At 68.3% G+C, this 57671-nt stretch carries 45 protein-coding genes and 1 pseudogene (1 of these 46 running past the window's edge); 26 read left to right on the top strand and 20 right to left on the bottom strand.

Annotation, left to right across the window (positions count from 1 at the left end; translation table 11 throughout):
• Window positions 1-113: 113 nt before the first annotated feature.
• Complete coding sequence (locus LXM88_RS26010) at window positions 114-566, bottom strand: type II toxin-antitoxin system RatA family toxin (protein ID WP_262545486.1); 453 nt, start codon at window positions 564-566, stop codon at window positions 114-116.
• Between the two features lie 181 nt (window positions 567-747).
• Between LXM88_RS26010 and LXM88_RS26005 the strand changes: the two genes are divergently transcribed.
• Together LXM88_RS26005 and LXM88_RS26000 are read left to right on the top strand one after the other, a co-directional pair.
• Entirely contained in the window at window positions 748-1788 is a 1041-nt protein-coding gene (locus LXM88_RS26005) for a bifunctional nicotinamide-nucleotide adenylyltransferase/Nudix hydroxylase (protein WP_262545484.1), read from the top strand.
• Window positions 1789-1862: 74 nt separating this feature from the next.
• Window positions 1863-3296 (top strand): nicotinate phosphoribosyltransferase, encoded by a 1434-nt coding sequence (locus LXM88_RS26000; RefSeq protein ID WP_262545482.1) that lies wholly within the window; start codon window positions 1863-1865, stop codon window positions 3294-3296.
• A gap of 39 nt (window positions 3297-3335) precedes the next feature.
• On the opposite strand, the gene LXM88_RS25995 is transcribed toward LXM88_RS26000, so the two are convergent.
• Complete coding sequence (locus LXM88_RS25995) at window positions 3336-4814, bottom strand: aminotransferase-like domain-containing protein (RefSeq protein ID WP_262545481.1); 1479 nt, start codon at window positions 4812-4814, stop codon at window positions 3336-3338.
• 126 nt (window positions 4815-4940) lie between these two features.
• On the opposite strand from LXM88_RS25995, the gene LXM88_RS25990 reads away from it, so the two are divergent.
• Complete coding sequence (locus LXM88_RS25990; RefSeq protein ID WP_047902749.1) at window positions 4941-5828, top strand: DMT family transporter; 888 nt, start codon at window positions 4941-4943, stop codon at window positions 5826-5828.
• 42 nt (window positions 5829-5870) lie between these two features.
• Here LXM88_RS25990 and LXM88_RS25985 read toward each other — a convergent pair whose 3' ends face one another.
• From LXM88_RS25985 to lysA, 6 genes are all read right to left on the bottom strand, one after another.
• A complete protein-coding gene (locus LXM88_RS25985) occupies window positions 5871-6215 on the bottom strand; it encodes a DUF3088 domain-containing protein (RefSeq protein WP_262545478.1) in 345 nt (114 codons plus the stop codon).
• 76 nt (window positions 6216-6291) lie between these two features.
• On the bottom strand, window positions 6292-7473 hold the full coding sequence (gene metC, locus LXM88_RS25980) for a cystathionine beta-lyase (protein ID WP_065501472.1): 1182 nt from the start codon (window positions 7471-7473) through the stop codon (window positions 6292-6294).
• Window positions 7474-7542: 69 nt separating this feature from the next.
• Entirely contained in the window at window positions 7543-8268 is a 726-nt protein-coding gene (locus LXM88_RS25975) for an amino acid ABC transporter ATP-binding protein (protein WP_262545477.1), read from the bottom strand.
• Window positions 8269-8311: 43 nt separating this feature from the next.
• Window positions 8312-8971: an amino acid ABC transporter permease gene (locus LXM88_RS25970; RefSeq protein WP_262545475.1), complete on the bottom strand. Its 660-nt coding sequence runs from the start codon at window positions 8969-8971 to the stop codon at window positions 8312-8314.
• Between the two features lie 67 nt (window positions 8972-9038).
• Entirely contained in the window at window positions 9039-9839 is an 801-nt protein-coding gene (locus LXM88_RS25965; protein ID WP_047902753.1) for a transporter substrate-binding domain-containing protein, read from the bottom strand.
• A 637-nt stretch (window positions 9840-10476) separates the two neighbouring features.
• Window positions 10477-11715, bottom strand: coding sequence for a diaminopimelate decarboxylase (lysA, locus tag LXM88_RS25960; protein ID WP_262545473.1), 1239 nt, complete (start codon window positions 11713-11715; stop codon window positions 10477-10479).
• A gap of 109 nt (window positions 11716-11824) precedes the next feature.
• Between lysA and LXM88_RS25955 the strand changes: the two genes are divergently transcribed.
• Entirely contained in the window at window positions 11825-12739 is a 915-nt protein-coding gene (locus LXM88_RS25955) for a LysR family transcriptional regulator (protein ID WP_262545472.1), read from the top strand.
• A 56-nt stretch (window positions 12740-12795) separates the two neighbouring features.
• On the top strand, window positions 12796-13395 hold the full coding sequence (locus tag LXM88_RS25950; RefSeq protein WP_262545471.1) for a GNAT family N-acetyltransferase: 600 nt from the start codon (window positions 12796-12798) through the stop codon (window positions 13393-13395).
• 136 nt (window positions 13396-13531) lie between these two features.
• On the opposite strand, the gene LXM88_RS25945 is transcribed toward LXM88_RS25950, so the two are convergent.
• The 5 genes from LXM88_RS25945 to LXM88_RS25925 all read right to left on the bottom strand — a co-directional run bounded on the left by LXM88_RS25945 (window position 13532) and on the right by LXM88_RS25925 (window position 16718).
• Window positions 13532-14101 (bottom strand): DUF4142 domain-containing protein, encoded by a 570-nt coding sequence (locus tag LXM88_RS25945; protein ID WP_262545470.1) that lies wholly within the window; start codon window positions 14099-14101, stop codon window positions 13532-13534.
• 390 nt (window positions 14102-14491) lie between these two features.
• Window positions 14492-15115, bottom strand: a complete 624-nt coding sequence (locus tag LXM88_RS25940) for an HAD hydrolase-like protein (RefSeq protein ID WP_262545468.1) — start codon at window positions 15113-15115, stop codon at window positions 14492-14494.
• A gap of 17 nt (window positions 15116-15132) precedes the next feature.
• Window positions 15133-15963: a substrate-binding domain-containing protein gene (locus LXM88_RS25935; RefSeq protein WP_262545467.1), complete on the bottom strand. Its 831-nt coding sequence runs from the start codon at window positions 15961-15963 to the stop codon at window positions 15133-15135.
• Between the two features lie 231 nt (window positions 15964-16194).
• Window positions 16195-16461 (bottom strand): Txe/YoeB family addiction module toxin, encoded by a 267-nt coding sequence (locus LXM88_RS25930; RefSeq protein WP_011354451.1) that lies wholly within the window; start codon window positions 16459-16461, stop codon window positions 16195-16197.
• Window positions 16458-16718 carry a type II toxin-antitoxin system Phd/YefM family antitoxin gene (locus tag LXM88_RS25925; protein ID WP_262545466.1) on the bottom strand — a complete coding sequence of 87 codons (261 nt, stop codon included), beginning with the start codon at window positions 16716-16718 and terminating at the stop codon, window positions 16458-16460. The genes LXM88_RS25930 and LXM88_RS25925 overlap by 4 nt, the downstream gene beginning before the upstream one ends.
• Before the next feature lie 225 nt (window positions 16719-16943).
• Between LXM88_RS25925 and LXM88_RS25920 the strand changes: the two genes are divergently transcribed.
• Both LXM88_RS25920 and LXM88_RS25915 read left to right on the top strand, forming a co-directional pair.
• Window positions 16944-17387, top strand: coding sequence for a GNAT family N-acetyltransferase (locus LXM88_RS25920; RefSeq protein ID WP_262545465.1), 444 nt, complete (start codon window positions 16944-16946; stop codon window positions 17385-17387).
• Window positions 17388-17444: 57 nt separating this feature from the next.
• Window positions 17445-17663, top strand: coding sequence for a DUF1653 domain-containing protein (locus LXM88_RS25915; protein WP_006480837.1), 219 nt, complete (start codon window positions 17445-17447; stop codon window positions 17661-17663).
• Window positions 17664-17698: 35 nt separating this feature from the next.
• On the opposite strand, the gene LXM88_RS25910 is transcribed toward LXM88_RS25915, so the two are convergent.
• Together LXM88_RS25910 and LXM88_RS25905 are read right to left on the bottom strand one after the other, a co-directional pair.
• Window positions 17699-18910, bottom strand: coding sequence for a winged helix-turn-helix domain-containing protein (locus tag LXM88_RS25910; RefSeq protein WP_262545422.1), 1212 nt, complete (start codon window positions 18908-18910; stop codon window positions 17699-17701).
• 402 nt (window positions 18911-19312) lie between these two features.
• A complete protein-coding gene (locus tag LXM88_RS25905; RefSeq protein WP_262545420.1) occupies window positions 19313-20701 on the bottom strand; it encodes an MFS transporter in 1389 nt (462 codons plus the stop codon).
• A gap of 332 nt (window positions 20702-21033) precedes the next feature.
• Between LXM88_RS25905 and treA the strand changes: the two genes are divergently transcribed.
• Window positions 21034-22749 carry an alpha,alpha-trehalase TreA gene (gene treA / locus LXM88_RS25900; protein WP_262545418.1) on the top strand — a complete coding sequence of 572 codons (1716 nt, stop codon included), beginning with the start codon at window positions 21034-21036 and terminating at the stop codon, window positions 22747-22749.
• A 98-nt stretch (window positions 22750-22847) separates the two neighbouring features.
• Here treA and LXM88_RS25895 read toward each other — a convergent pair whose 3' ends face one another.
• Both LXM88_RS25895 and LXM88_RS25890 read right to left on the bottom strand, forming a co-directional pair.
• Window positions 22848-24332, bottom strand: coding sequence for a carbohydrate porin (locus LXM88_RS25895; protein ID WP_262545416.1), 1485 nt, complete (start codon window positions 24330-24332; stop codon window positions 22848-22850).
• Window positions 24333-24451: 119 nt separating this feature from the next.
• On the bottom strand, window positions 24452-24721 hold the full coding sequence (locus LXM88_RS25890) for a hypothetical protein (protein WP_262545414.1): 270 nt from the start codon (window positions 24719-24721) through the stop codon (window positions 24452-24454).
• Window positions 24722-25803: 1082 nt separating this feature from the next.
• Between LXM88_RS25890 and LXM88_RS25885 the strand changes: the two genes are divergently transcribed.
• Both LXM88_RS25885 and LXM88_RS25880 read left to right on the top strand, forming a co-directional pair.
• Window positions 25804-25941, top strand: a complete 138-nt coding sequence (locus tag LXM88_RS25885) for a hypothetical protein (RefSeq protein WP_175918353.1) — start codon at window positions 25804-25806, stop codon at window positions 25939-25941.
• Between the two features lie 120 nt (window positions 25942-26061).
• A complete protein-coding gene (locus tag LXM88_RS25880; RefSeq protein ID WP_262545412.1) occupies window positions 26062-27708 on the top strand; it encodes an Nramp family divalent metal transporter in 1647 nt (548 codons plus the stop codon).
• A gap of 120 nt (window positions 27709-27828) precedes the next feature.
• On the opposite strand, the gene LXM88_RS25875 is transcribed toward LXM88_RS25880, so the two are convergent.
• Window positions 27829-28734, bottom strand: coding sequence for a helix-turn-helix transcriptional regulator (locus LXM88_RS25875; RefSeq protein ID WP_262545410.1), 906 nt, complete (start codon window positions 28732-28734; stop codon window positions 27829-27831).
• A 283-nt stretch (window positions 28735-29017) separates the two neighbouring features.
• Between LXM88_RS25875 and LXM88_RS25870 the strand changes: the two genes are divergently transcribed.
• From LXM88_RS25870 to asnB, 16 genes and pseudogenes are all read left to right on the top strand, one after another.
• Window positions 29018-29851, top strand: a complete 834-nt coding sequence (locus LXM88_RS25870) for a helix-turn-helix transcriptional regulator (protein WP_262545408.1) — start codon at window positions 29018-29020, stop codon at window positions 29849-29851.
• A gap of 242 nt (window positions 29852-30093) precedes the next feature.
• On the top strand, window positions 30094-32301 hold the full coding sequence (gene sctV, locus LXM88_RS25865) for a type III secretion system export apparatus subunit SctV (RefSeq protein WP_262545407.1): 2208 nt from the start codon (window positions 30094-30096) through the stop codon (window positions 32299-32301).
• Window positions 32298-32576 (top strand): type III secretion system export apparatus subunit SctS, encoded by a 279-nt coding sequence (gene sctS, locus LXM88_RS25860; protein WP_262545406.1) that lies wholly within the window; start codon window positions 32298-32300, stop codon window positions 32574-32576. The genes sctV and sctS overlap by 4 nt, the downstream gene beginning before the upstream one ends.
• Window positions 32576-34618 (top strand): type III secretion system outer membrane ring subunit SctC, encoded by a 2043-nt coding sequence (gene sctC / locus LXM88_RS25855; RefSeq protein ID WP_262545404.1) that lies wholly within the window; start codon window positions 32576-32578, stop codon window positions 34616-34618. The genes sctS and sctC overlap by 1 nt, the downstream gene beginning before the upstream one ends.
• Window positions 34599-35957, top strand: a complete 1359-nt coding sequence (gene sctD / locus LXM88_RS25850) for a type III secretion system inner membrane ring subunit SctD (protein WP_262545402.1) — start codon at window positions 34599-34601, stop codon at window positions 35955-35957. Before sctC ends, sctD begins: the two co-directional genes overlap by 20 nt.
• 141 nt (window positions 35958-36098) lie before the next feature.
• Complete coding sequence (locus LXM88_RS25845; RefSeq protein WP_034180511.1) at window positions 36099-36311, top strand: hypothetical protein; 213 nt, start codon at window positions 36099-36101, stop codon at window positions 36309-36311.
• Between the two features lie 148 nt (window positions 36312-36459).
• Entirely contained in the window at window positions 36460-36933 is a 474-nt protein-coding gene (locus LXM88_RS25840) for a hypothetical protein (protein ID WP_262545393.1), read from the top strand.
• Window positions 36934-36985: 52 nt separating this feature from the next.
• Window positions 36986-37933 (top strand): type III secretion system inner membrane ring lipoprotein SctJ, encoded by a 948-nt coding sequence (gene sctJ, locus LXM88_RS25835; RefSeq protein ID WP_262545391.1) that lies wholly within the window; start codon window positions 36986-36988, stop codon window positions 37931-37933.
• Entirely contained in the window at window positions 37930-38670 is a 741-nt protein-coding gene (locus LXM88_RS25830) for a Yop proteins translocation protein K (protein ID WP_262545389.1), read from the top strand. Before sctJ ends, LXM88_RS25830 begins: the two co-directional genes overlap by 4 nt.
• Complete coding sequence (gene sctL / locus LXM88_RS25825; RefSeq protein WP_047902779.1) at window positions 38652-39281, top strand: type III secretion system stator protein SctL; 630 nt, start codon at window positions 38652-38654, stop codon at window positions 39279-39281. The genes LXM88_RS25830 and sctL overlap by 19 nt, the downstream gene beginning before the upstream one ends.
• Window positions 39278-40663 (top strand): type III secretion system ATPase SctN, encoded by a 1386-nt coding sequence (gene sctN / locus LXM88_RS25820; RefSeq protein ID WP_262545388.1) that lies wholly within the window; start codon window positions 39278-39280, stop codon window positions 40661-40663. The genes sctL and sctN overlap by 4 nt, the downstream gene beginning before the upstream one ends.
• Window positions 40656-41312: pseudogene (locus LXM88_RS25815) on the top strand (hypothetical protein); the annotation flags it as partial. The gene sctN and the pseudogene LXM88_RS25815, both read left to right, overlap by 8 nt.
• Window positions 41313-41479: 167 nt before the next feature.
• Window positions 41480-42289 (top strand): type III secretion system export apparatus subunit SctT, encoded by an 810-nt coding sequence (gene sctT, locus LXM88_RS25810; protein WP_262545387.1) that lies wholly within the window; start codon window positions 41480-41482, stop codon window positions 42287-42289.
• A gap of 18 nt (window positions 42290-42307) precedes the next feature.
• Window positions 42308-43339: an EscU/YscU/HrcU family type III secretion system export apparatus switch protein gene (locus tag LXM88_RS25805; protein ID WP_262545386.1), complete on the top strand. Its 1032-nt coding sequence runs from the start codon at window positions 42308-42310 to the stop codon at window positions 43337-43339.
• Window positions 43318-43554, top strand: a complete 237-nt coding sequence (locus LXM88_RS25800) for a hypothetical protein (protein WP_262545385.1) — start codon at window positions 43318-43320, stop codon at window positions 43552-43554. The genes LXM88_RS25805 and LXM88_RS25800 overlap by 22 nt, the downstream gene beginning before the upstream one ends.
• Before the next feature lie 61 nt (window positions 43555-43615).
• Window positions 43616-45583: an asparagine synthase (glutamine-hydrolyzing) gene (asnB, locus tag LXM88_RS25795; RefSeq protein WP_262545384.1), complete on the top strand. Its 1968-nt coding sequence runs from the start codon at window positions 43616-43618 to the stop codon at window positions 45581-45583.
• 52 nt (window positions 45584-45635) lie between these two features.
• Here the strand turns inward: asnB and LXM88_RS25790 are convergent, their stop codons facing one another.
• Window positions 45636-57347 carry an LWXIA domain-containing protein gene (locus tag LXM88_RS25790; RefSeq protein WP_262545383.1) on the bottom strand — a complete coding sequence of 3904 codons (11712 nt, stop codon included), beginning with the start codon at window positions 57345-57347 and terminating at the stop codon, window positions 45636-45638.
• 235 nt (window positions 57348-57582) lie between these two features.
• On the bottom strand, window positions 57583-57671 hold the 3' end of the coding sequence (locus tag LXM88_RS25785) for a lytic transglycosylase domain-containing protein (protein WP_262545382.1). The gene runs 706 nt beyond the window's last position; only the last 89 of its 795 coding nucleotides appear in the window; the start codon falls outside the window, past its right edge; it ends in the stop codon at window positions 57583-57585.

Here is a 57671-nt window from a genome sequence, read left to right as displayed (position 1 = left end):
CGTGCGGGCCGTCCGAACGCCAAATGCCCGATGGCGCGGCCATGGCGCGTTCGAATGCGCGTGGTGGAAGTGACCCAGGCACGCCGGGCCACGCGGGTGCGCGGCAGTGCGTGTCAGCGCGGCAGTGCTTCGGCTTCGGCCCAGCGCTTGAACGAATCGAGACGCCGGCGCGTCTGCACGAGATAGAACGCGCCGATCAGCGGTTCGAGCAGCCAGCGCAGCCAGGACGGCTGCGCGCGGAAGTGGTACGTGAATTTCACTTCGGTCGAACCCGGCGTGTGTTCGGTGAAGTTCCAGCTGCCGCTGAAGCGTTCGAGCACCTTCGGCCCTTCGACCATTTCGACGGCGGCGACCTGCGGCGGACGGTACGAGATATAGCGCGACACCATCGTCGCGCCCGACTGGCTGCGGCAGAACGCGTCGACGCCGACGTCGGCCGTCGTCTCGTCGAGCAGATAGGCGTCGGTGAGGAAGCTGTCCCACACGAGCCGCCGCGCGTAGTCCTGCGACCACGTGAAGAGGCGTCTGCGATCGACGCCGACGGTCCGGCTGACTGAGATCCTCATGATGGCGGGCGCCGTGGCGCGGATTGGGATGAAATCGAGTGTAACCCGCCAATGCCGCGCATTTCTTCAGACTTGGTCAAGTCGAGCGTGTGCTCGATTGACGCACTCCGGGATTTCCCCTAGGATTCAATCCAACCCTTCGGGAAAGACCCGAAGCGTTTCAATCTCTTGAGGGAGCCTCATGAGTACGCAACAGAACCGGCGCTTCGACGCGCTCGTTTTCATTGGTCGTTTCCAGCCTCCGCATCGTGGTCACCTGAACGTGCTGAAGTCGGCACTGAGCCGGGCCGAGCGCGTGTGCGTGCTGATCGGGTCGACCGACAAGCCCCGCACCATCAAGGATCCGTTCTCGTTCGACGAGCGCCGCCAGATGCTGGCTTCGCTGTTCGACGCGTCCGAGCGCGACCGCGTGACGATCGCGCCGTTGCAGGATTCGACGTACAACGACGGCGACTGGGTGCGCTGGGTGCAGGACGCCGTCGCGTCCGCGCTCGGCGACGTCGCGCAGCGCAAGGTCGGGCTGATCGGCCACGAGAAGGACGCCACGTCGTATTACCTGCGGATGTTCCCGCAATGGGAACTCGTCGACGTCGATGCGACCGAAGACATTTCCGCCACCGAGATCCGCGACCAGTATTTCGCCGAACGCACCAACAGCTTCGTGCAGTGGGCGGTGCCGGAACCCGTGTTCGGCTGGCTCGAGCGTTTCCGCACGCAGCCGGAATTCGCGCAACTGAAGTCGGAAGCCGCATTCATCGCCGCGTATCGCAAGGCGTGGGCGGCCGCGCCGTATCCCGTCACGTTCGTGACGGTCGACGCGGTGGTCGTGCACTCGGGCCATATCCTGCTCGTGCGCCGCCGCAGCGAACCGGGCCGCGGCCTGTGGGCGCTGCCGGGCGGGTTCGTGAACCAGGACGAGCGGCTCGACGCGGCGTGCATCCGCGAGTTGCGCGAGGAAACCGGACTGAAGCTGCCGGAGCCTGTGCTGCGCGGCTCGATCAAGGATCGCCAGGTGTTCGATCACCCGACCCGCTCGCTGCGAGGCCGCACGATCACGCACGCGTGCCTGTTCAACTTCCCGACCGGCGAGCTGCCGCGCGTGAAGGGCAGCGACGACGCCGACAAGGCGCGCTGGGTGCCGCTCAACGAATTCGCGCAGATGCGCAACGTGATGTTCGAGGATCACTTCGACATCGCGTATCACTTCCTGGGGAAGCTGTGACGCGCTGATTCCCCGCATTCCGGTCCGCTGCGACAGACGCGGCGGCACGTCAACGGCCTAGAGGAGCTCTAGCCATGCAAAACGATCCCGGCGGCTTTGCCGCGGTTCTCGCCAATCCGATCCTCAACACGGATTCGTACAAGGCTTCCCACTTCCTGCAATATCCGCCCGACGCGTCGGCGATGTTCTCGTACGTCGAATCGCGCGGCGGCCGCTACGACCGCACGCTGTTCTTCGGCCTGCAGATGCTGCTGAAGGAATATCTGTGCAAGCCGGTCACGCACGCGATGATCGACGACGCGCGCGATTTCTTCACGGTGCATGGCGAGCCGTTCAACGAAGCAGGGTGGCGCTACATCGTCGAACGCTACGATGGCTATCTGCCGGTGAAGATCCGCGCGGTGCCGGAGGGTTCGGTCGTGCCGGTGCACAACGTGCTGATGACCGTCGAATGCGACGACCCGCAGGTGTTCTGGCTCGCGTCGTATCTCGAGACGATGCTGCTGCGCGTCTGGTATCCGGTGACGGTCGCGACGCGCAGCTGGCACCTGCGGCAGACGATCCGCCGCTTCCTCGAAAAGACCGACGACGATCTCGCGCAACTGCCGTTCAAGCTGCACGACTTCGGCGCGCGCGGCGTGTCGAGCGCGGAGTCGGCCGCGATCGGCGGTGCGGCGCATCTCGTGAGCTTCATGGGCTCGGACACGGTGCTCGGTGTGCTGGCCGCGAACCGCTTCTATCGCGAGCCGATGGCGGCTTACTCGGTGCCGGCGGCCGAACACAGCACGATCACGTCGTGGGGGCGCGAAGGCGAGGCCGATGCGTACCGGAACATGATCCGCCGCTTCGGCTTGCCCGGCGCGATCGTGTCGGTCGTGTCGGACTCCTACGATCTGTTCGCCGCGCTCGAGCTGTGGGGCGGCGAACTTCGGCAGGCCGTGATCGATTCGGGCGCGACGCTCGTCGTGCGTCCCGATTCGGGCGATCCGGTGAAGATCGTGATGCAGACCGTGTGCGCGCTCGACGCTTCGTTCGGCTCGACCGTGAACGGCAAGGGGCGGCGCGTGCTGAACCGCGTTCGCGTGATCCAGGGCGACGGTGTCGACGAGCTGTCGATCGACGCGATTCTTTCCGCACTCGACGACGCGGGATATGCGGCCGGCAATGTCGTGTTCGGCATGGGCGGCGCGTTGCTGCAGCAGGTGAACCGAGATACGCAGCGTTTTGCGATGAAGTGCTCGGCGATCCGGCGTGGCGGCGTGTGGCACGACGTTCGCAAGGATCCGGTCACCGATCAGGGCAAGCGCTCGAAGAAGGGGCGGCTCACGCTGCTGCGCAATCGCCGCACCGGCGAGTATCGGACCACGACGCTGCCCGTTGCGTGGGACGATCGTGCGCTGGAAGGCGAATGGGACGAGGCGCTCGAGACGGTGTTCGATACGGGGCGCTTGCTCGTGGATGCGTCGTTTGCCGAGGTGCGGGCGAGGGCGCACGCGGGGGAAGTGTGACGCAGGCGGCGGGGCATCCCACCGCGCTGCTGCAGGCTTTCATCGTTCACCGGCCAGCACGCGTCTGCCCGCATCCGCGGGCACGCGCGCAGGCTCCGCCGCCCGCACCGCCTCCATCGCCCGCGCCAGCGCATCGAACACCGCCGGCCCCTTGCAGCGCGACACGTTGAAGCGCAGGTACGACGTCGCGCTGTGCGACACGCTGAACACGTTGCCGGGCGCGAGCACGACGTCGTGGTCCAGCGCGTGGCGCGCGACGCGCGCTGCGTCGAGCCCGTCGGGCAGTTGCGCCCACACGAACAGCCCGCCGCGCGGCTCCGTCCAGATCCCGAAACCCGCACGCGAAAGGCGCCGGATCGTCTCGCCCATCGCATCCGCGAGATGCGCGCGCAGGCTGTCGAGATGGCGCCGGTACGTGCCGTCGACGAGCAGCCGGTGCACGACGTTCGCGCCGATCTGCGCATTGCCGAACGACGTCGCGAGCTTCAGGTCGACGAGCGCCTCGATCCATTCCGGGCGCGCGGCGATGTAACCGCAGCGGATCGCGGCCGACAGCGTCTTCGAGAAGCTGCCGATCGACACGACGCGCGACAGCCCGTCGAACGCCGCGAGGCGCGGCGCGGGCGTGCTCTCGAAATCCGCGAAGATGTCGTCCTCGACGATCAGCAGGCCGTGCTCGGCCGCGAGCGTCAGCAACCGGTGCGCGACAGGTGGCGCGAGGGTCGCGCCGGTCGGGTTGTGCAGCGCCGCGTTGGTGATGTACAGGCGCGGCCGGTGCTCGGCGAGCACCTGCTCGAAGCGCGCGAGATCGGGCCCGCTCGGCGTGTACGGGACGCTGACGATCCGCGCGCGGTGCGCGCGCAGCAGCGCCTGGAAGTTGAAGTAGCACGGATCGTCGAGCACGACCGTGTCGCCCGGCTCCAGCAGCAGGCGGCACACGAGGTCGAGCGCATGCGTGCCGCCGTCGGTCAGCATGATCTGCGCGGGTTCCGCGTGGACGCCGTGCTGCGCGAGCCGCCAGGTGAGCTGCTGGCGCAGCGCGGGCAGGCCGAGCGGCGTCGCGTAGTCGGTCAGCGCGTCGGCTTCGTCGCGCGACACGGCGCGCAGCGCACGGCGCAGGCTCTCGTCCGGCAGCCACGACGACGGCAGCCATCCGCAGCCGGGCTTCACCGTCGTCGGCGCCGCCTCGAGCGACTGGCGCGACAGCCACAGCGGATCGAGTTCGCGGTCGAGGCGCGGGCCGAGATCGGCGAGCGCGAGCGGCGGCGCGTGGCCCGACACATAGAAGCCCGAGCCGCGCCGCGCGACGAGCACGCCTTCGCTCGCGAGCCGCTCGTATGCATCGACGACGGTCGATTTCGACACGCCGAGCGCGTCGGCCATCATCCGGATCGACGGCACGCGCGCGCCGGGCATCAGCGCGCGACTCGCGATCCGCGCGCGCAAGGTGTCCATCACGGTTTCGACGCGCGTGCGCGACGGGGCGGGCGGAACGGGAATCGGGGCTGAATGGCTCATGGCGAAGAATGAACTGTACGGATGGTTGTCCAGTACAGTTTGTCCGGATTGTATTGGGCTGTAGCTTACGCGTTTTTCGCGGGCGGCGGATCATCGGTCATCCACTTTCCCCGTTCAGGATTTCCCGTGCAAAAGACGACCGACGGATGGCTCAGCGGCTTGCTGGGCGTGATCATCTTCAGTGGCTCGCTGCCTGCGACGCGTGTCGCCGTGCAGGGGCTCGACCCGCTGTTCCTCACGTTCGCTCGCGCGACGATCGCCGGCGCGCTCGGCCTGCTGCTGCTCGTCGTGCTGAAGCAGAAGCGGCCGTCGCGGGCCGAGGCCGTGTCGCTGGCGATCGTCGCGCTCGGGGTCGTGGTCGGATTTCCGTTGCTGACGGCGCTCGCGCTGAAGCATGTGACGTCCGCGCACGCGATCGTGTTCGTCGGGCTGCTGCCGCTCGCGACTGCGTTGTTCGGCGTGTGGCGCGGCGGCGAGCGGCCGCGGCTGCCGTTCTGGATCTTCTCGATCGTCGGCAGCGGCGCGGTGGCCGCGTTTGCGCTGCGCAACGGCGGTCAGGCGTCGGTGGTCGGCGATGCGCTGATGCTGGCCGCGATCGTCGCGTGCGGGCTCGGCTACGCGGAAGGCGCGCGCCTGTCGCGCGATCTCGGCGGCTGGCAGGTGATCTCGTGGGCGCTCGTGCTGTCGCTGCCGCTGATGCTGCCGCTCACGTGGCTTACGTGGCCTGCGTCGTTCGACGGCGTGGATGCCGCCGCGCTGTGGGGGCTCGCGTACGTGTCGCTGTTCAGCATGCTGATCGGCTTCGTGTTCTGGTATCGCGGGCTCGCGCTCGGCGGGATCGCGGGCGTCGGCCAGTTGCAGCTGCTGCAGCCGTTCTTTGGCTTCCTGCTGGCGGCCGGGCTGCTGCACGAGACGGTGCCGCCGTCGATGGTCGTCGTGACGGTCGTCGTGGTCGGCTGCGTGGCGGGCGCGAAGTACTTCTCGAAAATGGCGCCGGTGCAGCGCGCAGGGTGATGCACGCTCCGTGCCGTCGCTCGACGGCACGGAACGGCGCGCTTATGCGACGTGCGCCACGTCGTATTGCGAAGACAGATACCGGCGGATATCGGCCGGCGAATCGATGAAGCGCCGGCCATTGTGCTCGCGAATCGCGAGTGCGGTGTCCTTCGGTGCGTGCCCGTCGCCGAGCACGAGCACGGGCGCCGACTGGTTGTCCGCGCCGATCAGCGCGACGATCGGCTGGCGCGGCCGCGGCGCGTCGATGTATTCGACGTCGACGGCGTCGCGAAGCTGCGGGTAGAAGCTCAGCAACCCTTCGACGGAAACGGAATCGCCGCAGTAGAATGGACCTTCGGAGTCCTTGAAAAAGCCGGGGCGAAGAATGAACAGCGTATCTTTCATGATTGTCTCGCTATGAGAGAGGAACGAACGTTGAAGAAAACGTGATGTGGGGTGGCGCGTACGACGTCGCCGGACTTCAGGCTTCCGCGAGTGCAGCGGCGCGCATCCTCGCGAAACCGGCGGCGAGATCGGCGATCATGTCGTCGGGATGCTCGAGCCCCGCATGAATCCGCAGCAGCGGGCCGGTCGCCGCCCATTGCGTCGCGGTGCGATGGCGCGACGGATTGGACGGGACGATCAGGCTTTCGAAGCCGCCCCAGCTATATCCCATGCCGAAGCAGGTCATCCCGTCGAGCAGCGCGCGCACCGCATCGTCGGGCTGCGGATGCAGCACGATGCCGAACAGCCCGCACGCGCCGGTGAAGTCGCGCTGCCACAGCGCATGGCCGGGGTCGCCGGGCCGCGCCGGATACAGGATCTGCGCGACTTCCGGCTGTTGCGCGAGCCATTCGGTCAGCGCATGTGCGTTGCGCTGGTGCCGCTCGAGCCGGACCGACAGCGTGCGCAGGCCGCGCAGCGCGAGATACGCGTCGTCGCCGCTCACGGTCATCCCGAGTTGCCGGTAGAAGCGCGTGACCTTCGGCGCGAGCGCCTCGGTCGTCAGGATCGCACCCATCAGCACGTCGGAGTGTCCGGCGATGTATTTGGTCGCGGCATGAATCGACACGTCGACGCCATGCGAAAACGAGCGGAAATTCAGCGGCGTGCCCCACGTGTTGTCGAGCAGCACGACCGCGCCGTGCCGGTGCGCGACGCGGCTGATGGCCGGGATGTCCTGCACTTCGAAGGTCAGCGAACCCGGCGATTCGGCAAACACCGCGCGCGTGTTCGGCCGCATCAGCGACGCGATGCCTGCGCCGATCGCCGGATCGTAGTACGTCGTCTCGATGCCGAGGCGCGCGAGCGTCTCGTCGCAGAACGAGCGGGTCGGGTCGTACACGGAATCGGCCATCAGCAGATGGTCGCCGGGGTTCAGCACCGCGAGCAGCGCAGTCGTGATCGCGCTGAGGCCGCTCGGCGTCAGCAGCGCGGCGTGTGCGCCTTCGAGGCGCGCGAGCGCCTTCTCGAGCGCGCGCGTGGTCGGGCTGCCGTGACGTCCGTACGCGAGCGGCGTGCCGCGCACCGCGTCGAGTGCGTCGGTGCCGTGAAAGAGCAGCGTCGACTGGCGATACACGGGCGGGTTCACGGGCGAACCGGGCTGGCCGTGCGAGCGGCCTTCGTGGGCGAGAACGGTGTCGGTCGAATGCAGGTGGTTCAAGATATCGTCCTTTGAGGGGCAATCAATCGATCAATCGAAGCGAGGCGAAGCGTGGCGGCCGAAGCGCGGTCAATGCAGGATCTTGTCGAGGAAGTCGCGTGCGCGTTCGGAGCGCGGCGCGGCGAAGAACCGGTCGCTGGCCGCGTCCTCGACCACCGCACCCTGGTCCATGAAGATCACGCGATGCGCGACTTTCCGCGCGAAGCCCATTTCATGCGTGACGCAGACCATCGTCATGCCGTCGCGCGCGAGCTCGACCATCACGTCGAGCACTTCGTTGATCATCTCGGGGTCGAGCGCCGAGGTCGGCTCGTCGAACAGCATCGCGACCGGGTTCATCGACAGCGCGCGCGCGATCGCGACGCGCTGCTGCTGACCGCCGGACAACTGCCCCGGATACTTGTGCGCATGCGCCTTCAGGCCGACGCGATCGAGCAGCCTCATGGCGTTTTCGACGGCCTCGTCCTTGCGGCGGCCGAGCACCTTGATCTGCGCGAGCGTCAGGTTCTCGGTGATCGACAGGTGCGGAAACAGTTCGAAGTGCTGGAACACCATGCCGACGCGGGCGCGCAGTTGCGCGAGTTTCGCGGCGGGATCGCCGAGCCGCGTGCCGTCGACGGTGATGCTGCCTTTCTGAAACGGTTCGAGGCCGTTGATCGTCTTGATCAGTGTCGACTTGCCGGAGCCCGACGGCCCGCACACGACGACCACTTCGCCTTTCGCGACCGCCGCGCTGCATGCCGAGAGGACCTGATGCTTGCCATACCATTTCGATACGTTGTCGAGCGTAATCATGTTCTGTCCGTCGTTGAGGTTCGGATGAAAGTCCGGCGCGCGTTCAATGCGTGGACGGCAGCGCGAGGCGCGTCTCGACGCGGCCCTGAAGGCGCGTGAGCAGCGTGCTGAGCACCCAGTAGATCGCGGCGGCGGCGAGATAGAGCGGCAGCGGCTGGAACGTCGCGGCGATCACTTCCTGCGTCGAGCGCAGCAGTTCGGTGACGGTGATCACCGAGACCAGCGACGTGTCCTTGATCAGGCTGATCAGCGTGTTGCCGAGGCTCGGCACCGCGAGGCGCAGCGCTTGCGGGCAGACGATGTGGCGCAGCGTCTGCACGTGCGTGAGGCCGAGGCTGTGCGCGGCCGCCCATTGTCCGCGGCCGATGCCGAGAATCGCGCCGCGCATGCTTTCCGACAGGTAGGCGCCCGCGTTGAGCGTCAGCGTGAAGATGCCGGCCGTCGTCGGATCGAGCGTGATGCCGAGATCGGGCAGCCCGTAGTAGACGACGAACATCTGCACGAGCAGCGGCGTGCCGCGCATCAGGCTGACGTAGCCCTGCGCAAGCCCGGCTGCGAGCCGGTTGCTGCCGATGCGCAGGATCGCGATCACGAGCCCGACGACGAGGCCGAGCGCCATCGACGCCACGGCGAACTTCAGCGTGAGCACCGCGCCCTTGACCATCACGGGCAGCGTATGAACGACCAGTTCGAGTGCTTCCATCACGTGTCTCCTGATTGTGTGCCGGACGGCCCGCGCGTTCGTGCGCGCGGGCTCGGGGCGGGCTGCGTTATTGCGTCACCGGCTTGGTCGTATCCGTGCCGAACCATTGCATCGAGATCTTCTTCAGCGTGCCGTCCTGCTGCAGCGACGCGACCGCATCGTCGATCGCCTTCGCGAACTTCGGATTGCCCTTGCGGAACGGAATGCCCATCCGGTCCTCGCCGCCCGCGAGCACGGAGCCGGGGCGCAGCGGCAGGTGCGAGTTCTTGATCAGGTAGCTGAGCATCAGGCGATCGTTGACCGCCGCGTCGATACGGCCAGCCGCGAGGTCGCGCAGGTTCTCCGGCGTGCCCGGGTAGACCTGCAGGTCGATCGCAGGCACCGTCTTGACGAGATCGACGTAGTTGCTGCCCATCGTCACGCCGACCTTCTTGCCCTTCAGTTCGTCGAGCGACTTGAATGCGCGCGTGTCGTTCTGCCGTTGCAGCAGTTGCGCGGACGAATACACGTACGGTGCGCTGAAGTCGAGCGCCTGCTGGCGCGACGGCGTGATCGCGACCTGGTTGACGATCACGTCGAACTTGCCGGCCTGCAGGCCGGCGAGGATCCCGCTCCATTCGGTCGTGACGAATTGCGGCTTCACGCCGAGGCGAGCAGCGACGGCCTTCGCGACGTCGACGTCGAAGCCTTCGAGCTGGCCGTCGGCATTGCGGTAGTCGAACGGCGGGTAGGTGCCTTCCAGCGCGATCTTCAGGACTCCGGCCTGCTTGACGGTGTCGAGCAGGTCCGCCGCGTGCGACGTCGTGGCCGCGATGCAGAGGAGGGCGGCGGCGATGCCTTGCTTGAGCGTCGGGGTGAAGTGCTTCATGGTTGTCTCCGTGGTTGTCGTCGAAAATTCAGGGTGTGCGAAGCCGCGGCGACGGGTGGCGTCGCCGTGAGCAGGAAATCGGTGGAGCGCGTGGCGGCGTGTGTCGTTAGCCGCCGTGCGTGATGCCGTGCGTTACGGCATGCGTTCGCGCGCGATGGTGGATCGGCGCGAGTGCGGATGAAGGCGCGAGAAGCGCGAGCGGTCGCAGCGTGACAGGTGAGCGGGCCGCGCGGCATACGTATCGAACGTGTTCCGGTGTGCGGCGAAGAGTTCAAGCATGCTGTTCATGATTGCCCGTGCAGCGTTGCGAGAGTGGTAGGCCGGTGCATCGTCGATGCGTATCCGGCGACAAGAATGCTGTGCGACTGAGGGCAATCTTAGGTTTATCAAAAAGGAATGTGTTTCCAAAGATGCACGCACTTTCCACGCGCCGTGGAATGTTTTTCTCTGCGTGACAAAAGTGGCGCAAGCGATCTGCTGCGGTTGCGCACGATGCGAAGCATCAGGTGCTACGGTGCGGCCGGACGGTTGCTCCGGATCGTGACCCGGTGCTCCTGCGTCACGCCGAAAAGCAAAACGGCCAGGCTTGCCGGTAGCGGCAAGCCTGGCCGTTGGCTTTCGTATCGACGAAAGCGTGTTACTCGAACGTCTCGAGCGCGAGCAGTTCGTCGATCGTCTGCCGGCGGCGGATCAAGCGCGGCGTGCCGCGATCGACGAGCACCTCCGGCGCGAGCGGCCGGCTGTTGTAGTTCGAGGACATCGACGCACCGTACGCGCCCGCGTCGTGCAGGAACAGCAGGTCGCCGATCTGCGGCTGCGCCAGCTTGCGGTGCGTGACCACGCCGCCCGCGTCCTGCGTGAACACGTCGCCCGATTCGCACAGCGGCCCCGCGATCGCGAGGTCGACGAGCGGCCGGCCGGTGGGCATTTCGCCGTCGTGCGTGTGCACGGACACCGCGTGGTAGCTGCCGTACATCGACGGGCGCATCAGGTCGTTGAAGCCCGCATCGATCAGCACGAAATCGTGCTTCGGCCGGCGGTTGACGGCCTGCACTTCGGTGACGAGCGTGCCGGCTTCGGCGACGAGGAAGCGGCCCGGTTCGATCTCGATGCGCACCGGGTGGCCGAGATGCCGTTCGATCCGCTTGCGTGCGGCGTCCCACTGGCTGAAGTAGTGGCCGACGTCGACGCGCGGCTCGCCGTCGCGATACGGGATCGACAGGCCGCCGCCGGCCGAGATCGCGTCGATGTCATGGCCGAGCGACGTGACGAGATCGACCATCGCATCGCACACCTGCGACAGGTGGCCGTAGTCGACGCCCGAGCCGATGTGCATGTGGATGCCGACCAGCTTGAGCCCGTACTGGCGCACGATCTCGATCGCGCGCGGCACGTCGTCGATCCAGATGCCGTGCTTGCTCTGCGGGCCGCCGGTGTTGGTCTTGTTGCTGTGGCCGTGCCCGAAACCGGGGTTGACGCGCAGCCACACGCGGTGGCCCGGCGCGTGCTCGCCGATCCGCGCGAGCATGTCGAGCGAACCCGCGTTCACGGTCACGCCGTGCTTCAGCACGGCCGCGAGCGTCGGGCGGTCGATCAGGTCGGCCGTGAACACGACGCCTTCGGGCTCGCCCGCAGGACTGAACCCGGCCGCGAGGCTGCGCTCGATCTCGCCGAGCGACACGGCATCGACGCACGCGCCTTCGTCGCGCATCAGCTTCAGGATATGGACGTTCGAGTTCGCCTTCTGCGCGTAGCGGATCACGTCGAACTGGCGCAGTTGGGCGATGCGGTCGCGGATGACGTCGGCGTCGTACACCCACAGCGGGGTGCCGTATTGCTGCGCGAGCGTCGCGAGCTGGCGGGAATCGAGGGACATGGCGGATGAATCGGGTCGAATGAACGGATAGCGTGAATGATGCGCCTGTTCGGCTATACAGTAAAATGCATGTTATTCGACATTCGATTCATTTCCGATATAGACGATCATGCTCACGCACCGCCATATCGAGGTCTTTCGCGCGCTGATGGTGACCGGCAGCACGACGCGCGCGGCCGAGATGCTCTATACGTCGCAACCGACGATCAGCCGCGAGCTCGCGCGGATGGAGCAGGTCGTCGGCTTCGCGCTGTTCGAGCGCACGCACGGCCGGCTGCGGCCGACGATGGCCGCGCTCACGCTGTTCGACGACGTGCGGCTCGCGTATGTGGGGCTCGAACGCGTCGCGGCGACGGCTGCGCGCCTGCGCGAGTTTCGCGACGGGCAGTTGTCGGTGATTGCGCTGCCGGCGTTCTCGCATGCGATCCTGCCCGGCGCGTGCCGGCGTTTCCACGAAGCGCACGCGGGCGTCAGCGTGTCGGTCGAGACGCAGGAATCGCCGATGCTCGAAGAGTGGCTGACCGCGCAGCGGTACGACGTCGGGCTGACCGAGCACGACGTCGCGCCGGCCGGCACCGTGCTCACGCCGCTGCTCGAAGTCGACGAAGTGTGCGTGCTGCCCGACGGCCATCCGCTGCTCGCGCAGGACGCGATCGACCTGCTGGATCTCGCCGATCGCCCGTTCGTGAGCCTGTCGCTGAACGATCCTTACCGCATCCTGATCGACGAGGCGTTTGCGCAGTTGGGCGTCGCGCCGCGCTCGGTGGTCGAAACGCCGTCGGCCGTGTCGGTGTGTGCGTTCGTGCGGCAGGGGCTCGGCGCCGCGATCGTCAATCCGCTGACCGCGCTCGATTTCGTCGGGCGCGACCTGCACGTGCGGCCGCTCACGCGGTCGTTTCCGTACCGGGTCAGCCTGATCGTGCCCGAGCACCGGCCGAAGAACCTGCTCGTCGATGCGTTCGCCGACGCGCTGCGCGGCGAGGCGAAGGCGATCCGCCGCCGGCTCGCCCGACACCTCGGTTGACAGCGCCGTATGATGGCCGTTTCGCCGCCGTTGTCGCCACTTTCCGGAAATCCGTCATGACCGACGCTTCATCTTCCGTCGAACAACCGACCCTCATCGGCGAGCGCGTCGAACTGCGGCCGCTCGACGCATCCGACCGGCAGGCGCTGCTCGATGCCGCTGCGGACGGCCAGTTGTGGAACCTGAAGGTCACGGTCGTGCCGGGTGCGGAGACGATCGACGCATACATCGATACCGCATTGCAGGGGCGCGCGGCCGGCACCGTGATGCCGTTTGCGATCGTCGATCGCGCATCGGGCCGCGTGATCGGCAGCACGCGTTTCTGGAAGATCGATCGCAAGAATCGCAAGCTCGAGATCGGCCATACGTGGCTGAGTGAATCGGCGCAGCGCACGCGTGCGAATACCGAGGCGAAGTGGCTGCTGCTGACCTATGCGTTCGATACGCTGCACTGCGTGCGCGTGCAGTTCACGACCGACGAGCTGAACGAGAAATCGCGCGCGGCGATTCTGCGGCTCGGCGCGAAGCAGGAAGGAATCGTGCGTCACGAACGGATCATGCCGGACGGCCGCAAGCGCAATTCGGTGCGCTTCAGCATCATCGACGAAGAATGGCCGGACGTGTGTGCGCGGCTGATGGCGAAGCTCGCGACGTAGCGCGTGATGCGTGACGTGCGGCGCGCGTATTCGCGGGTCGGATGGTCAGACGTGCATCGCGCAGCGGCAGCGAAGGTGGCCGCGCGACGACAGGGGAAAGCGGTGCGCCGCGCGCGACGCGCGGCGCTGCATCGCGTTACTGCGCCGATGCGAGGTGGTGACGCTCCGCGAGTTTCTGCGCGTCCGCGTAGTGCTTCTGCAGGATCGGCAGCGACTGGCGTGCGACTTCCTTCAGCTTCGTGTCGCGGCCCGATGCGATTTCGGCCTGGAAAGCCGAGATCGCCTTCTGCTCGCCGGCGAGCGCGACCTGCTCGATATACGCCTTGTCGAACTCGGCGCCGCGCAGGCTCTTGATGCTGTTCAGCACGGCCGTGTCGGGGTCGTTGGCCGGCACGTCGATGCCGCGCGGGCTGGCCGCGCGCATCGCCTGGATGATCTTTTCATCGTCGGTCGACACGCGTTGCGCGAAGGCCTTCACCTGGCTGTCCGACGTGCGCGCATCGGCGATGCGTGCCGCGTCGTGCTGCGTCGACACGGTCTTCGTGCCGTCCGTGATGAAGGCCTGATCGGCTTCGTGAATGCGCGTCGCGGCGGCGGCCGGCGCGGCGGGTGCCGGTTGCGCGGTTTGCGCGGTCGCCGTCACGGCGACGAGAAGCAGGCCAGCGGCAGACAATGCAAGGCGCGAGATGTGGGGAAAGCGGTTCATGGGACCTCCTTTCGATCGGGGCTCTGGTTAAAAAACGGATGACGTGATCCGTAGCTGTGCGAGAGACCGGGCGCGCCCGGGCCGGATTCGACCGCCGCTCTGCCGCGGCGCCGGTCGAAGTGTGTCCCGGCCCGACTGATTCTAGGAGAGCGGTCGGGTAGCAGGTGCAACCGTGCTGTGGTTTGTGTAACGGTTGGTAAGACGAATCGATGAGCCGGTGCGCGTACCGGTATTGCGTACCTGGTGCATGCGCGGCGGCGGCAATTTTTGCGTGCATGCGGCGTGCGGGATGCACGTGCGTGTCATATGTATTTCATCGTCGTGCCGCTGTTGCCGTGTTGCGCGTGCCGAACGACGTACGGACTCGAGCATGCAATGCGCTTGAGCGCGTCACACGCGATCGAGCAGTGCATCGAGGCGCGGCAGCAGCGGCGTCGCGCAATGGGCCTGCAACGCGTCGGGTGCGGTGTAGCCCCACGCGACACCCTGGAAGGCGATGTGCGCGCGTCGTGCCGCGTCGGCGTCGCGGATCTCGTCGCCGACATACAGCACTTCATCGGCGCGCACGCCGGCCTCGCGAACGAGCGCGCGCAGACGACGTGCCTTGCCGAACAGCGGAATGCCGCACGCGAAGGTGTCGACGCGGCCGCTGGCGCGCGGGCCGAGCCGGTCGCGCACGATGTCCTCGCTGTTCGACGTCGCGATCGCGATGCGGATGCCGCGCGCGGCCAGCGCGTCGAACGTGTCGTCGACGCCGGGGAACAGCATCACTTGCGCGACGCGCGGCCGCATCAGGCGGCGCATGTCGATCGTCACGCGCGGCACTTTCCACATCGGCACGTCGAGCGCGCGGATGATGTCGCGCGCCGACATGCCGCGCAGCGCCGGACGCAGCTCGGGCGTGGCGTCGCGAAAGCCGTGCAGGCGCGACGCTTCCGACAGCGCCGCGAGAAAGCTGTCGAGCGAATCGGCGAGCGTGCCGTCGAAGTCGAATGCGATGAGGCGGTAGGGCATGATGCGGTGTGGCGGGTTTATTGGCTGGGCGACATTGTCACCGAATCGAGTCCCGTCGCCTGCACGACCGGCTGCGCCTGCGGCGACGCGAGATAGTCGAGCAGCTTCTTCGCATCGTCCGGATGATCCGCGCCGACCGGAATACCGCCCGCGAAGCGCGTGACCGACTGCACGGATTCGGGCACCTTGCCCGCATACGTGACGCCCGGCACCGGCAGCAATTCGCTGACCTGCTGGAAGCCGATTTCGTAGTCGCCGTTCGCGACGACGGATGCGACGGGGATGCGTGGCACCATCGTCGCCTTCGGCTTCACCTGATCCTCGACGCCGAGCTTCCTGAACATTTCCTTCTCGACGTAGACGCCGCTCGCGCTGTCCGAATACGCGACCGATTTCGCGTGCAGCAGCACGTCCTTCAATTGTTCGACGGTGCCGATGTCGGGCTTCGGCGCGCCGGCGCGCACGACCATGCCGATCCGCGAATCGGCGAGTTCGACGCGCGAGGCGGGAATCACCTTGCCTTCCTTGATCAGCCGGTCGAGCGCGTAGCCGACCATGATCAGCACGTCGGCTTTCTCGCCGTGCGCGAGGCGGTTCGGAATCGCTTCCTTCGACTGGCCCATCGACGGGCCGGAGATTGTCTCGAGCGTGTCGCCGGATGCGGCCGTGAAGCCGGGGCCGAGCTGCTTGTACGCAGCAGTGAAGCCGCCGGAGATCATCACGCGCAGTTCGGTCGCTTCGGCCGGCAGCGCGGCGGACGCGAGCGCGACGGCGGCGAGCCAGAACGCGGCGTGGCGGGGAAAGGGGCGGCGGGTGGCAGGGGCGGTGAGTGCAGCACGGTTGCGCATCGAGGTGTCTCCTTCCTGTCTGTCGTTGGCGGCGTGCGCGGTCGGTCGCAAAAGGCCGGCACGGGCTACATGATCCACCGAAATGCGTGTGCGGGTAAGCGGGCACGTGCAACGCGCGTTGCCGGCCGGCGCGCGACGCATGAAAGCCGGGCCGCTTCCGCTGAAGCATTGCAAGGCTGATTGCGCGTTGGCGGCGCCGTGAGGCGGAGACGGTAGTGCTCCGGAGGGGCGCTACTCGTAGTGGTAGCGACAGGACACGATGCTGATCTGAAGGTCGTCAGCCTCGTAGACCAGGCGGTTTGTGTCGTCGATACGGCGCGACCAGAAGCCGGAGAGATTGGCCTTCAACGGTTCAGGTTTGCCGATGCCTTCGAACGGCGTTCGCTGGGCTTCGCGAATGAGCTGGTTGATGCGCTTGAGCGTCTTGCGATCCTGCCCTTGCCAATAAACATAGTCGTCCCACGCGTCGGAAGTAAAGAGCACGCGGCGTACGCTCATTCATCATCCTCGGCGAGCTTGTGTTCTTTCGTCTTGCCCTTGCGCAGTTGCGCGATCGAACGTTCGAGATGGGCGACGTTGGCCGGCGTGCGCAGCAAGTGAACTGTCTCCATCAGGCTGTCGTAGTAGTCCTGCGACATGATGACGGCGTTCGGTGCATCGCGACGCGTGATGAGCGTCACGTCCGCATCGTCGACGACCTGATCGATGACGGTCTTCAGATTGCCGCGGGCATCCGAAAAATGAATCGTGCGCATGATTTGCCTCACTTGTACATATAACCGCACAAGTATAGCACGGCCGATAAAATATGTACGAGTTGCTGTACAAGTCGCCCGGTGGCCGAGCGTGGTTCCGCGCCGTCGTCCGGCGAGAGGATTCTCATTTGTCGTGCAGCAGCGGGGCGGTGGTGCCGCTTGTAGCCCGCCCCACAGCGCGGTATCGTCGATGCTCCGCCTTCCGCCCCCCACCGGAGAACAGACGTGCCCGCAGCCACTCCCGCCACGCTGAGATTTTCCACCGACAAGCGCGAACTCGACATCGACGCGATCTTCGACTTCCTGCATCGCGACGCGTACTGGTCGCAGGGCATTCCGCGCGATGTGGTCGAGCGTGCGATCGAGGGTTCGCTGTGTTTCGGCGCGTATGTCGGCGACCGGCTCGTCGGGTTTGCGCGGCTCGTCACCGATCACGCGACGTTCGCGTACCTGTGCGACGTGTTCGTGCTGCCGGCCGAGCGCGGCAATGGCTACGGCCGCGCGCTGATCGATCACGTGTTCGCGCAGGAGATGGTGCAGCGCCTGCGCCGCATCATGCTCGTGACGACCGACGCGCACGATCTGTACCGGCTGGTCGGCTTCGGGCCGTCCGCCAATCCCGAGCGGCTGATGGAGATCCGCCGCCCCGACATCTACGCGAAACGCTGACGCGCGGCGCAGCGCATACAATACGCGCTTTCCGTTTTTGCCGAAGAGAAGCCCATCATGACCGAACAGGAAGCCGAACAGCTCGCGACGCATCGCCACTACAAGGGCGGCCTGTACCGCTACATCGGCGTCGCCCGCCATTCCGAAACCGAGGAATCGGTGGTCGTGTACGAGCATCTGTGGCCGCATGCGCGCGGGCTGTGGGTGCGGCCGGAAGCGATGTTCAACGGCAATCTCGAAGACGGCACGCCGCGTTTTCGCAAGCTGCGCGACTGATCCGTGGCCGGCGGCCTGACCCGGCCGCGTGAACGTTACGCGCCGGCCAGCGCCTTCACCAGCTCGGGCGGCGCGTGCCGGACCGTCACGTCCGGCGTGCCGTGCCACGCCGCGAGCTTCTTCACGGCCTTCGCGACGTCGGCCGCGAGCCCCGTGCCGAACCGCACGCCCGGCTCGACATGCACGGCCTTCAGTTCGAACGTGCCGAGCGTGCGGTGCGCTTTCGCGTCGACGCGGCCGACCAGCCGGCCGCGATGCAGCACGGGCAGGCAGAAATAGCCGTAGCGCCGCTTGTGCCCGGGCGTGTAGCACTCGATCGTGTAGTCGAAACCGAACAGCGTCGATGCGCGCCGCCGGTCCCATACGACCGGGTCGAACGGCGACAGCAGCGTCGTGACCGTCGAGCGCAGCGTGTCGGCCTCGGCGGCCGGCAGCAATGCGTCGAGCGAGCGATGCACATAGGCCGGTTCCTTCCAGTCGTCGATCTGCACCGGAATCAGGTCGCCCGCATCCGCAAGCCGTTCCAGCTCCTCGCGATACGAACGGCGCGGCAGCCGGTAATAGTCGGCTACCCAGTCCGCGCGGACGACCCCGAGCGCGCGACACGTGTAGTCGAGCAGCGCGGGCAGCACGGCTTCGCGCGGCGGCAGGTCGCGCGTGTCGTCCCAGCCGGGCAGCACGCGCTCGCGCACGTCGTACACGCGCTGGAAATTGCGGCGTTCCGACACCATCAGGTCGCCCGTCGTGAACAGCACTTCCAGGTGCCGCTTCTCCGGCTTGCGGTCCCACCATCCGTTGCCTTTCGCGCCATCCTCGCGGACGAAGTCCGCCGATCGTACCGGGCCTTCGTCGCGAATCCGCGCGAGCAGCCGCTCGATCTCGTCGCGATTCTGCGCGTGCCATTCGGCCGCGTATTTCCAGCCCATCCCCGACGGATCGAGCATCTTGTAGCGCATCAGGCCGAACTGCTCGACCGGCAGGAAACACGCTTCGTGCGACCAGTATTCGAACAGGCGCGCCTCGGCGAGATGTTCGTCGAGCCACTGCGGCGAGAAATCGCCGAGACGGCTGAACAGCACGAGATACGGGCTGCGCGCGACGACGTGAATGGTGTCGATCTGCAATTGCGCCATCCGGCGGATCGTGTCGAGCACGTCGGCCTTGGTCGCCTTGCGGCGGGGCGGCGTAAGCAGGCCTTGTGCGGCGAGATGCAGCGCGCGGGCGGCGGCGGGCGAGAGCGTAAGCATCGGAATGGCGGCTGAGGGTGGCGATCGGCGACCACTTTAGCGCGAAAGCGGCACGCGCGTGCGCCGCGCCGCTGCAACGCGTCTGACAATGCTTGACACACGCATTTCGCGAGTTTCCCTATAGTGCAGAACATGGCGCGACGATAAGTGCGCGCAACGATTCCGCTTCCGACGCACATACGTCAATGGCACGCAGGAAGCGAATCCGGGATTCTCAACCCCCATCGGGAGACCCGGAGCCCTGAGCGGACATCCATGCGGCTGTGCACCGGCCCCGTGTGGATGTCCGCTAATTTTTTTGTATTTCCGTTTTTTTTCTGCTGCCGCGCGATACGTCATGCCGCGGCACGCGTTTCCCCGCGCCGTGACACGGCGAACCGAAGTGCTTGCCGCTGTTGCCGCTTATTGCCGCTTGCCGCGCGCGACTTCGTCGCCGGCGCCGGGCGGCAGTCGCCGCGTGATCGGAATCGACGCGAACGAGCACAGCCCGACCACGACGAACGCGGGCCAGAAATCCGACCACACCATCGTCTGGTGGCCCTGCAGCCAGTGCGACAGGTGCAGCACGATGCCGGCCACCGTCACGCCGAGCCCGAGCGACATCTGCTGCACGACGCTGCCGAGGCTGGTGGCGCGCCCCGCGTCGCGCGGCGAGATGTCCGCGTAGATCATCGAGTTCAGGCTCGTGAACTGCAGCGCGGGGAAGATGCCGCCGACGAGCACGATCAGCCAGATCGCCCAGGTCGCCATGCCGGGATGGAACACGCCGTACGCGGCGATCGCGAGCCCCGCGAATGCCGCGTTGTAGATCAGCACCGTGCGAAAGCCGAAGCGGCGCAGCGTATGGGTGGCCGTCGAGCGGCTCATCGCGCCGCCGAGCGCGGACGCGCACGTGATCAGCCCGGAATGGAACGCGCTCATGCCGAGCCCTTCCTGCAGCGCGAGCGGCAGCAGGAACGGCACCGCGCCGAGGCCGATGCGGAACAGCGACCCGCCGACGACGCTCGCGTGGTAGGTCGGGATCTTCAGGAAGCTGAGGTCGAGCACCGGGCGCTCCTTGCGGCGCGCGTACGGCACGTAGAGCGCGAGCAGCACGGTGCCGGCCACGCACATCACGATCGCGTTCGAGCGCGACGTGAGCGAGCCGTCGAGCAGCGTGAGGCCCATCAGCAGCAACGCGGCGCCGCTTGCCGACAGCAGGAAGCCGAACCAGTCGAGCGGGCCCGGATCGGGCTCGTGCGTGTTCGCGATGTGCTTGCTCGCGAGATAGATCCCGTAGATGCCGATCGGCACGTTGATGAAGAAGATCATCCGCCAGTGCAGGTAGGTCGTGATGAAGCCGCCGACGAGCGGCCCGACCGTGGGCCCGAACAGCGCGGGAATCGCGAGGTAGTTCATCGCGCGCACGAGATCGGAGCGCGACACCGCGCGGAAGATGATGATGCGGCCGACGGGCACCATCATCGCGCCGCCGACGCCTTGTATGAAGCGCGCGAACGTGAGCACGCCGAGGGAACTGGAGGCCGCGCACATCAGCGAGCCGACGACGAAGATGCCGATCGCGGTGCGGAAGACGGAGCGTGCGCCGAAGCGGTCGGCGAGCCAGCCGCAGATCGGGATGAACACGCCGAGCCCGACCACGTAGGCCGTGATCGCAACGTTCAGCGTGACGGGGTTGTGCCCGAAGTCCCTCGCCATCGCGGGCAGCGCGGTGACGATGATGTTCGCGTCGACGCTTTCCATGAACAACGCACAGGCAACGATGAGCGGTGCTAGAAAGACGGGCGACATGGGCTGGGCGCGCGGTAAAGACGCCATTATGCCCACAATGTGGTCGTTGCGTCACGTGCGACACCGGATGTTCCGCATGTTGCAACAGTCGTTCCTGTTTCCGCGCACGGAAGAAGAGACGACTGCCGAGCCGGCTGCGGCGCGTGACATGACTCATGACGTCGACCCGTCGCGGCGACCGCGAAACTTGCGTGCGGTGCGCGTTTCATGCGACAGTCGGACCCACTCGCAACACATTCATGACGCGCATCGATCGAGGGCCATCGAGACGAGCGCGCGCGCGAACGAGACCTCGTGCCGGGCCACTCACCATCGAAAGGAGGGGACACGTCATGACGTCACGTCGTGCCGCATCGATTGCATCTCGCTTCTCGCGTCATCACGCACCGCGTCGCGCACCTGCTGCGCCGCGTCTTCGCTGGGCCGCCGCACTGGCCGTCGCGTATCTCGCCGTCGCCGGCTGCGCCGCGCAGGCCGACAATGCGAACCAGGCGGCCGGCCAGTCGGCCGTGCCGATCGCGGCCGCGGTTGCCGGCCCCGCGTCGGGCACGCCGCTGCCGCCGCCGAGCCAGCTTTACGGCGACCTCTTCGTCGCGGTGCAGACCGCGCAGATCTATCCCGACCAGAAGACCTTCGTCGACGCGACGCCCGATACCGATCCCGCGACGATCGTGCAGTTGTATCAGCAACAGAAATCGCAGCCGGGCTTTTCGCTGAAGACGTTCGTGGGCCAGCACTTCACGTTGCCCCCGGAAGGTGGCGTGACGCCACCGCCGAACCAGACGCTGCGCCAGCACATCGACTGGCTGTGGCCGCAACTCACGCGCACGAGCGTGACGGTGCCGCAGTACAGTTCGCTGATTCCGATGCCGAAGCCGTACGTCGTGCCGGGTGGCCGCTTCCGTGAAGGCTACTACTGGGATACTTATTTCACGATGCTCGGGCTGCAGGTGTCGGGGCGCGAGGATCTCGTCGACGACATGCTCGACAACTTCGCGCACCTGATCGACACGATCGGGCACGTCCCGAACGGCAACCGCACGTACTACGTGAGCCGCTCGCAGCCGCCGTTCTTCGCGTACATGGTCACGCTCGCCGCGCAGGCCGAAGGCGACAAGGTCTACCAGAAATATCTGCCGCAACTGCGCAAGGAACATGCGTACTGGATGCAGGGCGAAACCACGACGCCGCGTGGGCAGGCGGCACGCAACGTGGTCGCGATGCCCGACGGCGCGGTGCTGAACCGCTACTGGGATGCGAGCGACACGCCGCGCGACGAGTCGTATCTCGAGGACGTGACGACCGCGAAGTCGGCGCCCGGCCGTCCGGCGAACGACGTGTACCGCGACCTGCGCGCGGGCGCCGAAAGCGGCTGGGACTACAGTTCGCGCTGGTTCGGCGACGGCAAGACGCTCGCGACGATCCGCACGACGTCGATCGTGCCGGTCGACCTGAACAGCCTGATGTTCCATCTCGAGACGACGATCGTGAAGGGCTGCACGGTCGCGCGCGACGTTGCATGCGTGACCGACTTCTCGGGCCGCGCGGCGCGGCGCGCGGCCGCGATCAACCGCTATTTGTGGAACCGCCACGGTTATTACGGCGACTACGACTGGCAATTGCGCAAGCCGCGCGACGCCGTGACGGCCGCCGCGCTGTATCCGCTGTTCGCGGGCGTTGCGTGGCCCGAGCGCGCGAAGGCGACCGCGCGCGAGGTGCGCAAGACGCTGCTGCAGCCGGGCGGCCTCGCGACGACGACCGAGAATACGGGCCAGCAGTGGGATGCGCCGAACGGATGGGCGCCGCTGCAGTGGATCGCGATCGACGGGCTGCGCCGTTATGGCGAATCGGCGCTCGCGAAGGACATCGGCACGCGTTTCCTGTCCGACGTGAAGCATGTGTATGCGACCGAAGGCAAGCTCGTCGAGAAGTACGTGGTCGAAGGCGCAGGTACGGGCGGCGGCGGTGGCGGCGAGTATCCGCTGCAGGACGGCTTCGGCTGGACCAACGGCGTTACGCTGAAACTGCTCGGGCTGTACGGCGAGTGACGTGCGGCGCCTGCGGCGTGTTCAGCGCGCTGCAGGCGAACGCACGGGCCGGACTGTCGCGCCAGCGGGCGTCCGGCCCGTTTCGTCTGCGGCTAGCGTCAGAACGTGATCGTCGTGCGCACGCCGACCACCGTTTCGTCGCCGATGCGCGCACCCGCCGCGTTCGGGTTCGGAATGCCGCCGCCCGGACGGAAGAAGTGCTGCAGGTCGGCCTGCAGTTGCCACCAAGGCGTGACCTGGTACTGGTAGGTCGCCTCGACGACGGTTTCCGCGCGGCGCACCGGATAGCCGGGCGTCGTATAGGTGCCGGTGTCGCCATCGAGGCCGCGCGCATGCGAGCCGATCTTCGCGTAGCCGACCGCGATGCCCGCGACGTCGTTGTCGCGTCCCTTGAACGGCGCCTTCAGCGTCACGCCTGCATTGGCGGCGAAATCGACGATATTGCGATCGCCCGGCGCGCCCATCACGCGCGCGAACACGCCGACCGAGCGCGGGCTGTCGGCCGACGGCCGCCATACCATCTGGTCCGCGACCGCATAGAAACTGAAGTTGCCGCGATGCGTCGCCGGAATGCCGTTGCTCGCCGGATTCGCGAGAGACAGGCCGTCGGTGCCGTAGCGCGGATCGTTCGCATGTTGCGACTGATACCAGAAGCCGAGCTTGTAGGTGCCCGGCAGGCCGGCCGGTTGCGGCGCCTTCGGATCGGCCGGCGGCGCGTTCAGCGCGTACTGCACTTCGCCGATCACGAACGCGCCGCTGCGCAGGTTGAAGTTGGTGCCGTGCGCGTTCAGCACCTGCGCGTCGCCGTCGGTGCGGCCGGCCGGGTTGCCGTCGAATACGCCCACCATCGCGGTCCACGCGTCGGCCGGCTTCACGCGCAGCCGCACGCCGAGCGACGACAGCGGATAGGCGGGGCCGCCGGCGGGCAGGTCGGTGGACGGCAGCACGGGCCAGCCGAACGTGGCGTTCATGAACGTCGCCGCGTTCTGGCTCACCATGAATTCCTGGTCGACGCTCTGCTGGCCGACCTTCACGTCGACCTTGCCGTCGAGCAACGACTGCTGGTACCAGAGCTCCCACAGGCGCGTGGTCGAATTCGCCTCGATGCCGGTCGCGGTCTGCAGCGTCTGCAGGTAGCGCTGCGTGAGGTTGGTGCCGTGGATCTGCAGTGCCGACACGTTGAACGTGCCGCCCGGCAGGCCGATCGCCTTGCCCGTGTCGACGTTGAAACCGAATTGCGTGAGCCCCTGGTACGCGCCGCCGCGATTCGTGCCGCCGGACGTGTTGTACAGGTACTCGCTGGTTTCCTGCAGGCTCAGCGTGACGCCGTGATCGCCGAGCAGGTCGCGCAGGCCGCCCATGTTGCCGAGCAGGTTCGAGCGCTCCCAGAAGCCGGTGGGGGCGGGCGCGGCACCATCGGCGGCTTGTTGTGCGGCAGCGGCGTCGGTCGCGCCGGCCGCCGGCTCGGCCGCGGCCGGCGGCGCCGATTGCGCGAACGCGGGCGCGGCGGCGAGCGACAGCACCAGCGCGGCGAGCGCATTGACGCGCGGCTTGCGCGGAACGGGGTCGAGGGAGTTCGTCATGCGGGTTCCGTTGGCAATTTGATTAGTTAAGCTGAAGAAGCGAAAACGCGATGCGGGAAGCGTGGAGAGACAGTCGCGCGGCGCTACGCGGCATTGGGCGCCGCCGCGCGACGAGCGGTTTACGGCAGCCAGCCGCCGACGCGCCACACGTGCGCGAAGCCGAGGCGCGACGCGGCCGTGCACAGCAGCGCGGCGAGCGCGACCGCGGCCGCCATCGCGGCGACCAGCACGCAGTCGAGCGGGCGAGGTGCCGCCGGCACATGGGCGAGTGCCGCGTCGCGCCAGTTGCCGAGCGCGTGGGCGAGCGGCGAGAGGCCGGAAACGAACGAGCGGTCGCACGCGACGTGCACGATGCGCTTGAGTCTGACCGAGAACGATTGAAGGAACATGACGCTGCCTCCGTCAGGTCCGACGGATGCCGGACGACGTGATCGAGCGCGGGCGCATGACGCGGCCTGCGATCGGAGGGTGGAACGTAACGGAGCGTGCGACTGACGAACCGGCGATGGCCGGCCCGGAAGGAAGCGCGCTAACCCGACGAATGCGAGCTAGCGGCGAAAGACATGCGTCTGGCTGCTATCTCGCGATGGCTTGGCCGGCCTTGACCGGCATCGAACTGCAACTAGAGCATGTGTCCACGGAGGGACTCCCTTGATGAATTGGGGCGGATTGTAGTCGCGACTTTTGCTGCGGTGCAAGTAAAAAACGCATAAAAAGCGACGCATGCGGTGTGCGTGTAGCAGCGGACCGCCGCGACGCAGCAGCGGCACGGGATGGGTTTGAGGAGGGGATCGCGGCGCGCCCGGCGCCGTTGTTCATGCACATCGGCGGGTGAGCGCACCGTGGCGCGTTGAAAGGTTTCGTCACGCCATTTCAAGGGCAAATCTTTCAGTGTCGCGAGACGGGAAATTTATTTCGAGAAATGGGGTTTCGAGGGGTTGACTTCACTTTCGGGCGATCCATAGAATCCGGCATCTTCACTCTTGGGGCCGCCGCCTTGGACGCCTGCAGTAGTCGATCTTCGAACGAAATCTCCGCCTGAGCGACCGACGTCCGCGCCTCATCGAAGCCGCCGTTTGTCTCCCAGGCAAACGGTGCGCGCAGCAGTATTCCGCAGTAACTCCCTACGTGCACCCTGATTCGCGCCGGTTAGCGTGATGCGTTTTCGCATGCGCCGTCCGGTTTCTCCGCCGCCTGGCAGGCGGCCGTGTTCGCGCATGCGTCGTTGACGCTCGCGAATGTCGGCCCGCAAGCCGGACGGCGGTCAACCGTGTTCCCCGGAACACCGCACAGGAGCCGCCATGAACGACAGTGACAGTTGTCCCTTATGCCCGTTGCTCGCACCGACCCTTTTGAACCCGGGTCGCAGGGACACTCCGGCCGACTAGCCTGACACGTCGTTCAGGCCCCGGACTGGTCCCGCGCCCACCACGCGGCCGGCACGCCTGCCGTCGCCGCACGGAGCCAGACCATGAACTTCGGCCTTCTGCTGTCGAACTTTCCGCACGTCACGGAATCGCGCAATCACTACGACGCGATGCTGACGCTCGACGCCCGTCCGCGGGTGTTCTCCCGCCTGCTGAACCAGTTGAAATCGTTGATCCGCTGAAGCAGCGAAGCGCCGAGCGCGCCTCGGCATGCGCACGCGCGGCTGCCTGCGGGCAGGCCCCGCGTGCGCATTCCAAGGTCACACGCTTATCAGATAACCATTAGCCGTACGGAACGAATCATGTCCACGCCATCCAACGTTTCTCCACCGATCGTCGCGGAACGCAGCGCCGTGCTCGACGAAGCCCACGTCGGCGACATCCGCGGCGCGCTCGGCACGATCGCGCATCACGACACCGCCGCGCGCGGCACATGGTGGGCGCGGCTGCGCACGCTGCTCGCGATCATCGGCCCGGGCCTCATCGTGATGGTCGGCGACAACGACGCCGGCGCCTTCGGCACCTACACGCAGGCCGGCCAGAACTACGGCACGACGCTGCTGTGGACGCTGCTGCTGCTCGTGCCCGTGCTCTACGTGAACCAGGAAATGGTGCTGCGCCTCGGCGCGGTCACGGGCGTCGGCCATGCACGCCTGATCTTCGAGCGCTTCGGCAAGTTCTGGGGTGCGTTCAGCGTGATCGACCTGTTCCTGCTCAATGCACTGACGATCGTCACCGAGTTCATCGGCATCACGTTCGTGCTGGAATTCTTCGGGCTGCCGAAGGTGGCAGGCGTGTGCGTGGCCGCCGCGCTGACGATGGCCGCGGTGAGTACCGGCGATTTCAGGCGCTTCGAGCGGTTCGCGATCGGGCTGTGCGTGCTGAGCCTGCTGCTCGTGCCGGTGCTCGTGTCGATCCATCCGCCCGTCGCGCAGATGACGCGCGATTTCTTCGTGCCGAACTGGCCCGCGCACGCGAAGCTGTCGGACGTGATGCTGCTCGTGATCGGCATCGTCGGCACGACGGTCGCGCCGTGGCAGCTGTTCTTCCAGCAGAGCTACGTGATCGACAAGCGCATCACGCCACGCTTCATGAAGTATGAGAAGGCCGACCTGTGGATCGGCATCGCGTTCGTGCTGGTCGGCGCCGTCGCGATGATCGGCTTCAGCGCCGCGCTGTTCAACGGGCATCCGGAAGCCGGCAACTTTACCGACGCGGGCGGCATCATCGCGGGCCTCGAGAAATATGCGGGACGTACGGGCGCGACGCTGTTCGCGGTGGCGCTGCTCGACGCGTGCATCATCGGCGCGGCGGCCGTGTCGCTGTCGACCGCGTATGCGATCGGCGACGTGTTCAAGATCCGCCATTCGCTGCATCGCGGCGTGTCCGACGCGAAGGGCTTCTATCTCGTGTACTTCGGCATCGTCGCGGCCGCGGCCACGCTCGTGCTGATCCCGGGCAGCCCGCTCGGCCTGCTGACCGAAGCCGTGCAGACGCTCGCGGGCGTGCTGCTGCCGAGCGCGACGGTGTTCCTGCTCGTGCTGTGCAACGACCGCCAGGTGCTTGGGCCCTGGGTCAACTCGACGAAGCTCAACGTGTTTACGGGCGCGGTGATCTGGGTGCTGGTGCTGCTGTCGATCATCCTGACCGCCTCGGTGATGTATCCGGACATCAGCGGCGAAGCGATCGTCGACGTGCTGGTGGGCGGCACCGTGCTCGCGATTGCCGGCTATCTCGGGACGGTGCTGATTCGCCGCAACAAGCGCGTCGTCGAGCCGGGCATCGATCGCTCGCTGCGCGACACGTGGCGCATGCCGCCGCTCGATACGCTCGAGCCGCAGAACATGACGCTCGCGACGCGGATCTGGATGGCCGTGCTGCGCGGCTATCTGGTGATCGCGGTCGGTCTCGTGATCGTGAAGGTCGTGCAGATGACGCTGCTGAAGTAACGCGGAGCGTCTGCCAGGAAGCGGCGCCGGACCCGGCACCGCGCCGCAACCCGTGCATGCCGGCCCGCGAGGCCGGCATGTGCGTTTACACGTTCGTTTTCCGCACGCGCCGCGCCGCCGTCAGATCAACTCGAGCTTCGACGTCAGGTACGTGAGCTGGATCCGGTTCGCGACGCCGAAGCGCTTGCGCAGTTTGCGCAGGTGATAGTCGACGTTGTGTGCGCTGGTGTCGAGGCGCCGGCCGATCTCCTTGTCGGATGCGCCTTCGGCGATGCCGAGCAGCAGTTCCTGCTCGAACGGCGTGAGCCCGTTGACAGTACGCTCGCGCGACGTCGCGATCAGTTGTGGCGATGCGAACTTGTGCACCGACAGCCCGATCGACAGCGCCTGCTCGATCGTCGCCGGCGTGATCCATTCGCGCGTGCGGCGTGGCGCGGTGAAGCTCATGAACGCGTGCAGCCGAGTGCCGGGCACGGCCATCGAATACATGATGCCGCTGCACATCCCGTCGTCCTGCATCGTCTGCAGGAAGCCGTCGAGCGCGGCCGGCGTCACGCACGGGCCCTTATCGCGGTCGCGGTGTTCGCGGCGCAACTGCTGCAGGTCCCACACGATCGGCATGTTGCACACGCGCGCGCCGAGCGTGCGCGGATCGATGTCGTGATGGTTGTGCCGCACGTAGTCGCCGCGATAGGTGGCCGGCGTGAACGCTTCGTGCAGGTAGAGACTTTCGACACGCTCGCGCGCGAATTCGAGCGCGAAGTACGCGAACGTCGAGAAGCCTGTCAGGTGCAGCAGGCTCGTGACGATCCGGTTGCGCTCGGCCGTGCTCTGCGCATGCGCGAGCGTATCGGCGACGCCGAGCTTCGGCGCGTGCGGCTGCGCGACGTCGCCGCGCTTCACGTCGTCGCACCAGACGACCTTCACGGTACGCTCCCGCAGCGCGTCCGCGCATGCGTTCAGCCCGCGCGACGGGCGGGAAAAGGTTGGGGCGACCGCTTCTTCATGCATTGCAATATCGGACATGAGCCATCCCTCGGAATCGACGCGCATCGCCTGGCGGCAGCCGTATCGTGTACGGCATTCGCGGCGGTGCGATCGAGCATCGTTTTTGATATGCGCCGATCGTCATCCCTGACGAAACGCGGGGGCATTGTACAAAAATGCCTGTGTACGCGTAATATGCCGTAATACTAATTGCGGCGAAAGGTTCATATTCGCGCGCATATAACGACGACCAGAAAATCATAAAGAAAAGACCAGATCGTGACGGGGCGCAGTTTCACATATTGGGAAGGGCGGGCTCCTCATGACACATGCTGACGGCGCACCACGCGTCGAGTGGTTTTCACAAGCCGATATAGCGGCCGCTGCTGCTTATTCGAACGAATATCAGGCAATCGAACGCGACGTTTTTACCGGCATTCAAATTGCGCCCGGTAAAACCGACCTTGCTCCGGTCGATTTCGCGCAATGCCATGCGCGCTTGCGGCAAATCGGATTCAGTACGCTCGGTTACGGCGCCTACGAAATGATCGGGCGGCGCATCCTGTGCGCGCATCTGCTGCGCGACCTCGCGCCGGCGACGTTCATGCAGCCGTTTATCGAAGGGATGCTGTACGAGAGCGATCCGCGCTTCGCGCAGGTGCGGCAGAGCGGCTTTCCGGTCGCATGGCGGCTCGACGAGATCGAGTCGGCCGCGCAGGGCAGCGGCGACCGCAAGGTGCTGGCGCTCGCCGGCCATCTGCGCGCGCACGCGATGAACAGCGGCGTGATCTTCAGCCTGTCGGCGCCGCGCCTGGACCTGCGCGTCGCGGTGAACGTCACGTCGGAGGCGCACGGCACCGAATGGATCGACGATCGCGTGATCGGCGGTGCGTTGTCGGTCAGCCTTGCCGTGCATCGCGTCGCGCTGCCGTTCCTCGAGGCGCGCATCGCGCGCATGCGCGGTTTCGCGCTCGGCGACGAACAGCAGCAGGTGCTCGACCGTCTCGTGCACGGGCTGTCCGACCAGGAGATCGCGAGCGCGCTGCGCACGTCGCTGCACAAGGTCGGCCACCACATCCGTTCGCTCGAAAAACTCTTCAACGTACAGAACCGAGCGCAGCTCGCGTACCTCGCCGCGCGGCGCCTGCAGCCCTGACGTGACGCACGCGCCGGCCGCCCGGCGCGGGATGGAAGCGGTTCCGGCGGCGCGTGCCCGAACGCACCGCCGGGTTTCGTAGTCCGATCCGACCGCCGCCGGAAAACGCGCTTTCACGCTACGAGGCGCATCCCTTTTTCCATCGTTGCGCATCGCTACACTCGTCCCATTCAACGGTCCGCGCAGCGTGGGGCAGGATTGCCCGTGCCAGCCGGCGATAACGACGACAGGACAACGGCACGATGGCAGAACCGAAGGCGCTCCCCCGCGACTGGCAGCGGTTGTTTTCCGCTGGCCGCGGCATGTCCGGACGGCGTCTCGGGGGCGCATCGCCGCGCGCCGACTTGTTCATGGCCGCGTTCATCGTCGCGGTCGTCGCGCTGTTCATCCTGCCGCTGCCGCAGGCCGCGCTCGACGGGATGATCTCGCTGAATCTCGCCGTAAGCGTGGTGCTGCTGACGGTGTCGACCTACGTGCCGTCGGCGGTCAGCTTCTCGTCGTTTCCAGCGCTGCTGCTGTTTACGACGCTGTTCCGGCTCGCGCTGAACATCGCGTCGTGCAAGCTGATCCTGCTGCACGCGAACGCCGGCCACGTGATCGACGCGTTCGGGCGGCTCGTCGTCGGCAACAACGTCGTGGTGGGCGGCGTGGTGTTCCTCGTGATCGCCGTCGTGCAGTTCATCGTGATCGCGAAGGGATCGGAGCGGGTGGCCGAAGTCGGTGCACGTTTCTCGCTCGACGCGATGCCGGGCAAGCAGATGAGCATCGACGCGGACCTGCGCGCGGGCATCATCAGCGCGGACGAAGCGCGCGAGCGCCGCGAGAAGCTGGAGCAGGAATCGCAGATGCACGGCGCGATGGACGGCGCGATGAAGTTCGTGAAGGGCGACGCGATCGCGGGCCTCGTGATCGCGTTCATCAACATCGTCGCGGGGATCGCAGTCGGCACGCTGATGCACGGGATGGATATCGGCGCGGCGCTGCAACGCTACGCGATCCTGACGGTCGGCGACGGGATGGCGTCGCAGATTCCGTCGCTGCTCGTGTCGATCGCGGCGGGCATCGTGACGACGCGCGTCGCGACGCGCGATGCGCGGCAGCGCCAGCTCGGCGAACAGCTCGGCGAACAATTGGGCGCGCATCCGCGCGCGTTGCTGATCGCGGCGCTGGTGCTGGCCGGTTTTCTCGTCGTGCCCGGTTTCCCGAAGTGGTCGTTCGCGCTGATCGCGCTCGGCCTCGGCGCGTTCGCGTTCTCGCAGTTCAAGCACAAGACGACTGCGCCGAGCTTCAACCTGATTCAGATCGCGGGGCGCGTCGGCTCGGCCGACGACGGCCAGCCCGCGAAGGTGTCGCACGCGGCGGGCGTCACGTCGCTGATCGCGGTATCGCTGTCCGACGACCTGCGCACGAGCCTGAATCTCGCGCAACTGCAGGCCGCGCTGTCGAGCGCGAAGGCGCGCGTCGACGCGGACATCGGCACGGTGTTCCCGCGCATCACGCTGAACGACGACGAAGGCGCCGCAGCCGGCACGTACCGGATCTACCTGCAGGACGTGCTCGCCGCGCACGGCGCGCTGAAGCCGGGCTGGCTGCTGTGGGACGGCGTCGCGCCGCTGCCCGAGCGCGCGGAGCGCCAGCCGGCCGAGGCGTTCGGCCCGTTCGCGACCGCGCTGTGGATCAAGCACGACGGCGCCGCGCCGGACGGCAAGTGGCTGGCGAGCGAAAGCGCGCTCGCCGCGCACGTCGAGCAGATCGTGCGCCAGCATGCGGACGAATTGCTCGGCATCCAGGAGACGCAGGCGCTCGTGCATCTCGTGCGCCGCGAACACCCGGAACTCGTGGGCGAGCTGACGCGGCTCGTGCCGCTGCAGCGCGTGACCGAAGTGCTGCGCCGGCTGCTCGCCGAACAGGTGCCGATCCGCAACCTGCGCGTGATTTTCGAGAGCCTGATCACGTGGGCGCCGAACGAACCCGACGACGTGATCGCGCTGGTCGAGCTCGTGCGCGTCGACCTGCGCCGGATGATCACCGATCGCCACGCGGGCACGACGCGCCAGCTGCGGGTCGTGCTGTTCGAGCAGAACCTGCAGGAGCGGATCGAGAGCGCGGTGATGCGTACGAAGCAGGGCAATTTCCTCGCGCTGTCGAGCGCGATCAAGCAGGACATCGGCGAGCAGGTGCGCGCGATCGTGCAGGCCGCGCAGGCGGCCGGCCCCGGCGGCCACGGCAACGCGCAGGGCGCGGCGCGGCTCGCGGTGATGGTCGCGCTCGGCGCGCGCCGCTACGTGAAGACGATCCTGCAGCCGGTGCTGCCCGAACTGGCGGTGCTGTCGTACCAGGAGGTCGAGGAGGACGTGCAGCTGCACACGGTCGGCTGGGTGAAGAACCCGCCGGACGACGGCGCGGTCGGCGCGGGCGCCGACGTGCGCGTGCCGGGAGCCGTGTCATGACGAGTTCGACGATCCTCGACCTGACGCGCCAGGCGCTGATGCTCGTGCTGCTGCTGTCGCTGCCGATCGTGCTGATCGCCACCGTCACGGGCCTGATCGTCGCGATCCTGCAGGCCGTCACGCAGGTACAGGACGCCAACATCGGCATCGCGGTGCGGTTGATCGCCGTGATGGTCGCACTCGTGCTGCTGTCGGGCTGGCTCGGCGGCGAAGTGCTGCGCTTCGCGCAGCAGGCGCTGGAACGCATGTTCGTTTCTTCCACTGGAGTTTTTTGATGCATCGACGCGTCGCCCCGATCCGGTTTCAACCGCGCAGCCTGCAACGGGCCGCGCTCGCCATGTGCGCGACCGCGCTGCTCACGGCGTCGCTGTGCATGGCGCCCGCGCACACGGCCCGCGCCGCGGACCTGCGCTGGCGCAACAAGCCGTTCACGATCGTCGCGAACGGCAAGAAGATCGGCGACTTCATTCGCGAACTCGCATCGTCGCAGGGCGTGACGGCGGTGGTCGACCCGAAGGTCGACGGCGTGATCAGCGGCCGCTTCTCGGGCACGCCGCAGGAGACGCTCGAAACGATCTGCTCGACCTACGGGCTCACGTGGTACTACGACGGCTCGTTCCTGTACGTCGATCCGGCCGACCAGTCGCAGACGCAGATGATCCCGATCCCGCCGAATGCGGCCGGCGAAATCGGCCGCGCGCTGCAGGCGATGCAGATTCCCGACAAGCGCTACACGCTCGTGATCAACGATCGTTCGAACAGCGTGTACGTGGCCGGCCCGCGCCGTTATGTCGAGCTCGTGCGGCAGGCGGTCGGCTCGGTCGGCGATCCGTCCGCGAACGGCGCGCATGCGGATATCCGCGCGTTCCGGCTGAAGTACGGCTGGGCGTCGGACTTCACGATCAACCGCTCGGGCAAGGAAGTGACGGTGCCGGGCGTCGCGACGATCCTGAGCCGGCTGTTCGGCAAGGGCGGCGGCACGAACGCGCTGCCGTCGAGCACGTCGCTCGGGCAGGCCGCGCGCCAGGTGAAGCTCGGCTCGGGGCTGACGATCGCGGTGCCGCGGCTCGACTTCCCCGATATCTCCGGCGGCCCGCGTTCGGGCGGCTATTCCGGCGACGGCAGCGCGACCAGCGGGTTCTCGCCGTTCTCGAACGGCGGCGGCGGCGACACGCTGCCGCAGATCGTCGCCGATCCGGCAATCAACGCGGTGATCGTGCGCGACCTGCCGGAGAACATGTATCGCTACCAGTCGCTGATCAACCAGCTCGACGAGCGGCCGCGCATCGTCGAGATCAACGTGACGATCATCGACATCAACGAGGATTCGCTCGACAGCCTCGGGATCGACTGGCGCCTGCACACGACGCACGGCGACGTGCAGATCGGCAACGGCGCGAATCCGCTGACCGGCAACACGCAATACAACGGCGCGGGCAATCCGCCGCTGACGTTCGGCGTCGGCACGTCGGAGACCGGGCAAACGGGCACCTTCCTGCCGACCGGCATCGCGCTGACCGCATCGATCGGCGGCTCGCTGCGCAACTACCTGCTGACGCGCGTGAATGCGCTCGCGCAGAAGGGGCAGGCGCAATTGCGTTCGAAGCCGAAGGTGCTCGCGCTCGACAACACCGAGGCGATCCTCGAGAACCTCACGCAGTTCTACGTGCAGGTGCAGGGCTACCAGGATTCGTCGCTGTACAGCGTGACGACCGGCACGAGCATCAAGGTGACGCCGATGATCGTCAACGACGCGATCCGCAACGCGGCCGCCGTCTCCGGGAATCCGGAGAGCGTGATGATGTCGATCGACATCCAGGACGGCAACGTCGTGCAGGGCCAGGCCGTGTCGAACATCCCGGTGATCCAGCAGCGCAACATCGTCACCAAGACGATGATCGACGAAGGCAAGAGCCTGCTGATCGCCGGCTTCAACGACGACGAGGTGAAGCTGAACAAGAGCGGCGTGCCCTGGCTGTCCGACATTCCGCTGATCGGCAACCTGTTCAAGTACACCGACAAGTCGGGCAACCACATGGAGCGGTTCTACCTGCTGACGCCGCGCGTGGTGACGACCGCGTCGATGTACGCGCCGGACGGCTCGCCCGTGAACCCGGGCGCCGACGGCCCGGCGAATCAGGAAGGCATGTCGATGTATCGGCCGCCGGACAACGACGTCGCGGTGCCGCTGACGCCGAAGCCGCTGCCCGGCACGAAGTTCGGCCCGCCCGCGCTGCCGCCGCCGCCGAAGGATGCGGCGTCGCAGCCGGCGGCGACGACCGCAGGAGCCACCACCCATGTCGACGACCATCATTGACCCGCACGGCGACGGCGCATTGCCCGGCGGCGCGGGAGCCGCGGGGGCAGGCGCGGCCGCGCTCGCGTCGCCGTGGAACCTGTGCTTCCTGAGCGGGCCGATGTACGGCCGCACGATGTCGCTCGCACGCGGCGCGAACTGGGTCGGCACGGCGGCCGATTGCGAAGTGATCCTGCCCGATCGCGAGATCGGTGCGAAACAGGTGTGCCTGCAGGTCGGCGCGCTCGCGGTGACCGTGCAGAACCACGGCGGCGACGCCGGTGCGCCGGTGCTGTTCAACGACGAACCGCTCGGCGCGGGTCGCCGCTCGATGACGCCGAACGACGTCGTGACGGTCGGCTCGATCCGGCTCGGCATCGCGCGGCACGCGCAGGCGAGCGTCGCGGTGCCCGACGAAACCGACGCGCCGGATGCGGCGCGCGAGGCCGCGTGGCTCGGCTGGCTCACGGGCGGGCTGCGCCGCCTCGGCAGCCGGCGGCTCGTGATCGCGCTGGTCGCGCTGTGGCTCGGTGTGCTGCTCGGCGCGCTCGGCTACGGCTTCGTCGCGTGGTCGGGGCGCCTGCCGTGGCAGCACGAATCGGTGCTCGCGCGCACGCACCGGCTGCAGCAACTGCTGCACGCGTATCCGGAGCTGGCCGTCGCGCCGCGCGACGACGGCGTGATCGTGTCGGGCTACGTGAGCGACCCGGCTGCGCGCGAACGCGTCGCGCAGATCGTCGCGGGCGTCGACAACGCGGCGCTCGGCAACATCTACGTGGTCAGCGATCTGGTCGCGACCGCGCAGACGTATTTCAGCGATACGGCGCTGACGGTCGCGTATCTCGGCCGCGGCCGGATCGAGCTGACGGGCGCGGCCGCGCGCGCGCAGATCGAGCCGCGCATCCGCAACTACATGAAGGACGCGCGCCCGGCGCTCGAAGTGGTCGATCACGTGCGCGATGCCGATCCGGCCGCGCCACGCACGACGACGACGCTCGGCGGGATGGCCGGCATTCCGGAGATCACGACCGTGTTCGCCGGCGACGGCGACCAGCGCTACATCGAGACGGCCGACGGCAGCCGCTATTTCGAGGGTGCGCGGCTGAAGGACGGGCCGACCGTCGTGTCGATCGGCCCGGACGAAGTCGTGTTCGAACGCAACGGCCAGCGCATCACGATGCCGCTCGGCGGCGCGGCGGCGAACGCGCCCGAGCAGGCGCCGGCACCGCCCGTGGCGCCGCTCGCGAGCGGTGCGGCGGCCGGGGTCGCGCAACCGGTGCCGGGGCCGACGCTGTTGCCGGACGCACCGAAAGCGGGTGCCGCGGCGGCCGGTGCATCGACGAAGGAGGCGGCGCACTAGCGCCGCGACAGGTCATGCGCATCGCCTGACAGGCGGTGTGCGCGTAACGCGGGGCGTCGCATCGGTGCGGCGGCTCACGTCGCCGGCGGGGCATGGGGCTGCCGCCGGAAGGTGAATGAAGTTCACGTTAAGGAGCAAAACATGGGTACCCAGGCCGCAGGTGGTGCAACCAACACGAACCAGGTCCAGCAGCAGGCCGACGACCTGACCAAGACGCAGCTCGAACTGACGAAGATCAACTTCCAGGTCCAGCAGTCGACCGCGACGTTCGAAACCAGCAACGCAGTGACCGCGCAGGAAGGGACGGCGAACGCCCAGGTTGCGCAACACCTGAGCTCGGCCGGCCGCGCATGAAGCCGGTCGCCGGCCGCGCCGCGCGACGGCGCGCGCCGGGTTTGCCCGCGAAGGGCGCCCGGCCGCGGATGCGCGCGTGCCGGCCGGCCTGTTCCGGGCGGGCCCGACCGATCCGGTCCGGCGCCTGCCAGCCAAGGAGGGCATGGATATGTCAGTGACAGGCGTAGGCGCGGCGCCGCCGGGCGCGGCCGCGCTCGCGGGTGCCGTGCAGCAGACGGGCTCGGCGTCCGATCCGGCGCAGGTGCGCCAGTTCGATGCGCTGATGCAGCCGGGTGCATCGCCGGCCGCGTCGTCTTCGTCGGGCGTCGCGATGTCGCGCGCGCCGGCGGATGCGGCGCCTGCCGTGCAGATGACGCCCGCGCAGGCGAACCAGTCGTCGCTCGTCGAGCGGTTGCGCACGTACGGCAACGATCTCGACACGCGGTACGCGAACATCGACAAGCATCGCAGCGAAATGCTGACGTCGATGGCCGACAACCGCAGCGATCCGATGATGACGATGGTGAAGGCGATGGATTTCCAGTGGACGGCGACCACCACGATTTCGGAATACCAGTTGAGCCTGTCGGTCGCGCAGGCGGCGAACGGCTTCACGCACACCGTGCTGAAGACGCAGGAGTGAAAGCGTGCGTGCGGGCCTGACACGGTCCGGCGCACCCTGAAGCGGACAAACGATGACGACGATCGATTCGACGCCGCGCGCGCATGCGTGGCGCAGCCGGGCGGCGCGCGCGCTGCTCGCGGGGCTGCTCGTGCTGCTGGCCGGGTGCCAGAAGGAGCTGTACTCGGGCCTGTCGGAGCGCGATGCGAACCAGATGGTCGCGGTGCTCGGCGATGCGGGCATCAGCGCATCGAAGGACAACGACGCGCGCGACACGTCGGACCGCAACGCCTGGCTGGTCAGCGTCGCGGACGGCGACATGCAGTCGGCGCTCACGGTGCTGCAGGCGAACGGGCTGCCGAAGCCGAGTTATGCGAGCCTCGGCGAGCTGTTCCAGAAGCAGGGCCTCGTGTCGACGCCGGCCGAGGAGCGCGTGCGCTACCTGTACGGCGTATCGCAGGACCTGTCGCGCACGCTGCAGGACATCGAAGGCGTGGTCGTCGCGCGCGTGCAGGTCGTGATTCCGGAGAACGATCCGCTCGCGGACAAGATCAAGCCGTCGTCGGCGGCCGTGTATATCCGTTACCGGCCGGGCATCGACCTGCGCGCGATGGCGCCGATGGTCAAGGATCTCGTCGCGCACAGCATCGAGGGGCTGCAGTACGACAACGTGTCGCTGTTCCTGCAGCCGGCCGCCGCGCAGGCGACGCGCGTGGACGGGATCGGCAGCGCGGTGACCGACATCGTGCGGCTGCGCTCGCCGCTCGGCTGGCTCGTGTTCGCGCTGATCCTGCTGACCTGCGCGGTGATCGCGCTGTCGGCCGCGCGGCGCGGGATGTTCGGCGCGCGGCTTGCAGGCCTGCTCGGCGCGCCGCGCAGCGCCGGTGGCGGGAACGGAGCGTCCGGGCATCCGGCGTCCGGGCATCCGGGGTCCGGGCAGCCGGCGTCCGGGCATCCGGCATCCGCTCAGTCGGCCGGCGGCGGGCTGCGCACGCCGGACGGCGTGCACGACGGCGCATGAGCGATCCGCATGCGCTGCCGCCGGGCGACGGGCCCGACGCCGTGCCGCTGCCGTGGCTGCAGCCGCTCGCGCCGCCGCCCGCCGCGCGCCGTGCCGCGTTTCATGCGCTCGTCTGCGATTTCAACCTGCGGCCCGACCGTTATCTGCACGTGACGCGCGTGCCGGCCGACTGGCCCGCACGCTACCGCTCGCCGGACGTATTCGGCGCGGCCGGCCGCAAGGTGCTCGCGCGGTACCTGCTCGATGCGAACGGTGTGGCCGCCCGGCACGACTTCGACGTCGAGAATGCGTGTGCGCGGCTCGCGCTGCTGCCGGGCGCGGCGCTCGAGCAACTGGCGTCGTATGCGGGGCTGCTGCTGCATCGCACGTGGCTGCGCGATGCGCTGACCGTAAGGCGCATCCGCGCGGAAGTCGCGGCCCGGCTCGGCGGCGACGCGCTGGAGCTCGCGCTCGAACGCGCGCCGGAATTCGGCGCACTCGCCGACACGCTCGAACCGTGGCGCGCGGATCCCGCCGCGCTGCCCGTCGTGATCCGCGCGCGCGGCGGGCGGCTGCTCGCGGATTTCATCGGCGTGGCGGGCGATGCGGTCGCGCGGCGCGCGCGCCTGAAGTTCAACCGCGCGATCGACGACGAAGCGCCTTACTGGCTGAACCGCGCGCAACGCGACCAGTTCGGCGAACTGCTGTTCCTGTTTCTGATTCCCGAGAGGCTTGCGTCATGGGACTGGCTTTTTTGATCACGAGCGACAACCTGCAACTGCTGTCGGAGCGCAAGGTGCTCAAGGAGCGCGAATACGCGGCGCTGCTCGACGCGTCCGCGGTGATCGCGACCGCGCACGACGAGGCCGCTCGCATCGTCGCCGACGCGCAGCGCGAATTCGACAAGCGGCAGGCGGCCGGCTACGACGAGGGGATGCGTCGCGCGCAGCGCGAGCAGGCCGCGCACGCGTACACGCAGGCGCTCGCCGCCGCGCGCACGATGGAGACGATGAAGGACGCGATGGCCGATATCGTCGTGAAGGCCGTGCGCGCGATCGTCGGCGAGATGAGCACGCAGAAGCTGTACGAGGCCGCGCTGGCGCGGATCGCGCCGCTCGTGCGCGACGAGGCGTTCCTGGTCGTGCATGTCGCACCCGGCCGCAAGGACGAAATGCGCGACGCGCTCGACGGCGCATTCGCGGGGCAGTCGAACCGGCAGAAGATCCGCATCGTCGAGGACGCGCAACTCGAACGCCATGCGTGCACGGTCGAGACGCCCTCAGGCCGCATCGACGCGAGCCTCGACCTGCAGATCGACGCACTGCGTCAGGCGATCCGCCGCGACGCGCTGAAGGGCGCCGCGCGATGAACGCGCCGCTCGACGATACGCCGCCGTTCGGAAGCGGCGACGACGACGACGGCGCGCCGTTCGATCGCGGCCGCCTCGTCGGCGAGCTCGACGCGGGGCTCGCGTTTTTCTCGCCGGTGTCGGTGCAGGGCCGCGTCAATCACGCGGTCGGGCAGATCCTGAACGCGACGGGTATCCGCGCGCGGCTCGGCGAGATCTGCGAGCTTCGCACGCCGAACCAGCCGACGCTGCTCGCCGAGGTGGTCGGGTTTTCGCGGCAGACGACGCTGCTCACGCCGCTCGGCGACGTGGCCGGGCTGTCGCCGGAGACGACCGTCGTACCGTCCGGGCGCGAGCATGTATTCCCGGTCGGTGAAGGGCTGTTCGGCCGCGTGCTCGACGGGCTCGGCCGGCCGCTCGACGATCGCGGGCCGGTGACGGGCGCCGCGTGGGTGTCGACGCAGCAGGATCCGCCGAACCCGCTCGCGCGCCAGATGATCGACACGCCGTTTCCGACCGGCGTGCGCGTGATCGACGGGCTGATGACGCTCGGCGTCGGGCAGCGCGTCGGCATCTTCGCGCCGTCGGGCGTCGGCAAGAGCACGTTGCTCGGGATGATCGCGCGCGGCGCGCAGGCCGACGTGAACGTGATCGCGCTGGTCGGCGAACGCGGTCGCGAGGTGCGCGAATTCATCGAGCACAGCCTGTCGCCCGAGGTGCGCGCGCGTTCGATCGTCGTCGTGTCGACGTCCGATCGCCCGGCGATGGAGCGCGTGAAATCCGCGCTCGTCGCCACCGCGATTGCCGAGCACTTCCGCGACGCGGGCAAGCGCGTGCTGCTGCTCGTCGATTCGCTGACGCGCTTCGCGCGTGCGCAGCGCGAGGTCGGCCTCGCGAGCGGCGAGCCGCCGACGCGGCGCAGCTTCCCGCCGTCGACGTTCGCGGTGCTGCCGCGCCTGCTCGAACGCGCGGGGCAGGGCGCGAACGGGTCGATCACCGCGCTCTACACGGTGCTCGTCGAAGGCGACGAGGAATCGGACCCGATCGCCGAGGAGGTGCGCTCGATCCTCGACGGCCATATCGTGCTGTCGCGCAAGATCGCGCTCGCGAACCGCTATCCGGCGATCGACGTGCTCGCGAGCCTGTCGCGCGTGATGCCGCTCGTCGCGAGCCGCGCGCACCAGCATGCGGCCGCGCGCGTGCGCGAGCTGATTGCGAAGTATCAGGAGATCGAACTGCTCGTGCAGATCGGCGAGTATCGCGAAGGCAGCGACCGGCTCGGCGATCTCGCGCTGCGCGCCCGCGACGCGATCGGCGCGTTCTGCGCGCAGGCGTCGCACGAGGACGTGCGCTTCGACGCGCTGCTCGCGAAGCTGACGAAGCTGGCGAACGATCATGTCTGAAGCCGACGACCGCCTCGTGCTTGCCACGCTTGCACGCCTGAAGCGCGTGCGCGAGATGCGCAGCCAGATCGCGCGCGTCGCGGCCGCGCGCCAGCAGGGCATCGCCGCGCAAAGCCGCCGCGCGCTCGACGCCGCGCATGCGCAGCTCGCGCAGCAGGTCGCCGCGAAGGCCGCGATCCAGACGCGGCTCGCCGACGATGTGCGCGAGGCGCGCGCGCTGCAGAACGCGGCGGCCGACACGCGCACGTTCGACCGGCACATCGGCAGCGCGAACGCGTCGGTCAGCAAGGCCGCGCACGTGCATCGCGGGCACGAGGCGACGCTGGCCGACCTGCAGCGCGCCGCGCGCAAGGCGAAGGCCGCCGAGGACAAGCTCGACAAGGCCGGCGAAAAGGCGCTGCACGCGCGCGCCGCGCGGGTCGAGCGCGATGCCGACGAAGTCGCGGACGGCTACGCGGTGCGGCGCTTCGCGACGGCGGGGGTATGGGCAGGCGCGACGGGCGATATGGCCGGCCACGCGGCCGCGCAGCCGGAAGCGGCTGCAGCGTTCGACGCGGAGATGGCCGCGCAGCCGGCCGATGCGGAAGCCGGTGCAGCCGACCTCACCGACGTGACTGCCTCAACCGCCTCAACTGCCTCAACTGCCTCAACTGCCTCAACTGCCTCAACTGCCTCAACTGCCTCAACTGCCTCAACCGCCTCAACCGCCTCAACTGCCTCAACTGCCTCAACCGCCTCAACCGCCTCAACCGCTTCAACCGCCTCGGCAGCCCCGGCCGACGATACCGCATCGCCCGCCGCCGCCGCGGAGCGCCGATGCTAGACCAGGCCGCCGGTTTCAACGACGTCGCGGGCACGCTGCGACCGCTGCTTTACGTGATGCCGCGCCTGTTGCCGATCATGTTCGTCGTGCCGGTATTCAACGAGCAGATCATCACGGGCCTCGTGCGCAACGGGATCGCCGTCGTGATCGCCGCGTTCGTCGCGCCGGCGATCGATTCCGCGCAGGTGGCCGCGCTGCCGTTCCTGATGTGGTGCCTGCTGGTCGCGAAGGAAGCGGTGGTCGGCATGCTGCTCGCGGGCGCGTTCAGCGCGGTGCTGTTCGCGATCCAGGGCGTCGGCTACCTGATCGATTTCCAGACGGGCAGCGGCAGCGCCGCGTTCTTCGATCCGATGGGCGGGCACGAGGGCGGCCCGACCTCGGGCTTCCTCAATTTCGTCGCGATCGCGCTGTTCGTCACGGCCGGCGGCCTGCAGGTGCTTGTGCAACTGTTCGCGCAGTCGTACGCGTGGTGGCCGATCGGCTCGCTCGGCCCCGATTTCTCGTCGATGCTGCAGACCTTCATCGTGCGGCAGACCGACACGATCTTCGAATGGATGGTGAAGCTCGCCGCGCCGGTGACGATCGTGCTGGTGCTCGTCGAGCTCGGCATCGGGCTCGTCGGGCGCGCGGTGCCGCAACTCAACATCTTCGTGTTCTCGCAGCCACTGAAGAGCGCGCTCGCGCTGCTGATGATGGTGCTGTTCCTGCCGGTGGTGTACGCGTCGCTGCATTCGCTGCTGAGCCCCGACAGCGGGCTGATGGCGCTGCTGCGCGCGCTGTTCGCCGCGCAGGGCGGCGCGTGAGCGCGCGACGGAGCCGACATGGCCGAAAAGGACCAGAAGCCGACCGAGAAGCGCCTGCGCGAGGCGCGCGAGAAAGGCGATGTGCCGAAGAGCGCGGAAACGATTTCGTCGGCGTTCTTCGTCGGCGTGTGCGTCGCGCTCGCGGTGGGAATCGGCGCGCTGTTCGCGCGGCTGCAGGCGCTGTTCCGGCTCGTGTTCGACGCAGTCGGCGCGGCCGACCCGTCCGCACGGATCGCGGTGCTGATCGACGGCGCCGCGCGCGACTGGGCGACGCAGTCCGCGCAGATCGTCGCGGCCGGGCTGCTGGCCGGCCTGCTCGCGGGCTTCGTGCAGGTCGGCGGCGTGATGGCGTGGAGCCGGCTCGTGCCGCAGCTGTCGCGGCTCAATCCGGCCGAGGGGATGAAGAACCTGTGGTCGATGCGCAACCTCGTCAACCTGGTGAAGATGCTGCTGAAGACGGTGCTGCTCGTCGCGACGCTCGGCTGGCTGATCGTCGAGTCGCTCGACCCGTCGGTGCAATCGGGTTTCACGCGGCCAGTGTCGATCCTCGCGCTGATCGTGAAGCTGCTGATGCTGCTGTTCGGCTGGGCCGCGCTGATCTATATCGTGATGGCGCTGATCGACATCGTGCATCAGCGGCACGAGTTCAACCAGAAGATGAAGATGTCGATCGACGAAGTGCGGCGCGAGCACAAGGAGGACGAGGGCGACCCGCACATCGAGGCGAAGCGCCGGCAACTCGCGCGCGAAGCGCAGTTCGCGTCGCTGCCGGACCGGATCGGCTTCGCGTCGGTCGTCGTCTATTCGCCGCGCGTCGCGGTCGCGCTCTACTACGGCGGGATCGGCACGCTGCCGTGGGTGCTCGCGCGCGGCGAAGGCGAGGCGGCCGAGCGGATCGTGCGGCTCGCGCGCGACGCGCTGCGCCCGACGCTCGCGAACGTCGGGCTCGCGCAGGCGCTGTACGAGACGACACCCGAGAACGGCACGATCGAGCAGCAGCATTTCCGCGAGGTCGCGCAGTTGCTGAAATGGGCGACCGGCGCCGCTTGACGCATGCCGCGGCGGGCCGCGACAGGCGCATCGGCATACCGCCCCTTTTTCCGGGAAGTGGGCTGGCTCGACCGTCCGTTCCGATTCGATATGGCCCTTTGCGCGATCATGCGCGCACGGCGCTTGACGATATTTTTTTCTGGTTATTGCCGGAATTCATCGGTGAATTATTGCTGAATTATTTCTTCGTAATATGGCTCGACCGTCACGCCTGACGGCGGGCCGCGAGGTTGCGCCATGCGTGACGGAACAGGTCAACAGGGGCGAACAAATCAAATGTGTGGAATCGACGGCTTTCTGAATACCGTCGCCATCGATGAGGAGACTGCGCGCGGCACGCTCGCGCGAATGACGGCGAGCCTCGCGCATCGGGGGCCGGACGGGCAGGGCATCTGGGTCGATCCGGAAGCCGGCATCGCGCTCGGCCACCGGCGGCTGGCGATCGTCGACCTGTCGGTGCATGGCCGACAGCCGATGGCATCCGCGTGCGGCCGCTACGTCATGGTCTTCAACGGCGAAATCTACAACCATCGCGAACTGCGCGCGGAGCTCGAGCGCGCGGGGCGCGCACCGGCGTGGCGCGGCCACTCCGACAGCGAGGTGCTGATCGCGGCGATCGTCGCGTGGGGTGTCGAGGCGACGCTGCGGCGCGCGACCGGCATGTTCGCGTTCGCGCTGTGGAATCGCGAGTCGCGGGTGCTGACGCTCGCGCGCGACCGGATCGGCGAGAAGCCGCTCTACTACGGCCGGATCGGCGACGCGCTCGTGTTCGCGTCGGAGCTCAAGGCGCTGCGCGGCTATCCGGGCTTCGACGGCACGGTCGACCGCGACGCGCTGTGCCTGTACCTGCGCCAGTCGAGCGTGCCCGCGCCGTACACGATCTATCGCGGCATCCGCAAGCTGCCGCCCGGCACGTATATCCAGTTCGAGCATGCGCGCGACACGCCGCGCGTGCGCGCGTACTGGACGCTCGAACAGGCGATCGAGAGCGGCCGCGAGCAGCCGTTCGAGGGCAATGCCGACGAGGCCGTCGGCCAGCTCGACGCGATCCTGCGCCAGGCCGTCGCGCGGCAGATGGAAGCCGACGTGCCGCTCGGCGCGTTCCTGTCGGGCGGCGTCGATTCGTCGGCGATCGTCGCGCTGATGCAGGCGCAATCGGCGACGCCGGTCGACACGTTTACGATCGGCTTCCATGAAGCCGGCTACGACGAAGCCGGATATGCGAAGGCCGTCGCGCGCCATCTCGGCACGCGGCATACCGAACTCTACGTGACGGCCGACCATGCGCTCGGCGTCGTGCCGAAGCTGCCGTCGATCTACGACGAGCCGTTCGCCGATGCCTCGCAGATCCCGACCTTCCTCGTGTCGGAGCTGACGCGCCGGCATGTGAAGGTAAGCCTGTCCGGCGACGGCGGCGACGAGTTGTTCGGCGGCTACACGCGCTATTTCCTGACGCCGCGCCTGTGGCGCAAGCTGCATCGCGTGCCGGCCGCCGTGCGCGCGCGGATCGCCGCCGCGCTGCATGCGCTGCGACCCGATCACGCGGACCAGCTCGCGGCCGTCGCGCAGGGCGCGTGGGGCGGCGTGGAGGCGCGCGAATCGGCGTCGCGCATCGGCGACCGCCTGCACAAGCTCGGCCATGTGATGACGGCGGAGAGCCGCATCGGGCTGTACCGGCTGCTGATGTCGTCGGTGCATCATCCCGAGCGCATCGCGCTGTCGGGGCAGGAGCCGCCGACGCCGCTCGACACGGCGTCCGCGTGGCCCGCGCACCTGAGCTTTGCCGAGCAGGCGATGGCAATCGATACGCTCACGTATTTGCCGACCGACATTCTCGCGAAGGTCGACCGCGCGGCGATGGCCGTGAGCCTCGAGACGCGCATGCCGTTCCTCGACCATCACGTCGTCGAATTCGCGTGGCGCGTGCCGGCGTCGGTGCGCTTGCCGGAAGGGCAGTCGAAGGCGCTGCTGCGCCGGCTGCTCGACCAGTACGTGCCGTCGGCGCTGATCGACCGGCCGAAGCAGGGCTTCTGCGCGCCCGTCGATCACTGGCTGCGCGGCGCGCTGCGCGACTGGGCCGAGGCATTGCTGCGGCCGTCGCGATTGCGCGAAGAGGGTTTCTTCGATGCGGCCGCGGTCGAGCGCCTGTGGCGGCAGCACCAGACGGGGCGGATGAACTGGCAGCATCAGTTGTGGACGGTGCTGATGTTCCAGGCGTGGCTGGAGGCGCAGCGCGCCGGGTGACGCGGCGTGCTGCGCGGTCGGGGTTTGCTCTTTCCGGCCGCCGGGCTGAACGTCAGCCGACGTTCAGCGGCGTGCCGATCGCGATGCGGCCCGGATCGCCGGCGGCCGCCGGATTGAGCTGCAGGATCTCGTTCAGCGCGCGCGCATCCTGCTCGCCGCGCGTCATCGCCTGCTGGTCGGCGCGCGACACGTGCGCGGCGTCGAGCAGCGACTGGCGATGCTGGTCCGCGATCACCCAGAGCGAATCGCCGGCGACGACGATGTAGGGCTGCGGCGAATTCGACGGCGTGCTCGACGGCGTGCCCTGCGACGGTTGAGGCTGCGTGGGCGTCGTGCTTGCCGGCGGCGACGCCGTGGCGGACGGCGATGCGCTCGGCGACGCGCTCGGCGACGCGCTCGGCGATGCACCCGGCGCGAGATTCGACTGTGACGGCGTATTGCCCGACGACGGCCCGGACGAACCGAATACCCAGTTGAACACGCCGCCGATCATCGGTGCGAGACCGATGCCGATGATGAACTTGTAGCCGAACGCGGCGACCGGAACGATGACCAGCGCGGTCGGGATCTTCTTGACGAACGGCATCGCGTTCGGGTAGTGCGTGTTGATCCGCCCGGCGAGCAGCAGCGCGGCCGACGTGCCGGTTGCGATCGCGAGATCGTATTCGCCTTGCCCCCATTGGGACGCGGTGGAGAGTCCGCCGAGCGCGACCGACGCGAAGTCGCCCGCCGAATCGAACAGGCGCACTGTGCGGCTGCGCTTGTCCGGGTTCACGCGATGCGCGCTGATCGCATAGGAGAGCCCCGCGTAGGCGGTGCCCAGCACGCCGCTGGCAATGCCGGCGGACCCGGCGACGAGGTCGAACAGGCCTTTCGCGTCGAGCACCTTGCCGAGGCCGCTCGCGAACGTCGCGGCCGACGCGACCGTGACGCCCGCCCGTCCCGCGATCCCGAACAGCCGGCGCGGATTGCCCGAATGCAGCTGCTGCAGCGACGTCCCGCCGACCACCCCCTGCATCTGCGACAGCACGTCGGCGCCGAGCGCCTTGATATTGGCTGTGGCGTCCTCGAAGGTCATCAACCCGAGCTGGTGCAGCGCGACGTACTGCGCGGCCATCGCACGGGCTTCGTTCGATGCCGCCTGGAGCTGGGTCAGCCGGTGCTCGCCATACTCGTGCGCGCCGGCCCGGAGCTGTTTCGTGAGCGTCACCTCGAGGCGCGTGAGCACGGCCTGCGCGGCATCCGGGTTGCCGGACTGCAGGCTGCGGATCGCGCCCTGATGCATGACCTGGAACACACGCCCGAGACGCGACGCGAGGAGGAACGACGACGTCGCGTTGTTCATTGCGGTCTTGTCCAGCCAGTGCGTTCCGAACGTATCGATGAAGACGAGCGAACTCGCGCCCGCGACGATCGCGGTGGACGTGATCGATTTCACGAAGTCGAGCGGTCGGGACGACGGCCGGTGCACGCGCAACGCCTTCAGTTGCGCGGATGCCGGGTCCATCGTGGGCGCGCCGGTCTCTTCCGGTTGCGCGACCGCCTTGCGATTCGCGCCGATCGGATGGGATCCGTCGTTCTGCAGCGCTTTCTGGCTGATGACCGACTGCCAGTACGTATGGCTGTCGGAGGCATTCCACGGCGCGACGGACGGCCGCTTGGGCACGCCGCCGCCGACGCGGCCGAGCCATTCCAGGCTGGCGATGCGTGCGCGCTTCTCGGTCTTGCCCGAAGGCGGATTGTCCGGGTTGTCCCACCCTTTCTCCACGGCGTCGATCGTCGCGCGGCGCGCCTGATTCAGCAGCGCCGACGTGTTGCCTTCGTACAGGTCGCCGCGCAGCTTCGCGATCTGCGCGTCCGACAGGCCTTTCGCGTTGCCGATGCGCGCGATTTCGGCGAACAGGATCTGCTGCTGGTTCGCGAACGTGTCGGTGCCCAGCGGATCGTAGACGCGGGTGAGCGCGTCGCCGCCGTGCAGCCGGGCGAGCTTGCTGGGGGCACCGGGATTGTCGCGCGCGTCGAGCGCGTAGTCGACGATCTTCGCCGCCAGCGCGCGCGTGAGGTCGGGATTCGCGACGAAATCGGCGCCGTGCGTGCCCCACGACAGGCCGACATGGATCCCGGCGAGCGGTTCGCGATCGAGGATGGCTTCCAGCAGCTTCACGTGCCCTTCGCCCGGGACCGGTTCGAGCACCGCGTCCCAGCCGTGGAAGGTCAGCATCACGAGCGGTGTCGGCTCGCCGGCGTGGTCGCGCATCCACGATTCGATGGATTCGCCCACGCGCCGGATTTCCGAGTAGCTGTTGTTGGTGCCGGCCATCGCATGACCGTCCTCGAGCGATACGAGCGGGCGTGACGGCGCAGTTTCGAGCCGCAGCAGGAAACCGTATTTCGATGCCGCATCGAGCCACTTGTGCAGGTGCGCGAGATCGTCGAGCTCGAGCGTGTGCTGCGTGCCGTCCGGGTTCGTGCGCGTGATCGTCGCGGTGTTCTCGTCGAAGCGGGCATCTTTCGGCGAACCGAAATCGTTCGCGCGCTGAATGAACCCCGGGTCCTGCTTGCCGCCGCCCGCGGCCGCAAGCGTATACGGGTCGACCGCGATCGTGACGGCCGGCATCGCGCCGCCGAACCGCTTGATGTAGCGCACCATCCGCTCCGGATCGTCGCGCAGCGAGAACGAGCGCGACATCGGCGCGAGGCGGTCGCGGATCTCGGCGGGCAGTTTGAGGAACGCCTTGATCATCTTCCGGTCGGCGACGCGCGCGATGTTGGTGCGCTTCGCAAGACGTTGCGCCACGCGCACCGGCAGGTAGCGGCTGCCTTCCGGATGCGCGAGCACGCCGCGCGGATTGAGGCTCGACGGCTCGCGCCACATGCCCAGCGTCGTGAAGATCGATTTCCACATCGGCGCATCGGCCATGATCGTCTGCGGTTCGTCGCCGAGCCTCAGCCCACCCGCGTCGGGTTGCCCCTTGCGCCCCGCGTAGGCCTTGAGGTGCTCGACGGTCGACGCGAAATCGGCGGCCTTCGCCTTTCCGTAGCGCGTGACCGTTTCGATGATCGTGCCGGACGACAGGCCCGGCTGGAACGGCGCGAGCGCGAGCGGCTTCGCGGCCGGCACGGCTGGCTGGTTCGCCGCCTTGGCGGCCTTCTGCCGGTTTTTTTTGCCCTTGCCCTTGACGCGCGGCGCCTTTGCGGGCTTCGTGCCTTGCGGTGCGGCGGCCGGAGCCGGCTGCGCGGCCTCTCGCGTGGCGGCCGCACGCGGCGCGAAGGCGTCGGGCGCGAGCGTGGAAAGCAGGAAGTGCTGGTCCGCACCATACGGGCCGCCGCCGATCTTCGTCTGGTCGAGCGGCCGGCCGTTGTCGGCGTTGCCGAGCTGATTCGCTTCGTCGTACCACAGGGCCTTGCCGTTGGCCACTTCGATGATGCCGGCGGGCGAGCCTTGCAGCGCGTCGGTGACCGGCCCTTCGTGCCGATACACATACACGTAGTGCCCGTCGGGGATGTCGCCCATTTCGAGCGCGCGCATCAGGCGCGGTGCGTGCGTGCCGTTGAAGCCGACCACCGCGTCGCCGTTCTCCGGCAGCAGGTTCGGCATGCGCGACGGGGAGGGTGCCTGCGCGATTTCGCGGGTCTTGCGCCGCACCGCGGGGCTGAACTTCGCGAGTCCGCGCTGCACGTAGGGGCCCGGCTTCGGGATCGGCTTCTTCTCGTCGCCAAGCGCGCGGCGCAATTCGGCCGGTGCGAAGCCGCCATAGCCTTCGACCACGTCGTGCGGGATGTCGGACACGACGAACCGGACGCCGCGCCGCCCGCTGGACAGCGAACGCGCGCGGCGACGAAACGCGTCGCCGAGATTGCGCGGCTCGATCGTCGCGTCGCCGAGCGACGTCGATTCATGGTAGGTCCACTGGTGCGCGGCGTCGCGGGTCGCGTAGCCGAGCACCTTGCCGGTCTTGTGCTCGATCGCATAGAGCGTGGTGGTGCCGCCGGTGTGCGTGCGCGCGGCTTTTTCGGCCTGTTTCGGCCGACGGAAACGCGGCGCGTCGGCAAGCGACTGCGCGTTGGCGACGACGTCCGCGCCGGGGCCCGTCGCGGACGGTTCGGCTTCCCAGACGCGGCCGTCGCTGCCTGCCTCGATGCGCGCCGCGCCGCCAAAATCGAGCAGTTCGGCAAGCGGCACCGGCGATACGTAGAAATCGAACGCCGCGCGTTCGTCGATGGCCCCGCTCTTCAGCGCGCGATGGACCTCCTGCGGCATCGGCGCATGCGGATCGGCCGGATCGTTCCCGGCCCGGTCGACGAACGCGCCCTGGTCGTCGGCCCGCATGCTCGCGACGAACTCCGGCTGCGGATGCGGCGCATCGAACCGGTCGGCCGGGCGATCCGCGTGCCTGGCGATCAGCACATGCACGTTCTTGCCGAACGCGTCCCGCATCTGCTGGTGATCGCGCAATTGCGCGCCGTCGACGCGGATCAGGTCACGCTTGCCGTGCGCGGCGAGGTGATCGAGCGCGTGCTGCGCCTGCTCGGCGCCCGGTATCGCGGGACTGGCCGGGCTGGCGGGCACCGGTGCGTTCGACGTCGGTTGCGGCGCAGGCGCCGGCATTTCGCGCGGCACGCCGTTCGCGTGCATGTCGGCGGCCTGGCTTGCATAGTAGTCCCGATAGGTCGCGTGGCCCGGCACCGACGGCGCGGCGTCGCCGAACGCGGCCGCGAGCCGGCGCAGGCCCGCTTCGTCGCCGGGCATCACGTGGTCGGCTTCGCGTGCGATCGCCTCGGGCAGGTGTGCGTCCTTTGCGATGTCGATGCCCGCGTCGTCGATGAGCTCGCGGCGCACCGCGAACGCGTTCGCCTGCGCACGCGCCTCGGCCATCAGCGCGCTGTCGGTCAGCGCATCGGTCGACGCGTGATCGAGCGCGAGCCGTCCGGTGATCGTCTCGACCGCGTGCCGGGCTTCGTGCGCGAGCGCATACACGAGCGTGCCCGTGCCGCGCAGCCGCCCGTCGAGCACGATGCGCTGCTTTGCGGTATCGACACGGCTGCCGCGCCCGGGTCGGCCGACCACGACCTTCCAGCCGGCTTCGCGCGCGAGCGCGATCTGTCCGCTCAACAGCGTCGACCGATCGACGAGCGCCAGGGCTTCCTTCGACAGCGGCGCACCGCCGAACCACATGCGGATTCGCGTGATGACGGACGGCTTCTGCACGAACGCGTCGGGCGGCAGCGTCTCGGCGATCGCCGGATGCGCGAGTTCGATGTCGCCATGTTCGAGGCCGTTCGCGAGCGCCCGTTCGATCTCGGCGAGCTTGGCGAGCGTCTCCAGGTGTTCGATCGATCGGGGCGAGCCCGGGTTGCGCGAGATTTCGCCGGGGTCGCTCAGCAGGAAATCGCCTTTGCGCGTGAAGATGCCCTGCAGGTCGAATGCGAGGCCTTCGCGTTCGACGACTTCACGAATCCGTTGCACGTGTTCGAGCGCCGCACGCGTGACGACGCGGGGCAGCGCGCCGGTATCGCGCATCGTGTGCGTATGGAGCACGCCGAGCGGACGGTACAGCACGCCGACGCGGCCGAACGCCGAGAACGGCCCGTTCATCGTGACCGCCTCCAGTCCGTACGAACGCAGGTCGTCGAGCGCGATCCGTTCCTCGACGGCCGCGCGTACGTGGCCGGACGTGGGTTGGTGCGCGTTGCGGTCGTACACGCCGAGCGCGGCGTCGTCGCCGAGCGCGAACACGGTCTTTTCGCCGCCGGAGCCGAGCAGCTCGCCCAGTTCGCGCGGGATATCGACGCGCGCGGCGCGGTCGCCGTTCGTATAGACGCCGAGCGGGTCGCCTTTCAACGGTCCCAGGTCGTGGGGTGCGGCCGGCGCCGGATCCAGACGGCGGAAGACGCCGGTGTCGAGCAGCGCGCCATGCGCACCGACCGCATGCGGCGGCGCGGCGTACACGGGGCGTTGCCACAGGTTCGCGAGCCGCGCGGCGTGTTCCTCGCCGCCGTGCCGGGCCGACAGCACGATCGAGTAACCGTGGCGCATCACGAACGACGGCGCCATGTCGAGCACGTATTCGTGCGCGCCGACCGGCTGCCCGTCGGCCAGCAGCGTGCCGTCCGCGAGCGTGTCGGCGTGCAGGACGATCACGCGGCGATCCTCGTCGACCGTGAAGTGCCGCACGCGGCCGGCGGCAAGTTCAGCCGCATCGGGACGCTCGCCCGCGCCGTACGGCGACGCGTAATCGGCGTGCGCGCGGCTCCACGCGACGCGTTCGTCGAAGCTGCGCGCGCCGCGCGGTGCGTCGCCTGCCTCGCGTGTCTGCGGCGCCGGCATCCGGCGCGGAACGCCGCCGCGCCGTTTCTGGCGCGCCCACACGTCGTGATAGAAGTCGCGGTAAGTCTCGCCGTCGCGGCCCGATACGGGAGCGTCGGCGAATGCGTCGACGAGCCGGCCGACCGTGCCCGCATAGTCGTGCGACGGCGCGCGCCACGCGTTGCCTTCGTGCTCGATCGCATCGGGCAGCCGCACGTGCGCGGCGATATCGCCGCCGCCCGCGAGCTGGATCTCGTAGCGTGCCTCGAACGCGTTGATCTGTGCGCGCGCCTCGGCTTCGAGCGCCTTGCGCGTGAAACGGTTGCGGTTGCCGTAGTCGAGATTCAGCACGCCGGCCATCGCCTCGACCGCATGCCGCGCTTCGTGCGCGAGCGTGTACGCGATGCTGCCCGGATGCTGGAGGCTGCCGTCGATCGTCACGCGGCGCTTGCGCGGATCGATGCGGCTGCCGCCGCCGCGCTTGCCGAGCGTCACGCGCCAGCCGGCGTCCTGCAGCATGCGCAACTGCGTCGCAAGCGTGCCCGACTGCATGGCGAGCGCCTGTGCGGCTTCGGGCAGCGCCGCGCCGCCGAAGCGCATCTGCATCCGCGTGATCCAGCCGGGGTTCGACGCGGCATGATCGGGCGGCGGGGTTTCCGTCGTCTCCGGATGGGCGGCCGCGAGCCCGGTGTCGTCGTTCGCGGCGGCCGGCCGGTCGCCGGCGCCGTTCCTGCGCGTATTCGTGCCGTCGGCGGTTTCGCCGGCCGCGTTGCCGGCGGCCTTGTCGGTGCCCGTGTCGCGCTCCGCCGCGCGTTCGGCGGTGGCGGGGCGCTCCGGCTTGACGAGCACGAGCACGCGGTTCGGCATGCTGAATACGCCGTCGAGCGCGCTGACGGGTTCGGCCGTCGCGGCGGGGCGCGGCATCGCCGGTTCGTTCGGGCCGCGCTTGCCGGCGAGCACGATCACCGTGTCGTCGGCGGCAGCCGGGCGGGGGGCCGCCGGCGGCGTTTCCTCGGCTGCGGCGCCCGGCAAGCCGGCTTCGGCGGCCGCGGTTTCCGGCGCGGCTTCCGGCGCGGGATCGAAGCGCAGCACGCGTGCGTCCGCGCGCAGCTGGCCGTCGGCGCCGAACGCGTCGGGCGCCGCCGCGTAGACGGGTTTTTGCCAGCGGTTCGCGAGTTCGGGCGCAAGCGCCGCGTCGTGCTCGCCGGCCACGACGATCACGGGCTCGTCGAGGTCCTGCGGGCGCAGCGCGGCCGGCCGCGCGCCGGGCGCGTCCGGTGTCGCGCCGTTGCGCACGACATAGACCGTGCGGTCGCCGACCTCCATCGGTTCGGCGCTCGGCCCGCGCGGCACCGCGATGCCGGCCGGGTCGGAGGTGGCCGGCCGCGTGGCGGGCGCCTCGTCCGTCAGGTCGATGACCTTCGCAGTGACGCGTGGCGGCGTGCCGTCCGCTGTCGTTGTCGTGCGCGTGCCGGGGCCGGCCGGCTCCTCGATGTCGACGGGTCGTGCGCGCAGTGCCTGTGCCTCCGCGCTGCGCCGGTCGCTGCGCGCAGCCGCCGTGCGGCCCACTTCGGCTTCGTCGTGCTGCTGATCGACGCGCGCGCGTTCCTGGCTCGTGCGCTGCGTGCTGCGGGCGTTGGTCGCGGTGCTCGCCGTTTCGCCGTCGGCGGCCGTTTGCGCGAGGCTGCGCGGCGCCTGCTCCGCGGTGGCGTTCGCCGGCCGGTTCGCTTCGCGCGCTTGCGCGATCGCGTGATCCAGGAGATCGAGCTCTGTCTTCGCGACGACGTTCGACGTCGTGCTCATCTCGCCGTCCGGGCCGAACGACAGTCGCTCGCCGGTACCCTTCACGTCATTGACGCGCGTGCCGTTGGTCCATTCCTTCGGCGATGCCGACACGACGGACAGCGTGCCGTCTTCGCCGAGCACCACCGACTCGCCGGGCGGCATCCGCTTGCTCGATGCCCGGTCGAGTACACGGATCGGCTTGTTGTCGTAGGTCAGGAGCTTGTCGCCGACCATCAGCCTGCCGTCCGGCAAGACCTTCACGGCTTCGCCGTCGAGCGTCGCGCGGGTGCGGCCGTACGCGAGCGACGACGCGTCGCCCTTGTTCAGGATCTGGCCGAGCATCTTGCTGTCGACGGTGACGGTGTCGCCGCCGGTCGTGCGGATCGGCACCGGCCGGCCCGAGCGGATACGCTGCGACGTGACCGCGCGCTCCTTCAGGCCGCCCGCGGCCATCAGCGCGACGTTGGTGAGCCCGGACTTGAGTGCCTCGCCGGCCGCTTTCCTGTTGCCCGTGAAATAGTCGACCCCGGCTTCGCCGAACGCCTCGACCGCGCCGCCGACGCCGGTCACGATCGCGGTCGCCTTCGCGCCCGTGTTGAGCAGCGCCGCGACTTTCGGCGTGCGCGTGAGCGCCGTCACCGCGCGCGTGAACAGCTTGCTGCCGGCGAGCTTCGCGGCGCCCGCCGCGCCCATCGGCACGAGATTGATGAAGTCGCCGCGCGCACCCGCGTCGGTGAACGGGTTGATGCTGCGGCCGTGTTCCATGCGCGTCGCGATGTCGAGCCCGGCGCTCGTCATCGACGCGCCGATCGCGGTGTACATCATCCCCGCGCCGAGCACATTCAGCGGTACGCCGATGACCGCGCCGACAACGGTGCCGTCGAGCAGCCCGCCGATGCCTTCGAGCGCCATCCCGCCGACCATCATCCCGATGTTCAGCCCGGTGCTGGTCAGCTTGCCGAGGAAGGTGTCGAAACCGCTTTCGTGATGCGCGGCCTTCGACACGAGCTGCAGCGTGCCGTCCGCGTTATGGCCGGTCGCGATGTCGACGGTGCCGTCCGACGACAGCTCGTTGTTGTTGATGTAATCGTTGATGTCGTTGTAGTTGCTGCCCGTCTCGTCGACGTATTGCGTGCCGTCCTTGCCGGTGACCTTGAAGATCGCGCTGGTCGTCATGCCGGCGTCCTTCGCCGCATACACCATCGGCAGGACGCTGACCTGCGCGTTCGCGCCGCCGCCGATCTTCAGCAGCTTGTCGCGCACGGTGTTGATCGTCGACAGCTTGTCCTTGTCGGTGAAGCGCGCGACGTCGTCGCTCGTGGGCGATACGGGATCCGAACCGTCGCTCGTCGTTGCATTGTTCTGCACGTCGGGCTGCATCCCGAGCGCGACGCCGATCAGGTTGCGCTGCTCGTTGTCGGTCAGCTTGCCGAAGGCGATCGTGTTGCCGTTCTGCGTGCTCGCGCTCGCCGCGTCGAGCAGCGAGTTCGACAGCTCGCCGCGATGCGCCTCATAGAAGTCGTGCAGCGCCTTCTTGTAGTCGTTCCCGGCGTCCGAATCGGGCGCCGCGTAGCGCAGCCGCTCGTCGAGCCCCGCGTCGAACTGGTCCATCAGCACCTGCTGGTGCGATGTCTCGCTCAGCAACTGCAGGCGCTGCACCGCGTTGTCCGCTTGCGTGACGGCCGCCTTCGCGTTGTCGAGCTGGCCCTGATACAGGTTCGGGCGCGGCATCGACGGCGCCGGGATCATGTCGTCGCCCGCGACATGGCGGAAACGCACGGGCGGCGGATTCGCGGCCGCCCAGTCGTCGTATTGTTTCTGCACCGACGCGAGCGTGCTTTTCGCCCCCGTCTGCTGGATGCGCGCCTGCGAGAGCGCCGCGTTGGTCGCGCGTTCGTTGACCGCATCCGACAGCCGGCTGTCGGCCGCGCGGATTGCGCCCGCGACGACCTGCAGGCGCTTCGCGTCGAGCATCGTCGGGCCCGTCGGCACGGCCGGCGTTTGCGGCAGCACGAGCTGATCGGTAGGCGACGGCGGCAACCCGCCATTCGCGGTCGACGACGGCGGCACCGGAAACGGCGACGGCGATGACGTCGGCAGCGTCGGCAGCGACGGCGTGCCGGTGGGTGCGGCGGTCGCAGATGTCGACAGCGACGGCACGGGCAGGGTCGGCAAGCCATTCGCGGTCGACAGCGACGGCGCAACGAACGGCGGCTGGACTGGCGGCTTCGCGAGCGCCGAGCGCGCGTTCACCTGCGCCTGGATCTGCGACGCCTGGTCGTCGTACTGCTGCGCGAGCGTCGCGCCGTAGGTGGCGACGAAGCCGTCCTGCGCGATGCTCGCCTGCTGCTGCGCCTGCGACAGTTTCGCGTACGCGTCGCCGAGATCGAGGTCGACCTGCGGATCCTTCAGCATCGAATTCGGGTTGGCCTTGTGCCAGTCGTCGGACGCCTGCTTCTTCTTCGTGTAATCGGCCTGCAGCGTGTCGACCTGCTGCTGCGCGGACAGCATCTGCAGATAGCCGCCGCTCGTGTTCGCGGCCGTCTGCGCGCGGGCGAGCGCGGTCTTCGCGTCCGACACGGCGTTCGGGACGACGACCGTCGGGCCTTCCTTGCCGCTGGCCGAATCGTATTGCTGCTGCGCGTTCGTGAGCGTCAGGCTGTCGTTCGCTGCGGCGACCGCGGCATTCGCGTAGTTCGCGTCCTTCGCGGCCGTCGTGACCGCCTGCTGCGCGGCGTCCTTCGAAGCCGGCGCGTCGGGCATCGTGACCACCAGCTCCAGCGGCTGGAGCGCGGTGTTCAACCGGCCGACGCCCGAGTCGAGCGCGCCCTTGTAGTCCGGATCGGCGAGATACGACTGGAACTGCGTGTACGCGAGGTTCGAGTTCGCGACGTCGGCGTAGTACTTCGACGCACCGACGGCGGCCGTCGCACTGGCGGTCTGCCAGTCGTCGTAGAGCCGGATCTGCAGCGGATTCTTGCAGTCGCTCGCCTGCGGCACCCAGTTCGGATCGTTCGCATGATCGGGAAATGCGGCCAGCAGCGTCTTGAACTGCTGGTCGGCGGCGTGCTGCGCGTCACCCGGATCGGTCACCTTGCCGGAGTCGTCGATCTTCATCCCGGCCGGCATGTCGGCGTTCGCCTGTTCGCCATACAGGATCATGTAGCCCGCGTCGGTCGTCACGTTCAGGTCGCGCTGCGCGCTGTCGGCGGCGGTGCGCGCCTTCGCATAGTTGTCCTGCGCGGCCTTGCGGTCGTCGGCCGTCGATTCGGGATCGCGGTTCGTGAGGCGCAGCACGTTCTGCGCGTCCTGCAGCGATTGCGATGCGTTGTCGTATTGCGTCTGCGCGTCCTGGATCGCCTTCTGCACCGCGCTCGTCTTTTTGTTCTCGACCGTGATGTCGGGCGGCGGCGCCGTGTACTGCGCGGCCATGCTCTGAACCAGCGACGTCGCGGATGCAATCTCGGCGTTGGTCGGCTTCGACGGGTCCGTGGACGACGTGGCCGTCACGGGAATCGGCGGCGACACGCTCGGGTTCGCGGGGCCGGCCGACGGATCGTCCTTCTTCGGCGGCGGAGGCGGTGGGGGCGGCGGCGCGACGACCGGGTTCAGCGTGTCCGACAGGAAGCGCTGCCAGTTGACGCCCATTCCCAATCCGTCGATCGACAGCATGCCAGCCTCCGTTGAATCGCGCGATGCGCGCAATGCACGGCGCCGTGCGCGCCACGACGCGATCCGACGAGTGTAGGGACACGGGTTGCGGCCGGATCGCCGCTGATTCGTAGCGCCGCGGCACGGCCGGCGCGCGCGTGCGCCGCACGCTACGAGATGAGCGCGGCCACATGGCGGCCGGGCGCCGCGTGGCGCGCTGGCGACGTTCGCGCTCCTGAAAACGGGCCACGCGCCGTCACTGATCGAGACACCGCACGCACAGCCGCTTCGCCTGGTTTGCCGGCAGCCCGCGGCACATCATCACGACCGGGCGCGCATGACACG

The organism is Burkholderia sp. S-53 (assembly GCF_025560745.1).
Lineage (GTDB): Bacteria > Pseudomonadota > Gammaproteobacteria > Burkholderiales > Burkholderiaceae > Burkholderia > Burkholderia pyrrocinia.
This window is presented reverse-complemented; position numbering and strand designations above follow the sequence as displayed.

Coding starts and splice junctions, on each gene's coding strand:
- lysA (WP_262545473.1), bottom strand. CDS start 11,715: ATGTCCCTCGATTCCCGCCAGCTCGCGACGCTCGCGCAGCAATACGGC.
- sctC (WP_262545404.1), top strand. CDS start 32,576: ATGCATCGACGCGTCGCCCCGATCCGGTTTCAACCGCGCAGCCTGCAA.
- sctS (WP_262545406.1), top strand. CDS start 32,298: ATGACGAGTTCGACGATCCTCGACCTGACGCGCCAGGCGCTGATGCTC.
- LXM88_RS25955 (WP_262545472.1), top strand. CDS start 11,825: ATGCTCACGCACCGCCATATCGAGGTCTTTCGCGCGCTGATGGTGACC.
- LXM88_RS25940 (WP_262545468.1), bottom strand. CDS start 15,115: ATGCCCTACCGCCTCATCGCATTCGACTTCGACGGCACGCTCGCCGAT.
- LXM88_RS25880 (WP_262545412.1), top strand. CDS start 26,062: ATGTCCACGCCATCCAACGTTTCTCCACCGATCGTCGCGGAACGCAGC.
- LXM88_RS25905 (WP_262545420.1), bottom strand. CDS start 20,701: ATGTCGCCCGTCTTTCTAGCACCGCTCATCGTTGCCTGTGCGTTGTTC.
- sctJ (WP_262545391.1), top strand. CDS start 36,986: ATGACGACGATCGATTCGACGCCGCGCGCGCATGCGTGGCGCAGCCGG.
- LXM88_RS25790 (WP_262545383.1), bottom strand. CDS start 57,347: ATGCTGTCGATCGACGGATTGGGAATGGGCGTCAACTGGCAGCGCTTC.
- LXM88_RS25930 (WP_011354451.1), bottom strand. CDS start 16,461: ATGAGCGTACGCCGCGTGCTCTTTACTTCCGACGCGTGGGACGACTAT.
- LXM88_RS25915 (WP_006480837.1), top strand. CDS start 17,445: ATGACCGAACAGGAAGCCGAACAGCTCGCGACGCATCGCCACTACAAG.
- LXM88_RS25965 (WP_047902753.1), bottom strand. CDS start 9,839: ATGAAGCACTTCACCCCGACGCTCAAGCAAGGCATCGCCGCCGCCCTC.
- LXM88_RS26000 (WP_262545482.1), top strand. CDS start 1,863: ATGCAAAACGATCCCGGCGGCTTTGCCGCGGTTCTCGCCAATCCGATC.
- LXM88_RS25830 (WP_262545389.1), top strand. CDS start 37,930: ATGAGCGATCCGCATGCGCTGCCGCCGGGCGACGGGCCCGACGCCGTG.
- LXM88_RS25870 (WP_262545408.1), top strand. CDS start 29,018: ATGACACATGCTGACGGCGCACCACGCGTCGAGTGGTTTTCACAAGCC.
- LXM88_RS25945 (WP_262545470.1), bottom strand. CDS start 14,101: ATGAACCGCTTTCCCCACATCTCGCGCCTTGCATTGTCTGCCGCTGGC.
- LXM88_RS26005 (WP_262545484.1), top strand. CDS start 748: ATGAGTACGCAACAGAACCGGCGCTTCGACGCGCTCGTTTTCATTGGT.
- LXM88_RS25845 (WP_034180511.1), top strand. CDS start 36,099: ATGGGTACCCAGGCCGCAGGTGGTGCAACCAACACGAACCAGGTCCAG.
- LXM88_RS25975 (WP_262545477.1), bottom strand. CDS start 8,268: ATGATTACGCTCGACAACGTATCGAAATGGTATGGCAAGCATCAGGTC.
- LXM88_RS25805 (WP_262545386.1), top strand. CDS start 42,308: ATGGCCGAAAAGGACCAGAAGCCGACCGAGAAGCGCCTGCGCGAGGCG.
- sctN (WP_262545388.1), top strand. CDS start 39,278: ATGAACGCGCCGCTCGACGATACGCCGCCGTTCGGAAGCGGCGACGAC.
- LXM88_RS25875 (WP_262545410.1), bottom strand. CDS start 28,734: ATGTCCGATATTGCAATGCATGAAGAAGCGGTCGCCCCAACCTTTTCC.
- sctL (WP_047902779.1), top strand. CDS start 38,652: ATGGGACTGGCTTTTTTGATCACGAGCGACAACCTGCAACTGCTGTCG.
- LXM88_RS25985 (WP_262545478.1), bottom strand. CDS start 6,215: ATGAAAGATACGCTGTTCATTCTTCGCCCCGGCTTTTTCAAGGACTCC.
- LXM88_RS25995 (WP_262545481.1), bottom strand. CDS start 4,814: ATGAGCCATTCAGCCCCGATTCCCGTTCCGCCCGCCCCGTCGCGCACG.
- LXM88_RS26010 (WP_262545486.1), bottom strand. CDS start 566: ATGAGGATCTCAGTCAGCCGGACCGTCGGCGTCGATCGCAGACGCCTC.
- sctD (WP_262545402.1), top strand. CDS start 34,599: ATGTCGACGACCATCATTGACCCGCACGGCGACGGCGCATTGCCCGGC.
- LXM88_RS25910 (WP_262545422.1), bottom strand. CDS start 18,910: ATGCTTACGCTCTCGCCCGCCGCCGCCCGCGCGCTGCATCTCGCCGCA.
- LXM88_RS25925 (WP_262545466.1), bottom strand. CDS start 16,718: ATGCGCACGATTCATTTTTCGGATGCCCGCGGCAATCTGAAGACCGTC.
- LXM88_RS25970 (WP_262545475.1), bottom strand. CDS start 8,971: ATGGAAGCACTCGAACTGGTCGTTCATACGCTGCCCGTGATGGTCAAG.
- treA (WP_262545418.1), top strand. CDS start 21,034: ATGACGTCACGTCGTGCCGCATCGATTGCATCTCGCTTCTCGCGTCAT.
- asnB (WP_262545384.1), top strand. CDS start 43,616: ATGTGTGGAATCGACGGCTTTCTGAATACCGTCGCCATCGATGAGGAG.
- sctT (WP_262545387.1), top strand. CDS start 41,480: ATGCTAGACCAGGCCGCCGGTTTCAACGACGTCGCGGGCACGCTGCGA.
- LXM88_RS25800 (WP_262545385.1), top strand. CDS start 43,318: ATGGGCGACCGGCGCCGCTTGACGCATGCCGCGGCGGGCCGCGACAGG.
- LXM88_RS25950 (WP_262545471.1), top strand. CDS start 12,796: ATGACCGACGCTTCATCTTCCGTCGAACAACCGACCCTCATCGGCGAG.
- LXM88_RS25935 (WP_262545467.1), bottom strand. CDS start 15,963: ATGCGCAACCGTGCTGCACTCACCGCCCCTGCCACCCGCCGCCCCTTT.
- LXM88_RS25895 (WP_262545416.1), bottom strand. CDS start 24,332: ATGACGAACTCCCTCGACCCCGTTCCGCGCAAGCCGCGCGTCAATGCG.
- sctV (WP_262545407.1), top strand. CDS start 30,094: ATGGCAGAACCGAAGGCGCTCCCCCGCGACTGGCAGCGGTTGTTTTCC.
- LXM88_RS25840 (WP_262545393.1), top strand. CDS start 36,460: ATGTCAGTGACAGGCGTAGGCGCGGCGCCGCCGGGCGCGGCCGCGCTC.
- LXM88_RS25885 (WP_175918353.1), top strand. CDS start 25,804: ATGAACTTCGGCCTTCTGCTGTCGAACTTTCCGCACGTCACGGAATCG.
- LXM88_RS25890 (WP_262545414.1), bottom strand. CDS start 24,721: ATGTTCCTTCAATCGTTCTCGGTCAGACTCAAGCGCATCGTGCACGTC.